At 64.1% G+C, this 57,671-nt stretch carries 51 protein-coding genes (1 of these 51 running past the window's edge); 32 read left to right on the top strand and 19 right to left on the bottom strand.

What is annotated here, in order from left to right; genetic code table 11:
• Positions 1-174: 174 nt before the first annotated feature.
• Positions 175-552 (top strand): VOC family protein, encoded by a 378-nt coding sequence (locus JQ632_RS04240; protein WP_212401029.1) that lies wholly within the window; start codon positions 175-177, stop codon positions 550-552.
• 3 nt (positions 553-555) lie between these two features.
• On the opposite strand, the gene JQ632_RS04245 is transcribed toward JQ632_RS04240, so the two are convergent.
• Entirely contained in the window at positions 556-1,161 is a 606-nt protein-coding gene (locus tag JQ632_RS04245; RefSeq protein ID WP_212401030.1) for a TIGR00730 family Rossman fold protein, read from the bottom strand.
• A 202-nt stretch (positions 1,162-1,363) separates the two neighbouring features.
• Between JQ632_RS04245 and JQ632_RS04250 the strand changes: the two genes are divergently transcribed.
• The 12 genes from JQ632_RS04250 to JQ632_RS04305 all read left to right on the top strand — a co-directional run bounded on the left by JQ632_RS04250 (position 1,364) and on the right by JQ632_RS04305 (position 15,597).
• Entirely contained in the window at positions 1,364-3,322 is a 1,959-nt protein-coding gene (locus JQ632_RS04250) for an ABC transporter ATP-binding protein/permease (RefSeq protein WP_212401031.1), read from the top strand.
• 87 nt (positions 3,323-3,409) lie between these two features.
• Complete coding sequence (locus tag JQ632_RS04255) at positions 3,410-4,108, top strand: phosphatidylserine decarboxylase (RefSeq protein ID WP_212401032.1); 699 nt, start codon at positions 3,410-3,412, stop codon at positions 4,106-4,108.
• A gap of 90 nt (positions 4,109-4,198) precedes the next feature.
• Positions 4,199-5,077 (top strand): phosphatidylcholine/phosphatidylserine synthase, encoded by an 879-nt coding sequence (locus JQ632_RS04260; RefSeq protein ID WP_212401033.1) that lies wholly within the window; start codon positions 4,199-4,201, stop codon positions 5,075-5,077.
• A 138-nt stretch (positions 5,078-5,215) separates the two neighbouring features.
• Positions 5,216-5,881 carry a hypothetical protein gene (locus tag JQ632_RS04265; RefSeq protein WP_212401034.1) on the top strand — a complete coding sequence of 222 codons (666 nt, stop codon included), beginning with the start codon at positions 5,216-5,218 and terminating at the stop codon, positions 5,879-5,881.
• Between the two features lie 161 nt (positions 5,882-6,042).
• Positions 6,043-6,762 (top strand): RraA family protein, encoded by a 720-nt coding sequence (locus JQ632_RS04270; RefSeq protein ID WP_212401035.1) that lies wholly within the window; start codon positions 6,043-6,045, stop codon positions 6,760-6,762.
• A 295-nt stretch (positions 6,763-7,057) separates the two neighbouring features.
• Entirely contained in the window at positions 7,058-7,831 is a 774-nt protein-coding gene (locus tag JQ632_RS04275) for a motility protein A (protein WP_212401036.1), read from the top strand.
• Between the two features lie 23 nt (positions 7,832-7,854).
• The gene (locus tag JQ632_RS04280) at positions 7,855-8,685 is read left to right on the top strand and encodes a flagellar motor protein MotB (RefSeq protein ID WP_212401037.1); all 831 of its coding nucleotides are present in this window, start codon (positions 7,855-7,857) and stop codon (positions 8,683-8,685) included.
• A 169-nt stretch (positions 8,686-8,854) separates the two neighbouring features.
• Positions 8,855-10,753, top strand: coding sequence for a potassium transporter Kup (locus JQ632_RS04285; RefSeq protein ID WP_212401038.1), 1,899 nt, complete (start codon positions 8,855-8,857; stop codon positions 10,751-10,753).
• Positions 10,754-10,895: 142 nt separating this feature from the next.
• The gene (locus JQ632_RS04290; protein WP_212401039.1) at positions 10,896-12,824 is read left to right on the top strand and encodes a potassium transporter Kup; all 1,929 of its coding nucleotides are present in this window, start codon (positions 10,896-10,898) and stop codon (positions 12,822-12,824) included.
• 145 nt (positions 12,825-12,969) lie between these two features.
• A complete protein-coding gene (locus JQ632_RS04295) occupies positions 12,970-13,296 on the top strand; it encodes a rhodanese-like domain-containing protein (protein ID WP_212401040.1) in 327 nt (108 codons plus the stop codon).
• Positions 13,297-13,302: 6 nt separating this feature from the next.
• Entirely contained in the window at positions 13,303-14,484 is a 1,182-nt protein-coding gene (locus JQ632_RS04300; protein ID WP_212401041.1) for an aminotransferase, read from the top strand.
• A 3-nt stretch (positions 14,485-14,487) separates the two neighbouring features.
• Positions 14,488-15,597: a polyamine ABC transporter substrate-binding protein gene (locus JQ632_RS04305; protein WP_212401042.1), complete on the top strand. Its 1,110-nt coding sequence runs from the start codon at positions 14,488-14,490 to the stop codon at positions 15,595-15,597.
• Positions 15,598-15,751: 154 nt separating this feature from the next.
• Here JQ632_RS04305 and JQ632_RS04310 read toward each other — a convergent pair whose 3' ends face one another.
• Positions 15,752-20,305 carry an autotransporter domain-containing protein gene (locus JQ632_RS04310; RefSeq protein WP_212401043.1) on the bottom strand — a complete coding sequence of 1,518 codons (4,554 nt, stop codon included), beginning with the start codon at positions 20,303-20,305 and terminating at the stop codon, positions 15,752-15,754.
• A gap of 187 nt (positions 20,306-20,492) precedes the next feature.
• On the opposite strand from JQ632_RS04310, the gene JQ632_RS04315 reads away from it, so the two are divergent.
• Positions 20,493-22,220, top strand: coding sequence for a tetratricopeptide repeat protein (locus JQ632_RS04315; RefSeq protein WP_212401044.1), 1,728 nt, complete (start codon positions 20,493-20,495; stop codon positions 22,218-22,220).
• Between the two features lie 92 nt (positions 22,221-22,312).
• Here the strand turns inward: JQ632_RS04315 and JQ632_RS04320 are convergent, their stop codons facing one another.
• Complete coding sequence (locus JQ632_RS04320) at positions 22,313-23,338, bottom strand: LacI family DNA-binding transcriptional regulator (protein WP_212401045.1); 1,026 nt, start codon at positions 23,336-23,338, stop codon at positions 22,313-22,315.
• Positions 23,339-23,512: 174 nt separating this feature from the next.
• Between JQ632_RS04320 and JQ632_RS04325 the strand changes: the two genes are divergently transcribed.
• The 4 genes from JQ632_RS04325 to JQ632_RS04340 all read left to right on the top strand — a co-directional run bounded on the left by JQ632_RS04325 (position 23,513) and on the right by JQ632_RS04340 (position 28,790).
• Positions 23,513-24,454, top strand: a complete 942-nt coding sequence (locus JQ632_RS04325) for a dihydrodipicolinate synthase family protein (RefSeq protein ID WP_212401046.1) — start codon at positions 23,513-23,515, stop codon at positions 24,452-24,454.
• A 116-nt stretch (positions 24,455-24,570) separates the two neighbouring features.
• A complete protein-coding gene (locus tag JQ632_RS04330) occupies positions 24,571-25,959 on the top strand; it encodes an MFS transporter (protein ID WP_212401047.1) in 1,389 nt (462 codons plus the stop codon).
• 133 nt (positions 25,960-26,092) lie between these two features.
• On the top strand, positions 26,093-27,061 hold the full coding sequence (locus JQ632_RS04335; protein ID WP_212401048.1) for a LysR family transcriptional regulator: 969 nt from the start codon (positions 26,093-26,095) through the stop codon (positions 27,059-27,061).
• A gap of 262 nt (positions 27,062-27,323) precedes the next feature.
• Complete coding sequence (locus JQ632_RS04340) at positions 27,324-28,790, top strand: porin (protein WP_409363467.1); 1,467 nt, start codon at positions 27,324-27,326, stop codon at positions 28,788-28,790.
• A 58-nt stretch (positions 28,791-28,848) separates the two neighbouring features.
• Here the strand turns inward: JQ632_RS04340 and JQ632_RS04345 are convergent, their stop codons facing one another.
• The 6 genes from JQ632_RS04345 to JQ632_RS04370 form a co-directional block, all read right to left on the bottom strand.
• The gene (locus JQ632_RS04345) at positions 28,849-29,784 is read right to left on the bottom strand and encodes a lipid A biosynthesis lauroyl acyltransferase (protein ID WP_212401049.1); all 936 of its coding nucleotides are present in this window, start codon (positions 29,782-29,784) and stop codon (positions 28,849-28,851) included.
• A gap of 21 nt (positions 29,785-29,805) precedes the next feature.
• Complete coding sequence (locus tag JQ632_RS04350) at positions 29,806-31,083, bottom strand: beta-ketoacyl-ACP synthase (protein ID WP_212401050.1); 1,278 nt, start codon at positions 31,081-31,083, stop codon at positions 29,806-29,808.
• Between the two features lie 86 nt (positions 31,084-31,169).
• Positions 31,170-32,372: a beta-ketoacyl-ACP synthase gene (locus tag JQ632_RS04355; RefSeq protein ID WP_212401051.1), complete on the bottom strand. Its 1,203-nt coding sequence runs from the start codon at positions 32,370-32,372 to the stop codon at positions 31,170-31,172.
• Positions 32,369-32,839, bottom strand: a complete 471-nt coding sequence (locus JQ632_RS04360; protein ID WP_212401052.1) for a 3-hydroxyacyl-ACP dehydratase FabZ family protein — start codon at positions 32,837-32,839, stop codon at positions 32,369-32,371. Before JQ632_RS04360 ends, JQ632_RS04355 begins: the two co-directional genes overlap by 4 nt.
• A 10-nt stretch (positions 32,840-32,849) precedes the next feature.
• A complete protein-coding gene (locus tag JQ632_RS04365; RefSeq protein ID WP_007592476.1) occupies positions 32,850-33,137 on the bottom strand; it encodes an acyl carrier protein in 288 nt (95 codons plus the stop codon).
• Between the two features lie 325 nt (positions 33,138-33,462).
• Positions 33,463-33,810: a hypothetical protein gene (locus JQ632_RS04370; RefSeq protein ID WP_212401053.1), complete on the bottom strand. Its 348-nt coding sequence runs from the start codon at positions 33,808-33,810 to the stop codon at positions 33,463-33,465.
• Between the two features lie 217 nt (positions 33,811-34,027).
• Here JQ632_RS04370 and JQ632_RS04375 point away from each other — a divergent pair, with 217 nt between their 5' ends.
• Positions 34,028-34,648 carry a ParB-like protein gene (locus JQ632_RS04375; RefSeq protein WP_212401054.1) on the top strand — a complete coding sequence of 207 codons (621 nt, stop codon included), beginning with the start codon at positions 34,028-34,030 and terminating at the stop codon, positions 34,646-34,648.
• 112 nt (positions 34,649-34,760) lie between these two features.
• Here the strand turns inward: JQ632_RS04375 and JQ632_RS04380 are convergent, their stop codons facing one another.
• Positions 34,761-34,916 (bottom strand): hypothetical protein, encoded by a 156-nt coding sequence (locus JQ632_RS04380; RefSeq protein WP_212401055.1) that lies wholly within the window; start codon positions 34,914-34,916, stop codon positions 34,761-34,763.
• Positions 34,917-35,323: 407 nt separating this feature from the next.
• On the opposite strand from JQ632_RS04380, the gene JQ632_RS04385 reads away from it, so the two are divergent.
• Positions 35,324-35,479, top strand: coding sequence for a hypothetical protein (locus JQ632_RS04385; protein ID WP_212401056.1), 156 nt, complete (start codon positions 35,324-35,326; stop codon positions 35,477-35,479).
• Positions 35,480-35,549: 70 nt separating this feature from the next.
• Here JQ632_RS04385 and JQ632_RS04390 read toward each other — a convergent pair whose 3' ends face one another.
• From JQ632_RS04390 to JQ632_RS04415, 6 genes are all read right to left on the bottom strand, one after another.
• Positions 35,550-35,930 carry a GFA family protein gene (locus tag JQ632_RS04390; protein ID WP_212401057.1) on the bottom strand — a complete coding sequence of 127 codons (381 nt, stop codon included), beginning with the start codon at positions 35,928-35,930 and terminating at the stop codon, positions 35,550-35,552.
• A 125-nt stretch (positions 35,931-36,055) separates the two neighbouring features.
• Entirely contained in the window at positions 36,056-36,472 is a 417-nt protein-coding gene (locus tag JQ632_RS04395) for an ASCH domain-containing protein (RefSeq protein WP_312015566.1), read from the bottom strand.
• Between the two features lie 115 nt (positions 36,473-36,587).
• Positions 36,588-37,091 (bottom strand): MgtC/SapB family protein, encoded by a 504-nt coding sequence (locus JQ632_RS04400; RefSeq protein ID WP_212401059.1) that lies wholly within the window; start codon positions 37,089-37,091, stop codon positions 36,588-36,590.
• Positions 37,088-37,669 (bottom strand): peroxidase-related enzyme, encoded by a 582-nt coding sequence (locus tag JQ632_RS04405; RefSeq protein WP_212401060.1) that lies wholly within the window; start codon positions 37,667-37,669, stop codon positions 37,088-37,090. The genes JQ632_RS04400 and JQ632_RS04405 overlap by 4 nt, the downstream gene beginning before the upstream one ends.
• 88 nt (positions 37,670-37,757) lie before the next feature.
• Complete coding sequence (locus tag JQ632_RS04410) at positions 37,758-38,012, bottom strand: hypothetical protein (protein WP_212401061.1); 255 nt, start codon at positions 38,010-38,012, stop codon at positions 37,758-37,760.
• 322 nt (positions 38,013-38,334) lie between these two features.
• On the bottom strand, positions 38,335-38,529 hold the full coding sequence (locus tag JQ632_RS04415; RefSeq protein ID WP_212401062.1) for a hypothetical protein: 195 nt from the start codon (positions 38,527-38,529) through the stop codon (positions 38,335-38,337).
• Positions 38,530-38,636: 107 nt separating this feature from the next.
• On the opposite strand from JQ632_RS04415, the gene JQ632_RS04420 reads away from it, so the two are divergent.
• A complete protein-coding gene (locus JQ632_RS04420) occupies positions 38,637-39,515 on the top strand; it encodes an ABC transporter substrate-binding protein (RefSeq protein ID WP_249151384.1) in 879 nt (292 codons plus the stop codon).
• Positions 39,516-39,522: 7 nt separating this feature from the next.
• Positions 39,523-41,334 (top strand): adenylate/guanylate cyclase domain-containing protein, encoded by a 1,812-nt coding sequence (locus JQ632_RS04425; RefSeq protein ID WP_212401064.1) that lies wholly within the window; start codon positions 39,523-39,525, stop codon positions 41,332-41,334.
• 82 nt (positions 41,335-41,416) lie between these two features.
• Here JQ632_RS04425 and JQ632_RS04430 read toward each other — a convergent pair whose 3' ends face one another.
• Positions 41,417-43,009: an ATP-binding protein gene (locus JQ632_RS04430; RefSeq protein ID WP_249151385.1), complete on the bottom strand. Its 1,593-nt coding sequence runs from the start codon at positions 43,007-43,009 to the stop codon at positions 41,417-41,419.
• On the opposite strand from JQ632_RS04430, the gene JQ632_RS39270 reads away from it, so the two are divergent.
• From JQ632_RS39270 to JQ632_RS04440, 3 genes are all read left to right on the top strand, one after another.
• On the top strand, positions 43,008-43,226 hold the full coding sequence (locus tag JQ632_RS39270; RefSeq protein ID WP_249151387.1) for a hypothetical protein: 219 nt from the start codon (positions 43,008-43,010) through the stop codon (positions 43,224-43,226). The genes JQ632_RS04430 and JQ632_RS39270 overlap by 2 nt on opposite strands.
• 365 nt (positions 43,227-43,591) lie before the next feature.
• On the top strand, positions 43,592-44,833 hold the full coding sequence (locus tag JQ632_RS04435) for an MFS transporter (protein ID WP_212401066.1): 1,242 nt from the start codon (positions 43,592-43,594) through the stop codon (positions 44,831-44,833).
• A gap of 77 nt (positions 44,834-44,910) precedes the next feature.
• On the top strand, positions 44,911-45,903 hold the full coding sequence (locus JQ632_RS04440) for an MBL fold metallo-hydrolase (protein ID WP_212401067.1): 993 nt from the start codon (positions 44,911-44,913) through the stop codon (positions 45,901-45,903).
• On the opposite strand, the gene JQ632_RS04445 is transcribed toward JQ632_RS04440, so the two are convergent.
• Both JQ632_RS04445 and JQ632_RS04450 read right to left on the bottom strand, forming a co-directional pair.
• Entirely contained in the window at positions 45,896-49,429 is a 3,534-nt protein-coding gene (locus tag JQ632_RS04445; RefSeq protein WP_212401068.1) for a molybdopterin cofactor-binding domain-containing protein, read from the bottom strand. The genes JQ632_RS04440 and JQ632_RS04445 overlap by 8 nt on opposite strands.
• Positions 49,429-49,911 carry a (2Fe-2S)-binding protein gene (locus JQ632_RS04450; RefSeq protein WP_212401069.1) on the bottom strand — a complete coding sequence of 161 codons (483 nt, stop codon included), beginning with the start codon at positions 49,909-49,911 and terminating at the stop codon, positions 49,429-49,431. The genes JQ632_RS04445 and JQ632_RS04450 overlap by 1 nt, the downstream gene beginning before the upstream one ends.
• A 255-nt stretch (positions 49,912-50,166) precedes the next feature.
• Between JQ632_RS04450 and JQ632_RS04455 the strand changes: the two genes are divergently transcribed.
• The 7 genes from JQ632_RS04455 to JQ632_RS04485 all read left to right on the top strand — a co-directional run.
• Positions 50,167-51,621, top strand: a complete 1,455-nt coding sequence (locus JQ632_RS04455) for a 6-hydroxynicotinate reductase (RefSeq protein ID WP_212401070.1) — start codon at positions 50,167-50,169, stop codon at positions 51,619-51,621.
• Positions 51,618-52,517, top strand: a complete 900-nt coding sequence (locus JQ632_RS04460; protein ID WP_212401071.1) for a UPF0280 family protein — start codon at positions 51,618-51,620, stop codon at positions 52,515-52,517. The genes JQ632_RS04455 and JQ632_RS04460 overlap by 4 nt, the downstream gene beginning before the upstream one ends.
• A 15-nt stretch (positions 52,518-52,532) precedes the next feature.
• Positions 52,533-53,117 (top strand): amino acid synthesis family protein, encoded by a 585-nt coding sequence (locus JQ632_RS04465; RefSeq protein ID WP_212401072.1) that lies wholly within the window; start codon positions 52,533-52,535, stop codon positions 53,115-53,117.
• 22 nt (positions 53,118-53,139) lie between these two features.
• Entirely contained in the window at positions 53,140-54,342 is a 1,203-nt protein-coding gene (locus JQ632_RS04470) for an ABC transporter substrate-binding protein (RefSeq protein WP_212401073.1), read from the top strand.
• A 195-nt stretch (positions 54,343-54,537) separates the two neighbouring features.
• On the top strand, positions 54,538-56,427 hold the full coding sequence (locus JQ632_RS04475) for an ABC transporter permease (RefSeq protein ID WP_212401074.1): 1,890 nt from the start codon (positions 54,538-54,540) through the stop codon (positions 56,425-56,427).
• Positions 56,424-57,215 (top strand): ABC transporter ATP-binding protein, encoded by a 792-nt coding sequence (locus JQ632_RS04480; protein ID WP_212401075.1) that lies wholly within the window; start codon positions 56,424-56,426, stop codon positions 57,213-57,215. The genes JQ632_RS04475 and JQ632_RS04480 overlap by 4 nt, the downstream gene beginning before the upstream one ends.
• Positions 57,212-57,671, top strand: the 5' portion of a protein-coding gene (locus JQ632_RS04485) for an ABC transporter ATP-binding protein (protein WP_212401076.1). Its footprint extends 245 nt past the window's final position; the window shows 460 of its 705 coding nt (coding positions 1-460); the start codon lies at positions 57,212-57,214; its stop codon lies beyond the right edge, outside the window. The genes JQ632_RS04480 and JQ632_RS04485 overlap by 4 nt, the downstream gene beginning before the upstream one ends.

Raw genomic sequence — 57,671 nt, forward strand, 5'->3', positions numbered from 1 at the left:
TACAGAAGCAAGTACCCGGCGAGAGGATGACGCAAAAAGGGATTGACTAACCAAGGCCCGTTACAGAAGCCCGGATGAGCGAAGCGATATCCGGGACAGTATGCGCCGCATAGATAGCTTATCCCGGATGTCGCTTCGCTCATCCGGGCTACGGGCGATGGAGGAGGGGCAGGCATGATCGACCACATCTCCGTCGGCGTCAGCGATCTCGAACTCTCAGCACGCTTCTATGAGGCGACGCTCGCGCCACTTGGGCTGGCGCGCCTGGTGACGCGGCCGGCCACCGTCGGATTCGGCAAGGCCTATCCGGAGTTCTGGATCAATCTGCGCCCGGGCATGCCGCGTGTGCCGCCAGAAAGTGGCACGCACATCTGCCTGCGCGCGAAGTCCACTACCGATGTCGATGCGTTTCACGCTGCGGCACTTGCGACCGGTGGCGCATCCGACGGCGCGCCGGGCATCCGCCCACATGATCGCGTGCGCTACTATGCGGCCTTCATCGTCGATCCCGACGGCAACCGGATCGAGGCGGTGACGTTTCCGAGCGACTAATATCTAGAGCTTGTGCGCGACTTCCGGCGCGAGCGCCTTCTCTCTCTCGGCGACTTGTGCCGCAGCCGCCTTCAGCTTGGGCAGGATCTCCTCGACGCGATCGGCCTTGAGGATGTCGACCGTAAAGCCGGGGCGGATGAACTCAGTCTGGCGCATGTGCGACAGCAGCGAGAACAGCGGCTCCCAGAAGTTGTCGATATTGGCGAGCAGCACCGGCTTGGCGTGGCGTCCGAGCTGCTTCCAGGTCAACTGCTCGACCAGCTCTTCCAGCGTGCCGACGCCGCCGGGCAGGGCGACGAACGCGTCCGAGCGCTCGAACATCAGCCGCTTGCGCTCGTGCATGTCGGGCGTGACGATCATCTCCTGCACGCGGCTCAACGCGTGCTCGCGTTTGCGCAGGAAGTCGGGGATGATGCCGGTGACCAGGCCGCCATGGTCGAGCACGGCGTCGGCCACTGCGCCCATCAGGCCGACTGCACCACCGCCATAGACCAGGCGAACGCCGTTCTCGGCCAGCGCCTTGCCGAACGCCTTCGCGGCTTCGATGAAGAGGGGATTGGTTCCTGGGCCGGAGCCGCAATAGACGCAGACGGTTTTGAGAGTGCTCATTGGAGCCATGATGCATTGCAGCGAAAGGGCGTCAAGTCTAATCGGTGATTCGCCGGTAACCGGGAATCTACCGGTAAATGACGACAAACAATGAGGGAATAGACATCTGGCGGGGTGCGCCGGGCGCGGGAAGCCTCTATATGACGAACGAAATCAGTTAATCGCAACGCGCCCCGCATCCGGCGGGGTTTCAAGGCTTTGTATGACCGACCCTCATTCGTCCGTGCCCGGCGTTGACGCGCCCGAGCCCGTCGGCACGTCGCTGGAGCAGGCGACGCTGTTCGGGACGCTCACGCATCTGTGGCCCTACATCTGGCCGAGCGACCGCGCTGACCTGAAGATGCGCGTGGTCTGGTCGATGGTGCTGCTGCTCGTCGCCAAGCTCGCGACGCTGTCGGTGCCGTTCACCTTCAAATGGGCGACAGATGCGCTGACAGGAGCCAACACCGCGCCGGTGGAAGCCGCGAACTGGCAAGTCTGGGTGCTCGCCGCACCGTTGCTGCTCACCTTGAGCTACGGCGCGACGCGCATCCTGATGGCGGTGCTGACGCAATGGCGCGACGGCATCTTTGCCCGTGTCGCCATGCATGCGGTGCGCAAGCTCGCCTACCGCACCTTCGTCCACATGCACGAATTGTCGCTGCGCTTCCACCTGGAGCGCAAGACCGGCGGGTTGACGCGCGTGCTCGAACGCGGACGCGAGGGCATCGAGGTCATCGTGCGCATGGTGATCCTGCAGTTGATCCCGACCATCGTCGAGGTCTCGCTGCTGATGGGCGTCTTGTTCTGGCAGTTCGACTGGCGCTACGTGCTGGCGACGCTGATCACCGTCGTGGTCTACATGTATTACACCTACATCGCCACCGAGTGGCGGATCGGCATCCGTCGCAAGATGAACGATTCCGACACCGAGGCGAACACCAAGGCGATCGACTCGCTGCTCAACTACGAGACGGTGAAGTATTTCGGTGCCGAGACGCGCGAGGCCCAGCGCTACGACCGTTCGGTGGAGCGCTACGAAGAGGCGAGCGTGAAGACCTACACCTCGCTCGCCGTGCTCAACACCGGGCAAGCGGTGATCTTCACGATGGGGCTGACCGTGACCATGCTGATGTGCGCCATCGGCGTGCGCAACGGCCACAACACGGTCGGCGATTTCGTGCTGATCAACGCCATGATGATCCAGCTCTACCAGCCGCTGAACTTCATGGGCATGGTCTATCGCGAGATCAAGCAGGCCATCATCGACATCGAGAAGATGTTCAACGTTCTCGGGCGCGATCCCGAGATCGAGGACAAGCCGGGTGCAAAGCCGCTCGTCGTGTCGGCAGGCGCCGTGCGCTTCGAGGACGTCCGCTTTGCCTATGAGACACAGCGCCCGATCCTCAAGGGAATCAGCTTTGAGGTCCCGGCCGGCAAGACGGTCGCGATCGTCGGTCCCTCCGGCGCCGGAAAGTCGACGATTTCGCGGTTGTTGTTCCGGCTCTACGACATCTCCGGCGGAAAAATCCTGATCGACGGCCAGGACATCCGCGACGTCACGCAGAATTCGCTCCGTGCCGCCATCGGCATGGTGCCGCAGGACACCGTGCTGTTCAACGACACCATCCGCTACAACATCCGCTACGGCCGCTGGGATGCCGGCGATGCCGAAGTCGAGGAGGCGGCGCGGCTCGCCCAGATCGACCATTTCATCCGCATGGCGCCGAAGGGTTATGAGACGCAGGTCGGCGAGCGCGGCCTGAAACTGTCCGGCGGCGAGAAACAGCGCGTGGCGATCGCGCGCACCGTGCTGAAGGCGCCGCCGATCCTGGTGCTCGATGAGGCGACCTCAGCGCTCGACAGCCACACCGAGCACGAGATCCAGGGCGCGCTCGACCGCGTCTCGAAGAACCGCACCTCGCTCGTGATCGCGCACCGCCTCTCCACCATCGTCGGCGCGGATGAGATCATCGTGCTCGACCAGGGCCGCATCGCCGAGCGCGGCACGCACGCACACCTGCTGGCCGTGGGCGGCCTTTACGCCAGCATGTGGAACCGGCAGCGCGAAGCCGAAGCCGCGCGCGAGAAGCTCGCCAGGATGGACGACGCCAACGCGGCGCCGAACCGCGAGCCCCCGCCGGTCGATGACGCTCTCACCGCCCCTGCGGCCGCGGAGTGACCTTGTCGGCGGCCCCCGGTCTGGCCTAAAGCTCTCCCTGGCGCGCGGGGCTGTCCACGCGCCATCAACCCTGGCGGCAAGATAGCAATGTCCATTCTCGATTCGATCCAACGGCAGATCCCGCCGATCCACAAGGAAGGCTATCCCTTCATCGGCGGCTTTGCGCTGGCGAGCTTCGTTTTGTTCTGGCTTTGGTCGCCGCTCGGCTGGATCGGCACCATCCTCACCGTATGGTGTGCGCTGTTCTTCCGCGATCCCGCGCGCGTCACGCCGATCCGCGACGGACTGGTCGTCTCGCCGGCCGACGGCCGGGTGTCGATGATCACGATGGCGCTGCCGCCCGCGGAATTGGGGCTCGGCGACAAGCCGCTGCCGCGTATCTCCGTCTTCATGAGCGTGTTCAACTGCCATGTGAACCGCAGCCCGGTGGCGGGCAGGGTGGATCGCATCGCCTACCGGCCCGGCCTGTTCATCAATGCGGAGCTCGACAAGGCGAGCGAGGACAATGAGCGCAATTCGCTGGTCATCTCGACCTCGAGCGGGCGCATCGGCGTGGTCCAGATCGCCGGCCTCGTCGCAAAACGCATCGTCTGCTTCGTCAAGGAAGGGCAGTCGCTCGGCGCCGGCGAGCGCTTTGGCCTGATCCGGTTCGGCTCGCGGCTCGACGTCTATTTGCCAGTTGGCTCCAGGGCGTTGGTCTCGGAGGGGCAGACCGCGATTGCCGGTGAAACCGTGCTCGCTGACCTTGCCACCGACGATCTGGCGCGGACTTATCGCACCAATTAACCATTTTGGCACCGCCAAAGGGATGGGTTCCGCCACATTGGCGGAGCCGCCCGCGGCTTGCTATATCTCGTGGGGAGTGAGGCCAAAGCCATGACGCCCTACGATTTCAAGAATCCCGAGCGCCGCCGGCGCTTCCGCCCGATCCCGGTGCGGATGCTGGTGCCCAATGTCATCACGCTGCTGGCGATCTGCGCTGGCCTGACGGCTATTCGCCTGTCGATCGAGGGGCGGATGACGCTCGCCGTCTACGCGATCGTGTTCGCGGCGGCGCTCGACGGCATCGACGGCCGTATCGCGCGTCTGATCAAGGGGCAGTCCAAATTCGGCGCCGAGCTCGACAGCCTCGCCGACTTCGTCAATTTCGGCGTGGCGCCCGGCCTGATGCTGTATTTCTGGCAGCTCCACGAGCTGCGCAATGCCGGCTGGATCGCGGCCATGGTGTTCGCAATCGCGATGTGCCTCAGGCTCGCGCGCTTCAACGCCAGCATCGATGATCCCAACAAGCCGGCCTTTGCGGCCAACTACTTCACCGGCATGCCGGCGCCGGCCGGCGCGATCACCGTGATGTTGCCGATCTATGCGGCGTTCCTCGATCTCGGGCGCTGGCCCGCGGCGGTGACGGCTGGCTATACCCTCCTGATTGCCTTCCTGATGGTGTCGCGCCTGCCGGTGTTCTCCGGCAAGAGCATGCGCATGCGGGTGCCGCCGGAGCTGGTGCTGCCAGTGTTCGTGGCGGTGATCTTCTTCATCGCGCTGCTGATCAGCTATCCCTGGCACATCCTCTCGGCCGGCACGGTGCTCTATCTCCTGAGCCTGCCGCTAGGCTGGAGGTCGTATCAGAAGCAGGCGCGCGCGGCGGAGGCCGCAGTGCCGGTGTCGTCAGAGGCGGCATTGCCCACAGCTTCTCCGGCTGTGGCGCCGAACCTGCCGGAGGCCCCGCGCGACGATCGGCCCGAACGGCTGCATTAGAGCATGATCCGGAAAAGTGTGAAGCGGTTTTCCGGAAGGATCATGCTCAAACAAAAGACCTAAAGCGCGATGACGATTCATCCAAATCTCATCGCGCTTTAGTCGGCGCTCACCGATAGCTGCCATAAGGAAGTCATTGTGGGACGGAGCGATCGCTTCTTCCGGCGGGTCTGGCGGTTCAATGCGCTCGCAATTGCGACGGTCGCAGTCCTTCTTGTCCTGTCCGGCTTCCTTGCCGCTGCGACAATCGTTTACGATCACATGCGAGCTCGCGGGGTCACCAACGTCGCCAACGTTGGTGAGCGGGATGCCGTAACAAACAAGTTTCACCTGAGACCGCCGCGCGTGATTACGGGCACACCCTACGTCGAAGCTTCGTTGCACCGCAGCCAATCCTATGGTGATGGCTCCGATGTCAACGTGCTGTTCGTGAACATCTTGACGAACGAGAGCCGGTGGCTGTTCGAGGGCACGGGTCAGCAAATCCTCGGCAGCCATTGGATGTTCGACAGGGTGGCGGAGGCGCGAACGGCCGTGGGCGCGTTCTATATCGTTGGCGACAGGGATACGAACGTTGCTCTCGTGGCGGTCGCGGCCGACGGAACCAACTCCAGGAAGCTGATCGAGGGGATTGAGAAGGTCTATTCCGTCAAGCAGGTCGTGGACGACAAGGCCCTGGTGCTTTACCTCAAGGACGAGCAGGCTATGTCCGCACTGTTCAGCCTTCCGTCCATGGCGCTATTGATGCAGGCGAAGTTGCCGGACTGGGGGCGAGCGACCAGCTGGCCGGCGCGGACGGACTGATCCGCCACTTTGCGCTAACGCGCTCCTTAGGGCTGTTATGAGTAGCTCTCGCGGATATCTGCCATGAAGACGCGCGCGTTGGGCTAACGCCCGATCTCGGCTATATCGCCTTTGATCTGCGGCGCTTACGAACAGCCGCGGCCAACAGGGGAGAGAACGCCGTGACTGATACCGCAACCGGGCCGCTGCCAGCTTCCGTCCTCGAAGCTCTGGGCCGCTATGATACGCCGACGATCTGCAACGCCATGGAGATCGTCGCGCCGGAGCGCCGTCTGATCGGCTACACCACCAAGCCCCTCGTCTGCCCGTTCCCGAACCTGCCGCCGATCGTCGGCTATGCGCGCACGGTTGCGATCCGTTCGGTGCTGAAGTCGTCGCTGCCTGCGGAAGAGCAGTCGAAGCGCCGCATCGAATACTACGAATATGTCGGCACCGGCCATGGTCCGCGCATCTCCGTCATCCAGGACATCGACGGCCATGATGTCGGCTACGGCGCGTTCTGGGGGGAGGTGCAGAGCAATGTGCACAAGGCGCTCGGCTGCCTCGGCGTCATCACCGACGGCTCGATCCGCGACATCCCGCAATGGGCCCCGGGCTTCCAGGCGCTCGCCGGCTCGATCGGCCCGTCGCATGCCTGGGTGCATGCGGAGAGCTTTGGCGGCGAGGTCCGCGTCGCCGGCATGACCGTGAAGTCCGACGATTTGATCCATGCCGACCAGCACGGTGCGATCGTCATCCCGCTCGACGTCGTCGCCAAGCTGCCCGAGGCCGCAGAACTCTGCGGCCGACGCGAGACGCCGATCCTGGAGATCGCGCGCAGCCCGGACTTTTCGCTGGAGAAGCTGAAAGCCGCGCTGAAGCGTTCGGCTGAGATTCACTAGCGCACACAGCCTGACGGCGGTACGTCACCCGGGAGCAAGGCCTGCTCCCATCGGTGCGTGCCGCCGTATGCGCGCCCGCCAGAGCGTAATGGTTAGCAGAGTGTTGAGATCGCTGTCGTGCCGCGGGAATTCGCCTGCGCGGCGAGCGCCGCGATGTGTCCGGATCGGGGCAGGCCACGTTTAACCTTTACGCGTCTTTAATGGCAGCCATTTAGGGTTCCTCCGGGGCGGTGCGCCGTTGGGCTGCACCACCATCCAGGACGGATGGTCGTTCGGGTAAGCGTTGGAGTTTCCCATGGATATCATGACGAGTGTTGGCCTGATCGCGGGCATCATCGTCATCACCGCGATGATCTTCATGGGCGGCGACCTCCACATGTTCATCTCCGAACATGCCATGATCATCATCTTCGGCGGATCGATCTCCGCCACCATGATCCGCTTTCCGCTCTCCTCGCTGCTGCACGGCCTGCCGCTGGGAGCAAAATTCGCTTTCACCATGAGCCGCCTGTCGGCCCACGAGCTCGTCGACGAGCTCGCCCGCATCGCCGAGATCGCGCGCAAGCAGGGCCCGGTCGGACTGGAAAAGGTCGAGACCGACGAGCCGTTCCTCGCCAAGGGCATCCGGTATGTCGCCGACGGCTACGACCTCGACTTCATCCGCGACAACCTCGAGCGCGACCGCGACAACTTCCTCATGCATCTGGACGAAGGCAGCAAGATCTACCGCGCCATCGGCGACTGCGCCCCGGCCTTCGGCATGATCGGCACGCTGATCGGCATGGTGCAGATGTTCGCCAACATGACCGATCCCTCCAAGCTCGGCCCGTTCATGGCGACCGCGCTGCTAGCGACTCTCTATGGCGCGCTGGTCGCGAACCTGTTCTGTCTGCCGATCGCCGACAAGCTGCACGGCAAGCTGCTCGACGAGGAGACCAACCGCACGCTCATCATCGACGGCATTTTGATGATCCGCGACTCCAAGAGCCCGACCCTGGTGCGCGAAATGCTGCTTGCTTACCTGCCCGAGAAGCATCGCCACGGCGAGGGTGAACCGGTCCCGGCCTGACGCCGCACACCGGGATTTGAATCATGGCCAAGAAGAAACGCGGCGATGCGCACGGAGGCGGTCACGGCTGGTTCGTGACCTTCGCCGACCTGATGGGCCTGATGATGAGCTTCTTCGTGATGCTCGTCGCGTTCTCGACGCAGGACGCCAACAAGCTCAAGATCGTGGCGGGTTCGATGCGCGACGCCTTCGGCGTGCAGAGCGAGGCGCGGTACGCCGGCATCATCGAGTCCGACGGCCTGCCGACGCGCCCAAAACTGAAGAACCTCGATCACATCCAGCCCGAAGACGCCTCCAACACGCCGACGCCGGATCAGCAGGACCGCGACCGCAAATCGGGCGCGAAGATCAAGGTCGACCGCGAATTCGCGCTTGCCGCCGCCTCGCTGCGCCAGGCCTTGCAGGACATGCCGGAGCTCACCGAGATGTCCAAGCACATCATGTTCGAGGAGACCAAGCAGGGGCTCAATCTCGAGATCGTGGACCAGGACGGCCGTTCGATGTTTCCCGACGGCTCCAAGGTGCCTTACGACCGCACGCGGCGCCTGATCGAGAAGCTCGCCGTGCCGCTCAAGGCGACACCCTTGCGCGTGTCGATCGCCGGTCACACCGCGGCCGGCTACGTGCCGAACCGCAGCGACTACGGCGCCTTCGACCTGTCGTCCGATCGCGCCAACGCCGTGCGCCAGATCCTCGAGCGGGAAGGGCTGCCGCCCTCGCACGTCTTCTCGGTCTTGGGCAAGGCGGACACCCAGCCGCTGTTTCCCGACGATCCGTCGCTGGCCGCCAACCGGCGCGTGACCATCACGCTGATGCGTGAGGACCCGCCGCTGCCACCCAATCTGAAGCCATAAGGCCTGCCGTACCATTTTACCTGAGGACATTTCGTCGCCGGGGGCTGAACGTGGCCTCTGCGTTACAGCGCGCCCGCGCGCGCCTGCTATGGTGGTGCCTTGACCTGACGCCGAGAACCGTCCAAACGCGCGCGGATCAAAATCAGGGAAGCAGCGTTTTCCACCGACGATGACGGCCAGCATCACCACGACCGACGGCCATGAGGGAACGGTCACCTCGAGTTTCTGGGGCCTCACCCTCGGGAGCATCGGCGTTGTCTTCGGCGACATCGGCACCTCGCCGCTCTACGCGTTTCACGAGGCGGTCAGGGGTGCGGCCGGTGGCGAGGCGGTCTCGCGTGTCATCGTGCTCGGCGTGCTCTCGCTGATCTTGTGGGCGCTGCTGATCGTCGTCACCACCAAATACGTGCTGCTGCTGCTGCGTGCCGACAACAACGGGGAGGGCGGCACGCTGTCGCTGATGGCGCTCGGGCAGCGCGCACTGGGACGGCGTCCTTGGTTCCTGCTTGCGCTTGGCGTGGTCGGCGCCTCCATGTTCATCGGCGATTCCATGATCACGCCGGCGATTTCGGTGCTGTCGGCGGTCGACGGTCTGAAACTCGCGGCTCCCGCTCTCGAACATTACGTCGTGCCGCTCACGGTCATCATCCTGGCCCTGCTGTTCGCGGTCCAGAGCAAGGGTACGGCGCTGGTCGCGTCCGCCTTCGGACCGGTGATGGTGGTCTGGTTTACCGTCATCGCGGCGATGGGCGCCGTTCACATCGCCGACGATCCGTCGGTGCTGGCGGCAATCAATCCCTATTACGGGCTTCAATTCCTGCTGACACACGGCACGATCGGTCTGGTGACGCTGGGCGCGGTGTTCCTGGCGGTGACCGGCGGCGAGGCGCTTTATGCCGATCTCGGCCATTTCGGCCGCAAGCCGATCCAGTCGGCCTGGATATTCTTCGTGCTGCCCGCCTTGCTGATCAACTACTTTGGGCAGGGTGCGCTGGTGCTGTCCGATCCCAGCGCGCTCGACAATTCCTTCTATCGCATGGTGCCCGAGAAGCTGGTGCTGCCGCTGGTGGGACTGGCGACCGCGGCGACCGTGATCGCAAGCCAGGCCGTGATCACCGGCGCCTATTCGCTGGTCTATCAGGCGGTGCAGCTCGGCCTCCTGCCGCGTTTCGAGGTGCGCTACACCTCCGAATCCCATGCCGGTCAAATCTACCTGCCGCGGGTCAACCGGCTGCTCCTGATCGGCGTAATGCTGCTGGTGCTGATGTTCCGCACCCCCAGCGGGCTTGCCTCGGCCTATGGCATCGCGGTGTCCACCACCATGGTTGCCGACGGCATCATGGGCTTCATCGTGATCTGGAAATTGTGGAACTGGCGTGCCGCGACCGCGGCCGCCGTGATCCTGCCGCTCGTCGTCGTTGACATGACCTTCTTCACCGCCAATCTCCTCAAGCTTCTGGAAGGCGCCTGGGTGCCGCTACTGTTCGGTGCGGTCATGGTGGGGACGATCTGGACCTGGCGGCGCGGCTCCGGAATCCTGGTGCAGAAGACCCGCAAGATCGAGGTTCCGCTCGACGATCTCATCAAGAGCCTCGAGAAGCGGCCCCCGCATATCGTGAAGGGCACGGCCGTATTCCTCACCAGCGATCCGGCCTTCGTGCCGACGGCGCTGCTGCACAATCTCAAGCACAACAAGGTGCTGCATGAGCACAACGTGGTCCTGACCATCGAGACCGCGCAGACGCCGCGGGTCGATCTGTCCGAACGCTTCCGCATGGAGAAGATCAGCGAAAAATTCTCCAAGGTCCGGTTGCGGTTCGGCTTCATGGAGCAGCCCAACGTGCCGAAGGCCTTGGCGATCGCCCGCAAGCAGGGCTGGCAGTTCGACATCATGTCGACATCGTTCTTCGTCTCGCGCCGGTCGCTCAAGGCGTCCGCGCAATCCGGCATGCCGCTCTGGCAGGATCACCTGTTCATCGCGCTGAGCCGGTCCGCCAATGACGCCACCGACTATTTCCAGATTCCGACCGGGCGGGTGGTTGAAGTCGGCACGCAGGTCACCATTTGACGGAAACCGGCGCACTTATGCGAATTTTGCATGGCAAGGGCCCAAAATCGCGCTAGGCTATGCCCGGCAGCGCAGGACTATAAGCCGCGCGCCCTGCCACTATTGTGCAGTGAAGCATTGCTAGAGGCCATCAGTCTCTCCCATGACAAGTGACATCGCGGTTCCCGCCCCGGAAACGGTGGCGGCCAATGGGCATGGCGAAGCCCACACCACGGCCGGTTTCGGCGCCCTGACGCTCGGCAGCATCGGGGTCGTCTACGGCGATATCGGCACCAGCCCCCTCTACGCGTTCCGCGAGGCGGTGACGGCCGCATCCGGCATGGAGGGAGTTCCCACGCAGGCGGCCGTCCTCGGGGTGATCTCGATGATCCTCTGGGCCCTGGTCGTCGTGGTCACGCTGAAATATGTCGTCATCCTGCTCCGCGCCGACAATAACGGCGAGGGCGGCACGCTCGCCCTGATGGCGCTGGCCCAGCGCGCGGTCGGCACGGGAGGAGCAACCATCGTTCTGCTCGGCATCATCTCCGGCGCCCTGTTCTATGGCGATGCCGTGATCACGCCGGCGGTCTCGGTGCTATCGGCCATCGAAGGCATGAAGGACGTTACCCTGACGTTCGAGCCTTACATTGTTCCGCTGACCGTGGTCATCCTGCTCGGGCTGTTCGCCGTGCAATCGCGCGGCACGGCCCGCGTCGCCGCCTTCTTCGGCCCGATCATGTGTGTCTGGTTTGCCGTGATCGCGCTCGCGGCGATCGGCCCGATCATGCATCAGCCCCAGGTGCTGCTGGCGCTGAACCCGCTCTACGCGGTGTCCTTCATGCTCCACCACGGCATCATCGGTTTCGTCACTTTGGGCGCGGTGTTCCTGGCGGTGACCGGCGCCGAGGCGCTCTATGCCGACCTCGGCCATTTCGGCAAGCGGCCGATCCAGACCGCCTGGTTGTTCATCGTGTTGCCGTCGCTGGCACTGAACTACCTGGGGCAGGGGGCGCTCGTGCTGGCCGACCCCAAGGCGATCGAGAGCCCGTTCTTCCAGCTCTTCCCGCAAGGCTGGTTCCGCGGCGGAATGGTCGTGCTCGCCACCGCTGCGACCGTCATCGCGAGCCAGGCGGTCATCACCGGCGCTTATTCGCTGACGCGCCAGGCGATCCAGCTCGGCCTGCTGCCGCGATTTGAAATTCGCCATACGTCTGAGGCCCATTCCGGCCAGATCTTCATCCCGCGCATCAACCAGCTGTTGCTGGTCGCGGTGATCATGATGGTGCTGCTTTTCCGCTCCTCCAGTGCGCTGGCCTCGGCCTACGGCATCTCCGTGACCGGCACCATGGTGGTCACGGCCATGATGGGTTTTGTCGTGGTCTGGAAGGTCTGGCGCTGGTCGCCGCTCGCGGCCGCCGCCCTGATCGCGCCGTTCCTGTTCCTGGACCTGACCTTCCTGGCGGCGAACCTGCTCAAGGTCTTCGAGGGTGGCTGGGTGCCGCTCGCGCTCGGCGCCCTCATGATCATCCTGATGTACACGTGGCGCCGCGGCAGCCGGCTGCTGTTCGAGAAGTCGCGCAAGCTCGAGTTCCCGCTCGCCGACCTCGTGGCCATGCTGGAGAAGCGGCCGCCGCAGCGGGTGCCGGGCACCGCCGTTTTCCTCACCTCGGATCCGCTCAGCGCCCCGACCGCGCTGATGCATAGTCTGAAGCACTACAAGGTGCTCCATGAGAAGAACGTCATTCTCACCATCGAGACCGCGCCGACGCCGCGGATCGATCCGGCCGAACGGGTGAAGCTGGAGCAGATCAGCCCGACCTTCTCCAAGGTGACGCTGAAATTCGGCTTCATGGAATCGCCGAACGTGCCGAAGGCGCTGGCGATCGCGCGAAAGCTCGGCTGGCAGTTCGACATCATGTCGACCTCGTTCTTCCTGTCGCGGAGGGCGCTCAAGCCCGCCGCCCATTCCGGCATGCCGCGCTGGCAGGACCGTCTCTTCATCTCGCTGAGCCGCTCGGCCAACGACGCCACCGACTATTTCCAGATCCCGAGCGGGCGCGTGGTCGAGGTCGGCACGCAGGTGACGATCTGAACGCGGCGATTTAGGTCCTTGCGATTTAGGTTTAAGTTGCGGCCTGTCTCTCAAGCCTTTGTAGCGCTTGATTTTCGCTCTCCGAGAGGCGAGGTTGCGGCCGGCCGGGACGGCTCGGCGCAAAGCCCGATCGTGGGAGGATGAATTGGCAAACCAGGTGCAGGATCTGACCCCGGACGAGGTCTCCAAGGGCATTGATGAAGGGCGCTTTCTGCTCGTCGACGTCCGCGAGCCGAACGAGGTCGCCGCGGAAGCCTATCCCTCCGGCGTCGTCGTGCCGCTCTCGACTTTTGACCCGAAGGCGATCCCCGACCCGCAAGGCAAGCAGGTCGTGTTCGCCTGCCGCTCCGGCAAGCGCTCGGTGACGGCCTCGCTCGCCGCGCAAGCCGCGGGCCTGCCCTACGACAAGCATCTCGCGGGCGGCATGTTGGGGTGGAAGGCTGCGGGTCTGCCGACCAAGGTGGGCGGCTGATCGCCGATGAGCTCAAAAATCTCGTCCCTGAATCCGGTCTTTGCGAACCTGCCTGTCACCATCTTCGAGGCGATGTCGCAGGCCGCGCGTGACAACGCCGCCATCAATCTCGGCCAGGGCTTTCCTGATGACCCCGGCCCCGAGGACATCCGCCGCGCCGCCGCCGATGCCTCGCTGAACGGCTACAACCAGTACCCGTCGATGATGGGTATCCCGGAGCTGCGCCAGGCGATCGCCACCCATTACGGACACTGGCACGGCCTGAAGCTCGATCCGATGAGCGAGGTCATGGTGACCTCCGGCGGCACCGAGGCGCTGACCTCGGCGATCCTCGCGGTGGTCAAGCCCGGCGACGAGGTCGTCTGCTTCCAGCCGGTCTACGATTCCTATCTGCCGATCATCCGCCAGGCCGGTGGCATTCCGCGCCTGGTGCGGCTCGAGCCGCCGCATTGGCGGCTGAACGAGGACATGCTGAAAAGCGTCTTCAATTCAAAGACCAAGGCGGTGTTGTTCAACAATCCGTTGAATCCCTCCGCCGTCGTCTATCCCCGCGAAGACCTCGAACTGCTGGCGCGCTACTGTCAGGAGTTCGACGCGATCGCGATCTGCGACGAGGTCTGGGAGCACGTCACCTTCGACGAGCACAAGCATATCCCGCTGATCACCATCCCCGGCATGCGCGACCGCACCATCAAGGTCGGCTCGGCCGGCAAGATCTTTTCACTGACCGGCTGGAAGGTCGGCTTCGTCTGCGCCGCGCCGCCGCTGCTGCGGGTGGCGGCCAAGGTGCACCAGTTCCTGACCTTCACCACGGCGCCCAATCTCCAGGCCGCGGTGGCCTACGGGCTCGGCAAGTCCGACGACTATTTTACGTCCATGCGCAAGGATCTGGCGCGGAGCCGGGACCGGCTCACAAAAGGCCTGGAAAGCCTCGGCTTCCCCGTCTTGAAGTCGCAGGGCACCTACTTCCTCACCGTCGACCTGTCGCCGCTCGGCCTCAACGAGAGCGATACCGATTTCTGCTGGCGCATCGTCAAGGATTACAAGGTCGCGGCGATCCCGGTGTCGGCCTTCTACGAGAAGGACCCGGTGACCTCGGTGGTGCGCTTCTGCTTTGCCAAGAAGGACGAGACGCTCGACACCGCATTGGAGCGGTTGTCGGATGCGGTGCATAGACGCAAGAGGTAGGCGATGGCGATCGACGTCGGCAGGTTCCGTTTCGCGATTGCTGTTGCAGCAGCCCTGACGTTGCTGCCGCTGTCAGCCGGTGCCGAGGAGCGCGTCGTCAACTTCTACAATTGGTCGAACTACATGGCGCCGGAGGTCCTTGAGACCTTCACCAAGGAAACCGGCATCAAGGTTGTCTACGACACCTTCGACGCCAACGAGACGCTGGAGACGCGCCTGATGGCCGGCAAGTCCGGCTACGACGTCGTCGTGCCCACGGCCTATTTCCTCCAGCGCCAGATCAAGGCCAATATCTTCCAGAAGCTCGACAAGTCGAAGCTGCCGAACCTCGCCAACGCGTGGCCCGTCGTGACGCAGCGCCTCGGCATCTACGATCCCGGCAATGTCTACGCCGCCAACTACATGTGGGGCACGACCGGCATCGGCTACAACGTCAAGAAGGTGAAGGAGATTTTGGGCGCCGACGCGAAGATCGAGAGCTGGGACATCGTCTTCAAGCCCGAGAACCTCGCAAAGTTCAAAGACTGCGGCGTCCACATGCTCGACTCCGCCGACGACATCTTTCCGGCGGCGCTGAGCTGGCTCGGGCTCGATCCGAACTCGACCAAGCAGGCGGACCTGGAGAAGGCGGCCGACGCCGTGATGAAGGTGCGGCCGTCGGTGCGAAAATTCCACTCGTCCGAATATCTGAGCGCGCTCGCGACCGGCGAGATCTGTTTCGTCGTCGGCTGGTCCGGCGACATCATGCAGGCGAGGAGCCGCGCCGCGGAAGCCAAGAGCGGCATCGAGATCGGCTACGCGATCCCCAGGGAGGGCGCGCAGATGTTCTTCGACAATCTCGCGATCCCCGCGGATGCCAAGAACGTGAGGGAAGCCTACGAGCTCATCAACTATCTCTACCGTCCGGACGTCGCCGCCAAGAACTCGGACTTTTTGTCCTACGCCAACGGCAACCTCGCGAGCCAGAAGCTGGTCGATCCGAAAATCCTCGGCGACAAGAACATCTATCCGGACGAGGCGACGCTCGCAAAACTGTTCGTCATCACGGCGCGTGAGCCGGCGACGCAGCGGATCATCAACCGGCTGTGGACGAAGGTGAAGACGGGGCGCTGAGGCGGCGCGGTCGCACCCCGGACTGGCCCGGAATCCAAAAGCTGCAAAACAACCCCATGCACAGTAGAAGCGCGACCGGCGGCGTTGCCGGCGGTGGCGGTGCTTAAGTCGCGGTGCGGCTTGGTTGAATCAGCGCGCGGGCGCTGGGAGCGGCCTACCACTCATACCGCACCACAGCCTTGCCCGTGTAGGTCTGCGTGCTGCGGGAGAACTCGCCCTCGACGGTGCCCGCGAGCGAGAGGCCGTTCCGCCATTTCATCTCGGCGCGGCCGCCAACGAGTGCAGAGTCTGCCGCCGGTTGCGCGCCGTTGACCGTGAATGCCGCGCCCGGCAGCGTCTGGAAGGCGGCGCTGACGAGGCGGTTGGTGTTGGTGTCGTGCGCCCAGGCGAGCCGGCCGCGCAAAGTGAGCACGCCGTCGTTGACGAGGAAGCGCTGGTCGGTGCGGGCGCCCAGCTCGGTGCGGACATTGGTGGTATCCTGCGCCGTGTAGGACAGCGCGAACTGGTTGCTGCCGACGATCGCGGTCTCGCCATAGCCGGGGAGGTGGAAGGTGGTCGCCTGCACGGCCGCGTAGGGCGTGACGCCGAAGCTCGATGCGGGGATCGGTGCGAAGCGCCAGCCGGCTTCCAGGCGGCCGGAGAAGGTGCTGGCCTTGAAATTCGCAGTCAGCTTGTCGGTGCCTGAGACCGTCACGGTGCGGTCGGTGGTGACGTCCTGCCAGCCATAGGCGAGGGCCGCGGAGATATAGGCCGGCCCGAATGTGTGGCGGCCGTAGAGGCCGGCCTGGAACAGATCGGCGCGGCCGCCGCCCAGGCTGTCCGACAGCGCAAAATTGTAGCCTGCGCCGCCGAGCGCGAAACCAACCAGGGTGTTTGGAGAGACGCGATAATCGGCGCCGACCACGGTGCCGTAGATGCGGCTTGTGGTGGTGCTTGATCCTGATGCGGCATTGCCGTTCAAGGTGCTGGCGCCGCCGTAGCCGGAAGCCCACACGCCCCAGCGCCGGTCGATGACATCGCCGCTGGCGTCGCGTGGTGTGACCGCTGCGTAAGCTTCGCGCATTTTGGCGTCGCGCGGGTCGGTGGAGGCATAGCCCATTGCTCCGCCATCGCCGGCGGTCGCGCCGCGCTCGCCATCCGTGCCGCCACCGCCGAAGGGATCGAGCATGCCGACGAATTGCTGCATGGCGTTGAACGAGGCCTGCGTGCCGGCCGCGCCTGGCTGTCCCGAGACCTGACCGAGCGCGCCGTTGAGCTGCGGCTGACCCATGTTGAGCAGCGCATCGAAGCCGGCCGGCGGCGTCCCGCCGCTCGCGACGGCTCCGTTGATGGCGCCGGCCACGTTGCTCTGGTTGGCGCCGGTGCCCGCCGGCAGCGAGATCGCGCCGGGATCGAGCACGAGGTAGACGTTGTTGAGGTCGTAGGTGAGGTGCGGATTGCGCGCGGGGCTGAAGCTGCCGCTCACGCTCAGCCCGGCGAACTGCGTTCCACCGAAGCCGCCGGTCGCGTTGAGAATGGTGTAGGTCTGGCTGCGGAAGCTGCCGGGGATCGCCACCGCCTGCACGGTGGCGCCGGTGAGCGTCGCGGTGCCCGAGACATTGGTCCGGTCGGCGGCTGTGGTTGAGACCTCCACCCTGTAGAAGCTGCCGGCACTGAAGGCGAGGTTGCCGCTGACGGTGAGGGTGCCCACGGAATTGCCCGGCGCCAGCGTGCCGCCGCTCGCAATCGTCGTGTTGCCGACGATGCCGGTGCCGCCGAGCGTGCCGCCGCTGTTCACGGTGAGGCTGCTGGAGGACGCAATCGAGCCGTTCACCGCCAGCGCGCCGCCGTTCACGATCGTGGCGCCGGTGTAGGTGTTGATGCCCGCAAGTGTCAGCGTGCCGGTGCCGACCTTGATCAGCGATGATCCGGTCATGCTTCCGTCACCGGTGAGCACGCCGGTGACGGTGGTCGACAGATTATTGCCGCCAACCGCCAGTTCCTCGCCGTTGAGGTTGAAGTGGCCGCTGCCGGCGATCGAGCCGGCGCTGATTTTGCCGTCGCTGCCCGGGCCGGGGGTGTTGAAGTCGATGACGGCGCTGGAGGTGGTGTTGATGAGCTGCGCGTTGCCGGCCGTGGAGTTGCCGTCGAACAGCACATTGCCGCTGTTGTGGATGGTCGCGCTGCCGGCTGTGGAGTTGCCGTAGAACGCCAGCTGCGCGTTGTTGGTGATAGCAGCGCTGCCGGCAGTGGTACCGAGGAATGCCAGCGTGCCGGCGGAAACCGTCGCGCCGGAAAAACTCGCCGCGCCGGTCAAGGTCAGCGTGCCGGCGCCGGACTTGGTCAGCGCGCCGCCGCTGAGAGTCTGGCTGACGGTGAAATTGTTGGCTGCGTTCGCAATGTCGAACGTGCCGCCTGCTGCGCCCCAGTTGATGGTGCGCGTGGTGGCGGTGAATGCCGTGCCGGTGACCTGCAGGGTGCCGCCGTTGAAGGTCAGGCCGCCCGCGAGGTCGCCCAGATTGGCGTCCGCGGAGACGCTGACCGTGCCGCCGGCGAAGGTGGTGCCACCGGTATAGGTGTTGGCGCCCAAAAGCGTCAGCGTGCCAGTGCCGGTCTTGACCAGTGAACCGCCGGCGCCGCCGCTTGCGCCGCCATCGGCAATCACGCCGCTGACGGTGGTCGACAGATTGTTGCCGCCGACCGTGAGCTCGTTGGCGCCGAGTGAGAAGGTGCCAACGCCGGCGATCGAGCCGGCGCTGAGCTTGTTGTCGCCGTTCGGGCCGGTGCTGCCGGAGAAGTCGAAGATGGCATTGGCCGCGTTGTTGATCAGCTGCGCATTGCCGGCGGTCGCATTGTCCTGGAAAGAGGTCGTGCCGCCGGCATTGTTGGTGATGACCGCGCTGCCGGCGGTGCTGCTGACGACGAAATTGATGGTATTGCTATTGGTGATGGAGGCGTTGCCGGCCGTGGAGTTGTCGCGGAAAACCAGCAAATTGGAGTTGGTGATGGTCGCGCTGCCAGCCGTGCTGTTGTTGTAGAAATACAGCCAGCGATTGTTGGTGAGAGTGGCGTGGTCTGCCGTGCTGGTGAAAGACAGCCAACTGTTGTTGGTGATAGCAGCGTTGCCGGCCGTGCTGCTGTTGTAGAAATACATGTAGGCGTTGTTGGTGATGGTTGCGTTGCTGGCCGTGGAATTTCCGTAGAGAACGATCATCCCGCTGCTGGTATTGGTGATGGTGGCGTTGCCGACCGTGCTGTTGTCGTTGAAATACAGGTAGTTGTTGTTGGTGATCGTCGAACTGCCGGCCGTGCTCGAGTTGTTGAAGTTGATGGTGCCGGTGGCACTATTGGTGATGGTCGCGCTGCCAGCCGTGCTATTGCCGTAGAAAGACACTGCGCGGTTATTGGTGACGGTCGCGCTGCCGGCCGTGGCGTTGTCGAAGAGCGAGACCACCCCGCTGACGCTGTTGGTGATGGCGGCATTGCCGGCCGTGCTGTTGCCGTAAAAACTCATGCCCCCGTTGTTGGTGATGGTCGCATTGCCTGCTGTGGCGAAGTCGTTGAATCCGATGCCGCCGCCGTTGTTGTTGGTGATGGTGGCGGTGCCGGCCGTGCTCGTGTCGAAGAAATAGAGGTGGCCGTTGTTTGAGATGGTCGCGGAGCTGGCGCTGCTCGCGCTTTGGAAGAACGTGGTTCCGTCGTTGGAGATGCTGGTGATGCCGCTGGTGTCGGCGTTGAAGACGTTGAACGTGCCGCTGGCGCCAACGTTGACGGTCCCCAGAATGGAGCCGACGCCGCCGGTACTGCCGAGCTGTAACGTGCCGCCGTTGATCGTGGTGCCGCCGGTATAGGTATTGGCGCCCGACAGGGTCAGCGTGCCGGTGCCGGTCTTGACCAGCGAGGCGCCGGTGCCGGCGATGACGCCGCTCACCTCGGTCGAGAGATTGTTGGACCCGACGGTCAGCTCATTGGCGCCGAGCAGGTACAAGCCCGCGCCCGCGATCGAGCCGGCGCTGATCTTGTTGTTGCCGTTGAGGCCCGCGGTCTGGCTGAAGTCGACCAAGGTGTTGGCATTGTTGACGATCGCCGCATCGCCGGCCGTGCTGTTGTCCTGAAAGGTGACGCTACCATTGACGGTGATGGTCGCGGTGCCGGCCGTGCTGTAGTCCTGGAAGGTGATGCCGCCATTGTTGGTGATGATGGCGCTGCCGGCGGTGCTTTGGCCATAGAAAAGAATGAGGTTGGTGTTGGTGATGGTTGCGTTGCCGGCCGTGCTGCTGTCGCCGAATTGAAGGGCGCCGTTGTTGTTGATTGTCGCGCCGCCGGCCGTGCTGGTGTTCTGGAAGGCCAGCGAGGAGTTGTTCGTGATGGTGGCGCTGCCGCCGGTGATGGTGATGCCGGCGCCCGTGAAGTTCAGCGAGCTGCTGACGTCAAAAGTGTAGTTCGAGGCGCCGGCATTGAAGGTCCAGCCGCCGACGCTGGCGCTCGTGATCACCAGGCTGGTGGTATTGGAGGCGCCGAAGGAGGCCGTGCCCACCGGCACGAAGCCGCCGTCCCAATTGGAGGCGGTGCCGTAGTCGTTGCTGCCGGGAGAGGTGAGCCAGGTGCCATCCGACGCGGCACGCGATGGCGCAGCCGGCAGCGCCCAGGCCAGGGCCAGTGCCGACGACGTCAGCAGCGCGGCCCGCAGGTGGCGGGTCGCTTTGAAATAATGTTTCCCCGTCTTCACCACTTCCCCCAACACGCAGGTCCCGAGTCCTCAATGGGATTCATTGCATCGGGCGGGGGTGGTGTCCTGATAAGGGGGCGGCAAGATTCTGAAAGTTTCTGATATTTGCTATTCAGACCCGCTTTTCGGGCATTTTCGCCAGACTTCCACTATATGAGCGGGCTGGAGAGACGCGTTGGGGGATCACTTGCTTCGTTTTGCCGGCTTCGAGCTGGACCAGCAGCGCGCGGAGCTGCGCGGGGTCGATGGCGTTGCCATCAAGCTCCGGCCCAAGACCTTCGAGATGCTAAGGGTCTTCGCCACCAGCGGCGGCCGGGTGCTCAGCAAGCAGGAACTGATGGAGGCGGTCTGGCCGAACGTCCATGTCGGCGAGGACAACCTGTTCCAATGCATCCGCGAGCTTCGCACCGCGCTCGGCGACGAGCGGCGGCAGCTGATCAAGCTCGCCTCCGGCGGCGGCTATCTGCTGACGGCGGAGGTTGAGGCCGAGCCGGAGGTCACGGCGGAGGCCGAGGCGCCCACGACCGCGCCGGCGGGCGAGGACGCGCCCCTACCTCCGGCCGAGGTCGCCGCGGCGCCCGTGAGGCCACCGCGCGCCACGTTCGGTTTGAGCCGGCAGGCCACGGTCGCCGCCGTGGCCGGGTTGTGTGTGATCGTCGTGGGGCTTGCGGTTGCCGCGCCCGTGCTGAAGCCGGACCTCCTGTTCAAGCGGCCGCCGCCGCGGCTCGCCGTTATGCCGATCGCCGACGACGGCAACGACCCGCGCGGCGCGGCGATGGCCGCCGAGGTCACCGCTTGCCTCACGGATGGTTTTGCGAAGGTCCAGAACATCAGCGTGGTTGCGCCACGATCGGCGGTCAGTGGCGGCGAGAGCACCGCTGCGTCCGCCGCATCATCCGATTACGAGCTGCGCGGCGAACTGGAGCGCGGCGATCAGTTCTGGACGCTGCGCGCGCGTATCATCAAGGCCACCACGGGCGAGGTTCAGTCGGTCGTCGCAGCTTCAGTCGCCGCGGACGAAGCGGACGCGCAGCTTGCGCAGTCCCGGCTCGTCGCCGGCGTCGGCCATGTGCTTGCGCGCCGCCTCAACGAGATTCTGGAGTCGAGGCCGTCCACGAGCCGCAAGATTTCGGCCGGAGGTGACAAGGTCGCCGTCGAACAGGCGCTCGCGTCGATCAACCAGACGACGCGCGAGCGTTTTGGCGCGGCGCAAACCATGCTGCAAAAAGCGCTCGCCGACGACCCCGACAATCTCGACGTCGCGGTCGCGCTCGCCTCGCTGCAGATGCGCGGCATCCAGATGGTCTGGTTCGGCCCGGACGAAGCTGTTGCGGTCGAGGCGAGGGCCAATGCGACGCTGGAGCAGGCGTTGCGATCGCGGCCGAATTCCATTCCAGTGCTCGAAGCCTATTGCCGCTTCCTCAGCGCGACCAATCATTTCGTGGAAAGTCTCGTCACCTGCGCCAAGGCCTTGAGCTTCGATCCGTGGAACGGGTCTGCGCTCTATCTGATCGGATTGGGCCAGATCTATCTCGGCCGCTTCGACGATGCGCTCGCGACATTCCTGCAAGCCGATCGTTACGACACGCCGCCGGCCTCGCGCTGGACCTGGCTGCTCGGTGCAGGCATGGCGAATGTCCTGATGGGGCGCGACGAGGAGGCATTACCGTGGCTGCAGCGTTCGATCGCCATCACGCCGGCGACCGGCCGCTCGCATTTCATGCTCGCCGCCGCCTATCAGAGATCGGGCCGGTTCGAGGAGGCGAGGGCGGCGATCACTGAGGGACTGAGGCTGCGGCCTGGCACAACGAAGCTCAACGTCTCGCCGCCGATGAAGAACGCAAGTCCGGTTTGTATCGCAGCCTGGGAACGCGTCGTTCAGGCCGAGGTCGATGCGGGGTTGCCGGAGCAGTGAGGGCGGTGGTGCAGCCGGTCCTGGGTTCGCACGGCAACGGTTCGCCGCCTTGCCAGTTCGGCGCTAATTAAAGCTGACCGGGGCGCTAGGGACTAAACCCTAGCAGTAGATTGCCGTGGAATCAGTGTCGGAGTCGCAACCCTTATCCGGTCGTGCTCGCTTGCAGGGCCGTGTGCGAGCAGGTCCAACGCCGCATTCGCGATCTGGTCGAAGGGAACGCGGACTGACGTCAACGGCGTCGGTAAGCGGCTCACGATCGGGATATCATTGTAGCCGACAAGCGATACGTCGCGTGGAACCGAAAGGCCAAGCCGTTGCAGTGCTGACAATGCCCCGATCGCAGTGTTGTCGTTGACCGCAAAGATCGCGGTCGGTGCAGGGGAAAGACGCATGAGCACTTCTGCCGCGTCCGCACCTGAATCGATACCGAATGTTGACTCGACGATCCGACCGGGATCCAGGTCGATGCCGGCTTCATTCATCGCCTGCTGATAGCCTTGGGTTCGGCCGGCGCTGCTGGAGGCGTAGGAGGGCCCGGCGATGAGACCGATGCGTCGATGACCAAGGTCCAGCAAGTGCCGTGTCGCAAGGTATCCGCCGAGACGATCATCGGCGACCGAGGAAGGCGTGTGCCCGTCCGTACGCAAGGCCAGAACGCAAGGCACGCCCCGTGCAGCGAGCTCTTCGGGAAAGTCGTCGCCAATGCGCGCTGTGGACATTACGAGGCCATCAACACCCCGCTGCAATAATGTCTGCGCCGCGGCACGGTCGGCGCGCGGTTCGTCACCTGTCGTCGCGACAATGGCGAACCGACCCGACCGGGTGCACGCGTGCGAAAAGGATTCGTACAGCATTGCCATGACGGTGTCGGTCAGACGAGGCACAATCACTCCGATCGTCATCGTGTTGCCACGCCGAAGGCTGCTCGCTGAGACGTCGCGGAGATAGCCCAGCTTGGCGGCAATCTGGCGGACGCGTTTCGCGGTCTCGCTCTCGGATCGCGGCAGGCGCTCGTCCAGGATGCGCGACACCGTCGATTTAGACACGCCCGCAGCCTCGGCCACGTCGAGCAAGGTCACGCGGCTCTGCCGTTCGGGGGGGTCATCACCGCGATCCATCTGATTCGCCTCTAGATTCTGCGTCCCCGCAGGTAGTCCAAAATTAACGATTGACACAAGCGCACCCTGACCATAGTTTGGGAACGTTCCCGAGATCGATCCTAGCATCGTTCCCATGGTGAAGTCGAGCGAGGGGGCGTCCTCAAAACTGCTTAAACCTAAGGGAGTTGAAACATGTCCGTGATGGACCTCAGGGGCCTGAACCCCGCCCCAGTTACCGCCTTTACCCGCGATGGTGCAGTTGACCACAAGGCCAATGCCGATCTGGCGCGCTGGCTCGTCTCCGTGAAGGGAGTGAAGAGCCTCGTCATCCTTGGTCATGCCGGCGAAGGCACTTTCCTGACTTCGGAAGAGCAGCTCGACCTGATCAGGACCTACGTCGATGCCGTCGGAAAGCAAGTTCCGATCATTGCCGGCATTACCGGCGAAGGCACCAAGGTTGCTGCGCTGGAAGCCAAGCGCGCCGCCGACGCGGGTGCGATCGGAGCACTGGTCTATCCGAACCATGGCTGGCTGCGCTTCGGCTTCCAGAAGGGGGCGCCGCAGGATCGCTACAAGGCGATCCACGAAGCGTCCGGACTGCAATGCATCCTGTTCCAGTACCCGAACGTCACCAAGGCTTCCTACGATCTCCAGACTCAGGTCGAGATCGCTGCACAGCCCGGCGTCGTCGCCACGAAGAACGGCGTTCGCGACATGAAGCGCTGGGACACCGAGATACCGGTGCTGCGGAAGGAGTTTCCAAACCTGCAAATCCTCACCTGCCACGACGAATGGCTGCTGCCGACGATGTTTGACGTCGACGGCCTGCTCGTCGGCTACGGCAGTCTCGCGCCGGAGCCGCTCGTCGAATATCTCGCCGCGGCCAAGGCGCGTGATTACAACGCTGCCCGTGCCTATCATGACCGCCTGCTTCCGGTGACCAAGGCGGTCTACCATCGCGGCTCGCATATGGAAGGCACCTGCGCCCTCAAGCTTGGCCTGGTGGCGCGCGGCAAGCTCGAGCATGCGACGGTGCGCTCGCCTCTGATGCCGCTCGCGGCTGGGGCGGAAAAGGAAATCCGCGACGCGCTGGCGCAGGCGGGGCTGCTTTCCGGGAGCGCAAAAGCCGCCTGATCGCCTATCCGCGATGACGACTTGTATCGGCGGCGGACAATCGCCGCCGACCGGCCACCCCATGGCCGGCATCTCTAAAAACGCCAAAAAGCCGACACACGGAGGAGACCATGCTCATGAAGGCGAAGGCCGACGTGCCGATCCCGGCCATCATTCAGGTAGACGGCAAGGCAGATATCAGTGCGCGAATAGAGCGGCTTCCGATCACGCGACCGGTGTTCTGGACTCGCAACGTCATCGGAGCCGCGACGTTCTTCGACGGCTATACCGTCATTGCCATCGCCTATGCGATGCCGGTTCTGGTCCAGCAGTGGAGTCTCAATCCGCAGCAGATCGGCTTGATCCTGTCGATGGGTTACCTCGGCCAAGTTATCGGAGCTGTCCTGTTCGGCTCGCTTGCCGAGCGCTTCGGACGCCTCAAGATATTGCTCTGCACGATCCTGCTCTTCGTCAGCATGGACATCGCGTGCCTCTTCGCGTGGGGCGCATTGTCGATGATGCTGTTCCGCTTCGTGCAGGGCATCGGGACTGGCGGCGAGGTACCTGTTGCGAGCGCCTACATCAACGAGTTCGTCAGTTCCAAGGGACGTGGCCGCTTCTTCCTGCTGTACGAGGTTATGTTCCTGCTCGGCCTCGTCGGCGCAGGTCTCATCGGTAGCGCGTTGGTGCCGCGGTTCGGTTGGCAGGCGATGTTCGCCGTCGGATTGATCCCGGCTGCGATCCTCATTCCCCTGCGCTTCTTCATGAAAGAATCGCCGCGCTGGCTTGCAGGGCGCGGGCGCTACCATGAAGCCGACAGCATCGTTTCAAATCTGGAGCGAAGCGCGATTGCAAGCGGCCACGTTCTCGCCGACCCGCAGCCTGCATCTGGCGCGCCCACCAAGTCAGTCACTGATTGGCGCGAATTGTTTCAGGAGATCTACCGTAGACGGACACTGACGATCTGGGGCATGTGGTTCTCCTCATACCTCGTTGCCAATGGTATCATTACCTGGCTGCCGACGTTATATCGTCAAACCTTCAACCTGCCGCTCGAAACCAGCCTGCGCTATGGCCTGCTCACCTCGGTAGCGGGCGTGATCGCCGCGGTTGCATGCGCCTTGCTGATCGACAGGGTGGGTCGCAAGCGTTGGTATGTTACGGCGTTCTTGCTCGCACCCATTCCGTTGGCATCGCTCGCTATGCTCGGAGCGACCAACGCGACCCAGGTCCTGATCCTCGCGGGTCTTGCCTACGCGATCGTTCAGACGATCACATTCTCGCTCTATCTCTATTCAGCCGAGCTCTATCCAACACGGCTGCGGGCGATGGGAACGGGTTTCGGCAGCGCCTGGCTTCGCCTCGGCTCTTCCGCCGGTCCGATCGTGGTGGGCTGGATCATCGCGAGTTTTGGAATCCAGTATGTGTTTGGAGTCTTTGCCTGTGTTCTTTTGGCCGGAGCGACCATCACCGCGCTGGGCGGGATCGAGACCAAGGGCAGGGCGTTGGAGGAGCTGTCTCCCTAGCTCCCGATCCTCACTCGCGGGGAGCGGTGGCTCTTGAAACGTCCTCGGCAAGCGAAATCCCGGAGCGCGATCGCGTTCGCCGCAACCCGCTCCGGCTCGACCGAAACGCAACTCCAACGGCGAGATCTGTGCAATGATTTTGCCTCCGAAACAACGAGCCGCACTCGATCTAAAGCCGTATTACTTCTTCGTGCAGGTCGCCGAAGCGGGAAGCTTTTCGAGGGCAGCGTGTACGCTCTCCGTCAGCCAGCCGATCCTCAGTCGGGAAATAAAATATCTGGAAGAGCTACACGGCATCCAGCTCTTCAACCGGAACGGCCGCGGTATTTCCTTGACCCCGGCCGGCGAACAGTTGCTGGTCCATGCGAGATCCATTCTGCGGAGCCTATCGCTCGCGCAGGACGAATTGCGCGCGCTCAGCGGAGCGCAATCGGGGAGCGTGATCGTCGCATTGCCGCCACTGTTCGGTAAAGCCCTGGCAATCGACCTGATCCAGCATTGCAGGCGAGAATACCAAGAGATCGCGTTGAGCCTGATCGAAGCCTATTCGGCGACAGCAATTGAAATGTTGACCAACGGGGTCGCCGATATCGCGGTGTTGTACAACTCACCCAGCGTGAGCACGCTGAACGTCGAGCACCTGATGGATGATCATTTCGTCCTCGTGGGAGCGACGGGGAGCCTTTCGCACTTCGATGCCACGGAGATATCGCTTGAACACATCGCAGGGTTGGCGCTGGCGCTCGCGCCTAGGCCCCATCGTCTTAGAACGGCATTGGATCATGCAGCGCGTGAGGCGGACGTCAGGCTGACGGTTGCCCTTGAGGTGACCGGGACCGGGAGCTTGCTTGAGCTGGTTCGTGAGGGAATCGTGTTTACCATTCTCCCGTTCAGCATCGTGCGGGCGCAGGTGGAGGCCGGCACGCTGGACGTGCGGCGTCTCAGCGGCCCATTCTTGGCGCCACGGCTGTTCGTCGCAACGTCCATGCAAAGACCTCAGACCGTCGCGACGAAGGTCGTTCTATCTGTCATCCGCCAGCAATTCAGGCGTTCGCTGCGAGATCACTCCTGGCCACCGAATGCTGTGTTGGGGCGATGTTGAGTGCGGTGAGCCTCGCTCTCTGCCGAAGCCCCGTCACCCTTGTCTGTCTGCAATGATCCATGGGCAGATCTTCTCCGCGTGACGAGGTCACGACAGCGCTTCTCGTCTGTCGGCTGGCATCGTCGTCGACTGATCGGCTCGTCTCATGGTCAAGGAGCTATAACTGTTATGTCAATGCAACCAATTGAAACCGGGGGGTGGGACGGGCACTGACATGCTGGGGCCGGAGGAATTGCTTCCGGTATACTACGGGGAGGGGGCGATGAAAGCGCTGGGGCAACAATCGGCGATTGCGTACGGGTTTGCCATCGGAATGGCGACCTGCCTTGGCGGTCAAACTGCCGTCTACGCGGCGGATCTGCCCGTCAAAGCAAAGGCGGTCGAGTATGTGAGGATCTGCTCGCTTTACGGCGCCGGATTCTACTACGTCCCAGGTACGGACACTTGCATCAAGTTCGGCGGCTACCTGCGTGTCGATACCGCCTTCAACGCTTCAGCCGCCTATGAGGCTCCGGCCTGGGCTGGAAATGCCGGTCAGCAGAACCGGCTCGCGAACTACTTCATCGGTCGGGTTCGCCAGGGCCTCAATATCGACACGCGCACGGCAACCGAATACGGCCTCGTACGGACATACTTCAACGGAGTTTTCAGTTGGACGACGGGCGATGCCGTCGCCGGCGCTTCGCTTGGCCTGTTCAGTGCGTTCGTCCAGTTCGCTGGGTTCACGATGGGGAGGACTGTTTCCCAATTTGACACCCCGTGGTCCGGCTACCCTGGCAACAATACGTCGTTCCTGATCGGCGGCTACGACGACGTCACGGGTGTCAACCAGGTCAGTTACACGGCTGATTTTGGTGGCGGCGTGACAGGAACCGCCTCTTTGGAAGATCCGACCACCTACCTTCAGTCTGGCCTCTACAACACCTCAGCCATTACGACCTCGTCCTACGCCCAAGGGATCCTCGGGGCCAACGACTATGGCGGCACGAGAGCGCCCGACATCATCGGGCGGTTTCGTGTCGATCAGGCGTGGGGTCTGTTTCAGGCGTCTGTGGCAGCTCACAACGTTCACGCCGCTTACTACGGTGCGACCGAAACGACGGGGCATCCCAGCGACGCCTGGGGTTGGGCCGGACAAGTCGCGCTGTCGATCAAGAATATTCCGACAGGGCCGGGTGATACGATTAACGTGTCTGCCAGCTATGCGAACGGTGCCAGCCGCTACGTGATCGGCGGCACGAGCCCGAACAGCTTTGCGATGTATGGCAGCACGGGCTTGCCCGGCGTGTACCAGAGCATCGGCTTCGGATCGTCGGCTGACGGCGTATTCGCCGGAGCGACTGCAGCAACCGGCACCGGCATTCAGAAATCGACCCTATGGGGCGTTCGCGGTGCTTATACGCACAATTGGAATGCGTACTGGAACACATCGGTGTTCGGTTCCTACACCGCGGTAAGCTGGGGCACGGCAGGGAAGGCCTTGATCTGCGCGAAGGCCGTAGGTTTCGTCTGCAATCCGGATTTCAATTTTGCGCAGATCGGCACGGTGACGCGTTGGGTGCCGGTGAAGCGGCTGACATTCTCTGGCGAAGTAATGTACACCTTCCTCGACCAGAAGAGCGAGGGTGCGCTTGCCATTCCCGCGATCGCACCAAAGCCAGCGGCCATCTATGAGCTGAAGGATCAGGGTACGTGGACGGTGGGCGTCCGCGCGCAGAGGGATTTCTGATGCCTTGTCCTGATTGGCGCGCCTCTCGACCGGCGCCGATAGCGGAGCGTTGATCCCTCTACCGCCACCGCCGGTGCAGCCACAGCCACTGGTCCGGATATTCCCGTACCCAGCCTTCGATCACCGACGTCACCGCCTGCATCGTGCCCTGGATGTCGATATTGCCGTCGGCATCGCGCACCGGCTTCACCTCTTCGGTGAGCTCGGCGCGAAAGCGGTGGTTGGGCAGGCGGATGATGCGCACGCCGTGGATCGGGCACTCGACCTGGCGGACGAGGCGCGCCAGCGTCGGATTGGCCTTGGTCTTGCGGCCGAAGAAGGTGACCTCGACGCCGTTGCCCATCCATTGATCGACCAGCATGGCGACGTGCTGGCCGTTTTGCAGCGCCTGGCCGAGCTTGAGCGGCGCATCGCGCCCCGCCGCAACCAGCGTGCCCATCTTCACCGCGCGCGTCTTCTCGATGGCGCGGTCGGCGGCCTCGCTGTTCGGCCGGCGGAACAGGATCGCGCAATCAAGCCCGTGCGCGACGGCGCCGAGCGCCGGCAGCTCCCAATTGCCGAGATGGCTCGCGAAGAAGATCGCGGGCTTGCCGTCGTCGCGCAGCGTGTCGAACAATTGTTTGGTGCGCTCGCCGAATTCGATACGGCTTGGCTTGTCCGGATGATCGACGTCGTAGTCCCAGATGTGGTCGAGATGGGCGAATTCGGCGCCGATGCGGCCGAGATTGTCCCAGACGCCGGCCAAAATCTTCTCGATCTCCTCCGGCGACTTTTCGGGAAACGCTGCCTTCAAATTCTCGCGGCCGATGCGGTCCTCGCGCAGGCGGCGGCCGATGAAGTGCGCGGCGCGGCCGAGGAAGTCGGCGGTCTTGTCCGGATCGAAATAGCGGGTCGTGCGCAGAAGCGCGATCGTCATCCCGCCGACCGCGGCGTCGCCCAGCGGCTTGAGGGCGTCGCGCAGGCGCGCCTTGGTGCGAAGGAGCAGTCGGTTCATCGCAAGCGAATGGCTGCCGGCTTACGCCGGCTCGCGCGTCAGGATCAGCGAGGCGTTCTGGCCGCCGAAGCCGAACGAGTTCGACATCACGGCGGTGACGCGGGCATCGCGCGCCTTGTTGCCGACGACGTCGAACAGGATCGCCGGATCCGGGTTCTCGTAGTTGAGGGTCGGCGGAATGCGCTGATGCTCCAGCGTCAGCAGCGAGAAGATGGCTTCGACGGCGCCGGCCGCCGAGATGGTATGGCCGACCGCCGACTTGTTCGACGTCACCGGAATCTTCGAGGTGTGCTCACCGAACACGGCGTTGGTCGCCAGATACTCCATCTTGTCATTTTCGGGCGTCGAGGTCCCGTGAGCGTTGATGTGATCGATCTGCTCAGGCGTCATGCCGGCATCCGCGAGGGTCTTCAGCACGCAGCCGATCGCCGGCTTGCCGTCGGGCGAGGAGCGGGTGCGATGGAAGGAATCGGTGAGCTCGCCGCAGCCGGCGACCACGCCAAGGATTTTTGCGCCGCGCGCCACCGCCGCCTCGTAGCTCTCCAGCACGAGGGCGCCGGCGCCTTCGGCCATGACAAAGCCGTCGCGGTTCTTGGAGAACGGTTTTGAGGCGGCCTGCGGCGGGTCGTTCTGGGTCGAGAGCGCCGAGAGCAGGGAGAAGCGCACCAAGGCTTCCGGATTGACCGTGCCGTCGGTCGCAACGCACAGCGCCGCATCGGTCTCGCCGCGGCGGATCGCCTCGACGCCGAGCTGGATCGAGGTCGCACCGGAGGCGCAGGCCGTCGACAACGAGATCGGCGAGCCCTTGGTGCCGAAGGACTCGGCGAGGTGAGCTGCGACCGAGCCGAACATGAAGCGGTGATGGAAGTCGGCGTATTTGCCGCCGCCGGAAATGCGCAGCAGATCGTTGTAGTCAAAGTCCTGCTTGCCGACGGCGCGGCCGAGCTCGCGGCGCTGGGGCCACTCCACTTCGACCGGCGCGACGGCCAGGAAGAGGGGGCCCGGGAAATCGCCCTTGGCACCGATGCCGGCCTGGTCGAGGGCCTCCTGCGTGACGATTTCCGCCATCCGCTCGGACAGCCCGGTGGAGGAGAACGGATCGACGCTGACGAAATCGACCGTGCCGGCCATCGTGGTCTTCAGACCGTCGATCGGAAAGCGCGTGATGGTGCGGATGCCGGATTCGCCGGCGACGAGTTTTGTCCAATTGTCGGCCTTGCCGGCGCCGAGCGACGTCATGATGCCCATGCCGGTGACGACGACGATCGGACGTCCGAGCTTGTCGCGTGGTGCAGTCATGTTTTCCCCACTTGTCCCTCGAGCATGATCCGGAAAAGCGTCCGGAAAGATCATGCTCGAACAAAGAGCAAAAGCGATTTCTCGCCCTAGACGGCTTCCACCAGCGCCATGCCTTCGCCGCGCCAGTGACCGGCCCCCACCACCACAATCTGGGTCGGTTTGTCGGTCATTTCAATCTCGAGTCCGGTCGAATCGTTGGGCGGAAACAACGCCCCCCGCGACAGCGCCAGCGCAGCCAGCGCGATCCCGAGCGGGAACTGCGTCTCCATCGTATGGCCGAACATCGTGCCGGTGGCCCGCACCGGGAAGTCGGCATGCTTGCCGAGGAAGCTCCGTTCTTCCGACGTCGCGGGCTCGGCACCGGTCGCGCCGGTGATGATTGCGCCCTTGCCCTCGCGCCGCGGCAGCTTCGACCACAGCTTCTCCAGCGTCGCCGCCATGTCGCCGGGCTGCTTGCGCCGGGAGAGGTCGGCAACGACGTTGGTGAGTTTTGCGAACGGCTTTGCACCGCGCGCTTCCGCATGCGCCTTGGATTCCAGCACCAGGAAGGCGCCAGCCGAGCCGAGCGCAAAGCCGGCATGGTCCTTGCGCGCCCACACGGATGCGAACTTGTCCTTCAGATTAAAGTCGCCGAACTCGTAGAGGACGAGCAGGTCCTTGCGCTCGCCATTGTGCGAGCCGCCGACCAGCGCGATGTCGCTCTCGCCGGACGCAATCCGCGTCAGCGCGATCCGCATCGCGTCCGCTCCGGCCACTTCCTCGCCCATGAAGGTGCGCGAGGTGCCGCAGACGCCATGCACGATGGCGATGTTGCCGGCGAGCAGGTTGGAGAGCTGGGCCAGGAACAGCGTCGGGCGAAGGTCGCTCATCAGCCGCTCGTTGAGGAAGCCGGGCGCGTTGTTGCCCTTGGCCTCAGCATTGAGCACGCCGGTATCGACCGACAGATCGCGCTCGCCGCCGCCGGCGGCAACCACCATGTCGATCTTCGAGAGGATGTCCTTGTTGCCCTTGATGCCAGCGGAATCGAGTGCCAGGCCCGCGGCATAGGTGCCGATGCGCTGCCAGGCTTCCATCTGCCGCTGGTCGCCCTTTTTCGGGATTTGGGCGTCCAGGGTCACCGGCATCAGGGGGTGGACAACGTAGGGCGCAAACCCCTTGTCGTCGACATTGACGCGGCGCTCGCCGAGCGCGGCCCAGTTCGCATCGAGCCCTTCGCCGAGCGAGGTCGCAAGTCCGATGCCGGTGATCCAGACTTCGGTCTGGCCGGGCTTCGAGGCGGTGTCAGTCATGGCGATACGGCCTGTTGCGGAAATCCGACGCGCTTGGCGACCCCGTCCATGAAGGCGCGCATATCCGCATTGGGGAAGGGGATCAGCGTGAAGGTGAGCGTCGAGTTCGCGCGCAGCTTGCCGTTGACCCGGATCTTGGCCTCGGTCATCGCGTAGCCCGAGCCCTCATGGGCGACGGTGGCCTCGATGCTCATGAGGTCACCCGGGAACACCGAGCCGCGCACCTTGGCTTCCTTCACGGCGGCCAGAATCGGCATCCGCTCAAACTTCAACACGCCAAGCAGCAGCCAGCCCGAGGCCTGCGCCATCGATTCGATCAGCAACACGCCGGGCATCAGCGGATAGCCGGGGAAGTGCCCCTCGAAGATGGTGCTCTGTTGCGGAACCTGGGCTTCGACGACGACCTTCTTCTCGTCGACCTTGAGGTCGACGATGCGGTCGATCAGATGGAAGTATTCGAGTTGCATGGCCGCGCGATTAGGCGCTCGCGCCCTTGGCCGCAACCAATTCGTCGATGCGCGCGCACAGGTTCTTCAGCACGAAATACTGTTCGGTGGTCGCCTTGCCGTCGTTGACCTCCTGGGTCCACTTCTCCAGCGGCAGCTTGATTCCGAACTGCTTGTCGATCGCAAATGCGATGTCCAGGAAATCCAGGCTGTCGATGCCGAGATCGTCGATGGCGTGGCTATCCGGCGTGATCGTGTCGCGCGGGATGTCGCAGGTTTCAGCGATGATCGTAGCGACCTGATCGAATGTAGAGGACATCACTAAGCCTTTGATATATTGCGGGTATTTGTCAGATGTTCCAGAGTGGCACGGTGGGCGGGCATCGCGCCCCGAGTGATGCCCTCAAAGTCCCTCTGGCCGGGTCGTGTGCCCGTATATCGGAGCGCCGCCCTGAGTTCAATGGAGCCGGACAGGCCTGGGGAAGGCCGGGCCCAGAGCGTTTTCCAGCGAAGCGGGCCCCGGTTCGCGTCAAGAAAACGCGTCAAAACAGGAATCTGGAGCTTCCGTTCCGATTCGATCGGAACGGGAAAAGCTCCGCGCCCCCGAACAGGGGTATCAGACGGCCGCCGGGCCGGCCAAACGCCTAAAGATGCGGAGTCGTGATCTTCACGCAGTCGCGACGGCCCATCAGCACGCAATCCTGGGTCCGTCGCAGGTCGGCGATGCTGACCGCGAGCCAGATTCCGATTGCCGTCAGCGCGATCGTGAAGGCGAGCGCGGCGATGTTTGCGAGCATGCGATGGCGGAAGTCGTCGGGCTGTTCGCGCGGCTGTTCATAGCGGGTGAGGTCGAGCGGTTCCGCCTGAACCTCGGCGCGCAGCGGCTGTATCGTCCCGGCGCCCCGCAGGGCCCGCGGGTGGGGCGAGGTGCGTGGCCTGAACTGGAGCACCCGGTGCTCGCCATCCGGAATTGTGGGGCGCTCGGTTTTCATGCGCGAAGGTCAGCTCCGAAGCAGCAATTTTTAGATAGCACACGGCGCCCGCGCGTTGCAGAAAATTCTGCGCAACATTAGCGTGCGACGGCGGGCGGGAATGCCGACGAGTTGCGGCGCAAAAGGGCTATCGGGCTCGTCTCCTCCGTTTCAGCCATGGCATAATTGCGCCGACGCGACCGCGGCCAATGCAAATCAGGTGAGGGGCCATCCGACCATGACCAACATGCGCGAGCCGAGAGTTCATCCGGTGCCGATCCTGTCGCTCCGTCCGACGCAGATGACGGTCGGCATGCGCGAGGTGAAGGAGAAGCGCAAGCGCTGGCGCGAGCACGACAGGAATAAGCAGGCCGACCTGCTCGGCAAGCACATGATTCCCGTCGTGCGCGGCCCCGACGAACGCTACTACGTGATCGACCATCATCATCTCGCCCGCGCGCTGCACGACGAAGGCGTCAAGGACGTTCTGGTGACCCTCGTCGGCGATCTCACCATGGTCGAGCGTGACGCCTTCTGGGGCGTGATGGACAACAGGCGCTGGGTCTACCCTTACGATTCCAAGGGCGAGCGGCGACATTTCAAGGACCTGCCGAAATCGGTCGCCGATCTCAAGGACGATCCATTCCGCAGTCTCGCCGGCGAGCTCCGCCGCATGGGCGGTTTCGCCAAGGACACTACGCCGTTCTCGGAGTTCCTGTGGGCAGACTTCCTGCGTCGCAAGCTGTCGCGCAAGGCGATCGATGCCAATTTCGACAAGGCGCTCGAAAAGGGGCTTGCCGCCGCCAAGAGTAAGGATGCGATCTATCTGCCCGGCTGGTGCGGCCCGGCGGATGACTAGAGCATGATCCGGAAAAGTGTGCAGCGGTTTTCCGAAAAGATCATGCTCAAACAAGGAGCTAAAGCGCGATGACTTCAACCTAACTCATCGCGCTTTAGGCGCAGCGCTCACATCAGTCGCGCTGGTAGATCCTGGCTCCGGGGTAGGCGCGCCGGGCGTAGTTCACGACCAGCTCGCGATCCTGCGTTTCCAGGAAGGGAGTACGGATCTGACATGACCCGACGACGAGGTGCCAGAGGCCATTGAGCTTCTGAATGACGACGTTCATTTGAGTATTCCCTAGAGACCCTGCACTTCAGAAAGAACTCTCGCGATTCACGATCGTGCTCGCGGGCGCAAAATTCCGAACACGGCTTGCGCCCATTGTAAAACGACGGTGACTATTGTTAGTCGCGCCATTCGAGAGTGCAGTTCGTGCTGTTCATGCGTCGCTTTGGACTAGTCTGCCAGTCTAAGAACCTCTCGCCATCGTTCAATTGTACGAACTTATGCGCAGGACATAAGAAGGGGTGATCGGGCTATACGAGGGTATGCCAACGTCATTGCGGCAGGCTGCCGCATGAACCGGACCTCATCACAGTCTCTTGAGCGAAATCATTTTCCGGCCCCACGAAGACGTCCTGAAACAAAGCCGTTCCATCCTCCGGGGCAGTCGAGCCAACAAAGGAGGAAGGAATGCGCCGTCTGGTCTTCGCCGCCGCCTTGCTCGCGGTCGCCACAGGAGGGTTTCACGTTTTCATCTCGGCCTCGCTTGCCGCAGCCCGCGAGGCCAAGGCACCGACGTTCTCCGAACGCTTTGCCCCGGTGCTCCCGTTGATGGAGAAGCACTAACGCGGTCGTGCGCCGCCGCCGCAAGCAACGCAGCAGCGGTACGTCCGAAGCGGGCCTGAGCGGCAGTCGCTCACCCGCCGGGCGGCGGAAATGGCGGCATCTTGGGGAAGGTCGGCAGTCCCTCGTGCATGAGGTGCCAGGGCGGCGCCGAGGCCGTGTAGAGATGCAAGGCGGGCATCAGATCCGAGTTGTGGTCGAGCGCGCCCAGCTTGATGGTCAGGAACGGCGCATGGGGAGGCAGGCTCCACAACGGCGTCCCGCAATCCGGACAGAATGCGCGCCCGACATCTTCGCCGCTGTCGCCCTTGCAGAAGTAGACCCTGGCTTCACCCTTTGTGACCGAGAGCGAGGTTTTTGGCGCAAGGGCGACATAGTTCGGTCCGCCGCCAGAAGCCTTTTGACAGTCGGTGCAGTGGCAGATGCCGACGTTCATGAGCGGCGCAGTGATCATGAATCGGATGGCACCGCAGGCGCATCCCCCGCTTCGGTCGGTCATGGCCAGATTTGCCCCTGTTTCAGTGCGAATGCCGCACGGTAGGCGGGGCCTGTTGCCAACGTCCTGTCAGCATGGCGGTGCTATTCCGCGGACGGCAGGGGATCGCCAAAAACCTCGACCAGGCGAAAACGTTCGCACATCAGCATCATGTCCTCGCTGAATCGTCCAAGCCGGCCGAAATAGTTCCGGTGCGCGTCGCGCCAATGGGCCAGGCTCCGGTCGCCTTCACCCTCGTCGTACGCAAAGTCGGCCTCGACCTCGTTGTAGCGCCGATATGTCACCTCGATGCTCTCGATCACACAGCGCGGTTCGCCGCGGCCGTCGAGCACGACCCAGCGCTCGCCGGGCGTCGAGGTGTTCGGCTCGTCTTCCGTGCTGCACGTCGCCGTCTTCACGCCCTTGATCACGAGATCGAGCAGTTCGTCGGCGAGATCAGGACTGTCGCCGAAAGCGAATGTGCGGAGGTGCCTGTAACGTTCAGGAATCGATTTGCTCACGGCCGCCTCATGTTGAAAAACACCCGCGCTCTTCATTGCCGAAGTCTCGAACTGCGGTCGCAGTCTCGGTGACGCGGAGATCATGCTCCAAACAAAGACCTGAAGTGCGATGAATTCATCGCACTTCAGGGCCCGGCGGCGGCGCAGTTTCCTTGTCCTGCGGCTCCACCTTGCCGCCGAGCGCGCGGTGCAGCCAGTGCTCGCCGCGGTTGCCGACGGTGAGGATCAGGAAGGCCATGGCGAGCGCGGTGAGGACGATCGGCCATTGGCCGGTGGCGCAGGCGATGCCGAGGCAGGCGGCGAGAAAGGTGCAGGCGGCGCTGGTGAGGCCGCGGACCCGGAATCGGTCCCGCTCGCGGACGATGACCCCGGCGCCGAGGAAGCCGATACCGGTCAGAATGCCCTGAATGATCCGGCTGGCGGCGTCGGAGATCTTGCCGACCTCGGTGAACTCCACCGCAAGCAGCACGACGGTCGCGGTGGACAGACCGACGATACCTAGCGTCTTCAGCCCGATCGGCTTGCCATGGAGGTCGCGGTTCAATCCGATGGCGCAGCCCGCGAGCGTCGCAGCGCCTAGCCGCAACACGATCTCCTGCCAATCGAGCGCCACGGTCATTGCTTCGGCAGGCGTCCCATCAGGTAAAACTCGTCGTTCGGCCGCATGCCGGTGAAATTCGCCATCCGGTTCGACAGCGCGAAGAAGGCCGAGATCGCGGCGATGTCCCAGATGTCGTCGTCGCTAAAACCGTGCGGGGCGAGCGCCGCAAAATCCTCCTCGGAGATGCGTTGCGCATCGGCCGAGACCTTCATGGCAAAGTCGAGCATCGCCTTCTGCCGCGGCGTGATGTCGGCCTTGCGGTAGTTGACCGCGACCTGGTCGGCGATCAATGGGTTCTTGGCACGGATGCGCAGGATCGCGCCATGGGCGATCACGCAATACTGGCACTGGTTGGCGGCCGAGGTCGCTACCACGATCATTTCGCGCTCGGCCTTGGTGAGACCGGAATCCTTCTCCATCAGCGCGTCGTGATAGGCGAAGAAGGCGCGGAACTCGTCCGGGCGGTAGGCCAGAGACAAGAACACGTTCGGCACGAAGCCGCTTTTCTCCTGCACGGCGACGAGCCGCGTGCGGATGTCCTCCGGCAATGCATCGAGGGCGGGAGCGGGAAAGCGTTTTGACGATGGCTGGGACATGAAGAAGGTTCCGGTCAGGCGCAGGACGGGGCGGAACCTTAGTCGATCGCAATGGCCTGCGCAAAGCGCCGGTCGAGCGGGCCTGGTACTAATACTCGCGAGCGGTTCGTGCTGCAGCGGCCGAAGCTTCACGCTCGGCCACGACCTTTGCCTCGATCGCCAAGCGTGTCTCCCGTGCGAGTTTCATCGTCCGGCGCATGAACGGGTCTTCTGTGTCGCGGGTGAACGTAATGAGACGCACGCAGTGCTCGCAATTGATCTGGTAGCCGTCTCGGATGCGTTGCGCGCGATCGCGAAACAGCCGGGTGCAGTAAGGGCAGCGAATTTTGACTTTATCGTCCATCGCAAAACGCGCCTCCGGATAGCCGTGTTCCCCGGCTCACGGCTACAGGGTGAGGTCTGGGGTCTAAGGGCGGGTTAATTCAACCGCTCAAATGAGATCTAAAGCGGTGCTATGCGGCAGGACCGAATGCGCAGCCGCTTCTGCCGGCCCAGACTCTTGGTCACTGAACCAATCTTGTCCCGAGAGGACTAATCTCAGTGGGCGGTTGGCTGTCTGCCTGTCAGCCAACATGCAGCCCCCGCGGCGCGAGCCAATGATGGGTCGTCGTAGCTGACGTGCCCAGCGCAATCGCTGCTGAACTCAAGAAAAAATCAAGCTGATCTCAAGGCAAAATCAGCCCGCCGATGCCGTCCTGGAGGCCGCTCCCGTTGACCAATAAAGGACCGGGCGCTTGCGACGAGGCCAGTTGAGCGAGAGCGCCGGGATCAAAGGTTCGTCCCGCCGTCGGCAATGTCTGGCAGGGCAAGCGACGTTCAAAGCGGCCGACAATCGCCTGTTCGGCGTGCGGCCCGTACATGACGTGGTGCTCACATGAGACGACGAGATTTCATCTGCCTGGCCGGCGGAGCGGTGGCGTGGCCATTCGTCGCGCAAGCGCAGGAGGCGCGCAAGGTCTATCGCATCTTGTGGGTCTCCACGGCGACAGAACCGGATCCATTCCTGGATGGCTTCCGGGAAGGGTTGCGCGCGCTCGGATATGTCGAAGGCAAGAACGTTATCTTCGAGACGTGCTATTCACCCGGAAATCCGCAGGCCTTGCGCGAGTTCATTTCAGAATTGAGGCGCGGCGACACAGACCTCGCCGTGTCCAGCGGTCCTGCGACGCGCGCGATGACTGCGGTCACTGAGGTTCCCGTTCTGTTTGCCTTGAGCGGCGACCCGGTCGCGCTGGGCGTGGTCAAGAGCCTTGCGCAACCCGGCACCAATTTCACCGGTGCTACATTTCTCTCGCTGGAGCTGGCGGGAAAGCGCGTTGAGCTCCTCAAGGACATTTATCCGAAGGTTCGCATGCTCGCAGTCCTCTCGAATACGGATCACCCCGGGGAGCCATCGGAGTGGCGCGCTACGATGCAGACGTGCAATGGGCTGGGAATTGATCCAGCCTATATTCCCTTCGCCGGCGCAGGCGAACTGGACAGCGCGCTTCGGACCGCGGCCGGCGTTGGTGCTGACGCGATGCTTGTGTTTCCCGATGCCGTGACAATGGTGCATCGGGCGAGCATTGCCGAGCTTGCGCTTGCGCATCGGCTGCCTTCGATGTTCGGTTGGTGCGAATATTGTGAAGCCGGCGGCCTCCTGAGCTACGGCGCGAACCAGCGAGCGACCTATTATTGGCTCGCCAGCTATGCCGACCGGATCCTGCGCGGGGAAAATCCCGCCTCCCTTCCGGTGATGCGGCCCGAAAAGTTCGAGCTGGCAATCAATCTGAAGACAGCGGCGCGCCTGGGCGTTCAACTGGATACGTCCTCCATCCTGTTCCGAGCCAACAAGGTGATCGCCTGAGTTTGTGATGTCGGAGATCAAACCACAATCTGTTCTGCCGGCGGGAGGTACGGAGACGCGCTCGCGTCGGTCGCTGTTTTTCAAGTACTTCGCGACTCTGTTCGTTGCGGCGGTCGTGCCTCTCTCGCTTGGCGCGGTCGTGGAGGCGTCATTCGGCTATCGAGACCAGCGCAGGCAGATCAGCGACGTCCTTCGGGTTGAGGCCCGTTCGGCGGCGGACAGGATAGAGGCGTTCACCGATGGACTTCGCGATCAGCTCGGATGGACTGTCCAGTTTCCATGGGCGCAGGACGACGATGGCCGTCACAAGATCGACGCGCAGCGTCTGCTCCAGCAGGTGCCCGCGATTGCTTCCGTTTCGTTGCTGGACGAGACCGGGGCGGAACGAGTCTTCGTCTCGAGGTTGCGTCTCAACAGGATGCGGCGCGGCATCGATATGTCGGCTGATCCGGCCGTCATGGGCGCGCGTGCCAACAAAGTCTGGTACGGCCCTCTCGAATATCAGCACGATTCCGAGCCCTACATGAGGATCGCGGTTGCCGGAAACCTTCCGGCTGCCGGATTTGCCGTGGCCGAGGTGAATCTCAAGCTGATCTGGGATGTGATTGCGGGCATCAGAATCGGAAGGACCGGCTATGCCATCGTGGTCGACGATTCCGGTCACCTGATTGCCCATCCCGACATCAGCATGGTTCTGCGGGGGCGGGCCAGCTCCGCGGATTTCGGCCCAATCAAGCACTTGGTCGGCAGCACGAGCGGGAGTGCGGTTCTGACCGGATACAGAGGCGACCCGATTGTCGCCCTCTCGGTGCATGCCGCCGACGTCGGCTGGACCGTGATTGCAATGCAGCCGGTCAAGGAAGCGTTTGCGCCAATTCGCGCGGCGCTATGGCGTTCGGCGGTCCTCATCGTGCTCGGCGTGCTGATCGCGCTCGCGCTCGCCTACTGGCGTGCGCACCGGATGTCCGGACCCATCAAGGAATTGGAGGAGGGCGTTCAGCGAATTGGGAGCGGACAATTTGACCATCGGATCAAGCTCTCCAGCGGCGATGAACTGGAGCAGCTGGCCGTCAGCTTCAATGAGATGGCATCCGAGTTGACAGTCTCGCAGCAGAAATCTGCGAGAATCAACCGATTGAAGCAATTCCTTGCGCCACAGGTCGCCGAACTGGTCGAGCACTCCGACGGATTGCTCGAAGGTCAGCGACGTGAAATCGTCGCGATCTTTGGTGATCTGCGCGGCTTCACCGCTTTCTCCACGCGGGCCGGACCGGATGTCATCATGGCCGTGCTGCGCGAATATTATGAGGCGGTCGGGGCCGTCACGACCCGCCATGAGGCGACGCTGATCAAGTTTGCGGGAGACGGATTCATGCTCCTCGTCAATGCACCGGTTGCTTGCGAGAAGCCTGCGAAGCAGGCTGTTCAGCTTGCCATCGATCTCCAGGCGGCGGTGCAGTCCATTGCCGGCAGATGGTGCGCCGCCGGCCACGCCCTCGGTTTCGGCATTGGTATCGCGATGGGGCCGGCGACCGTCGGAACCGTTGGCTACGAGGGTCGGCTCGACTACACCGCTGTGGGAAGTGTCGTCAATTTGGCGTCCCGGCTATGCAGCCTCGCGAAGGACGCGCAGATTTTGGCCGATTCGATCGTTGCAAGAAGTGTAGCGGACAGTATCCCGCTCGTGTCGCTCGGAGAACAACGAATCAAGGGCTATGACGAGACGTTGGAGGTCTTCGCGGTGGCGCACCGGAACAGCCCCGCGGCGTCGATCGGAGCCGGGCCGCGGGAGGGTAAAGTCGTAACCCTGGACGCGTAAGCGAGGAGTTCGTTGCGAAGTCCGACGAAAGCCTCTGCGAAAACTTTCGCGATGGCGGCATCGCCCGGAGTTGTCGCAGGCCCTACCGCAGCGGCTTCTTCAAGAGCGAGAAGCGGTCGGGATCCAGTCCCATCGAGGGCTGCAGCATCGGCGCTTCGACCGGCGAGAGCGTTTTCGCGGGCGGCGCCGAGAACACCGGATCGTTCGGCACGTCGCGCTGCGAGGTGGCGCCGCGCCAGCGCTCGAGCACGGCACTGACGAAATGCATGTCGTGGCCGGCTGTCATCGAGGGAACGCTGCTGATGGTCGCCTCGCCGCGCGGCAACTGGTGCGGCGGCACTTCCTTGAAGCGCAGCCGCGTCGGCAGCGCCACGCCTTCGCCGAACGCCAGCACCTCGCGGGTGCCGAGCGAGGGGACGAAGGACAGCAAGTTCGCGGCCGCATCCGACACCGCGGCGCGCAGCAGGGCCTGGTCGCGGTCGTTGGCAAGACGCATCGTGAACAGCGTGTTGCACTGGGAGATGATGGTGGCGTCGAGCTCAGCGGGGCGCTGGGTGATGAGCCCCAGATAGACGCCGTATTTGCGGCCTTCCTTGGCGATGCGCGACACCGCCTTGCGGGTCGGGCCGAAGCCGATATTGCGGTCGGCGGAGGCGTAGCGGTGCGCCTCTTCGCAGACGAACAGCAGCGGCGAGACGCCGTCGCTCCACAGGCCGAAATCGAAGGCCATGCGGCACAGCACCGACACCACGGAATCGATGACCTCGGCCGGGAAGCCGGCGAGCTGCATCACCGTCATCGGCTTGCCGTTGGCGGGCAGGCGGAACAAATGGCTGATCACCTCCGCCATGGTGTCGCCGCCGACATTGGCGTTGTCGAACATGAAGGCGTAGCGCGGGTCGTTGCGCACGGCTTCGATGCGCGAGATCAGCTTGTGATAGACGATGCGCGAGGAGCGGTTTTCCAGCTTGCCCATGCGCTCGTCGATCAGCGAGATCAGATCGACCAGGCGGTACGGCACCGGCGTGTCGACGGTGAAGCCGACCTGCTTGGGATCGATGCGCTTGAGGCCGATGCGGTCGGCGTTCTGATACTGCGTGTAGACGCCCTTGGCGATCGGGATCACTTCCGCGAGGATGTCGAGCTCCTCGGGCACGCCGGGGCGGCCCGCGAACAGCACGTCGACGATCTCCTCGAAGTTGAACAGCCAGAACGGCAGCTTCAGGTTCCGCGGGTTGAGCACCAGCGCGCGGTCGCCGAAGCAGCGGCCATATTCGTTGTGCACGTCGAGCAGGAAGATGCGCAGGTTTGGGCGCGCCTTCAGGATCTCGTTGAGCAGGAGCGACACGCCCGTCGACTTGCCGACGCCGGTCGATCCCAGCACGGCAAAGTGCTTCGAGAGCATTTCCTCGATGTCGACATAGGCGATGACGGAGCGGTCCTGCTGCAGGAAGCCGACATTGATCTGGTCCGAGCCCGTCGGCGCGTAGATCGTGCGCAGCTCCTGGCTGGTGATCAGGTCGACGGCGTCGCCGATGGTTGGATAGTTGGTGACGCCACGCTGGAATTTCGGCTTGTCGGCGGCGTTGAGGATTTCGCCGAGCAGGTCGACGGAGGCGATGGCGATGTAATTGTCGGAGCTCGCGAGGTTCTCGCAGGAGACCTCGGTGATCATGGCGACGATGATCGAGCTTGCTGAGCGGATGCTGACGAATCGCCCGACGGTGGCCCGGACTTCCGAGATCGACATTTGGCCTGCCGCCAAAAGCCCGACCCGGGCGAGCGATCCGCGTACCGAAATCACACGTCCAAAGGATGACACGATGAATGAACCCGACAAGAGCAAGAGTTTGACCCCGACTATGCGCGGCGGTCACTGGACAAACGGTTAAGCGGCCGGGGTGGGCGGTTCGTTAAATCTGCGACAATTTCACAAGAGAGATCGCGGCCAGGCTGCCTGCAGGGAAAAACGTGCATGAAACTCGTCTTTTCGGCGCCGGCCCGCGCTCGTGCCGTGGCCTCGTTAAGCGCTGGTTTACCAAGCCGAGGAACAGGTCGAATCGGGCGCCGCACCGGTGTCCAAGGAGACACTGAACGCCGACCCTCGGCCGGCGGCCTGCAATCGGGGATATCGGGACCGTCGGCGACGCATGGCAAGAGTGAGCTCAAAGGCTGGTCAGCGCAGGCGTAAACCTGTAAGTCGAATCTTAACAAGAAGCCGGGGAAGGGTTGATTCCATGACGAGCGGTATTGCGCATTGAGTGGATTTGCGCGGCCCTTCCGCATCCGCAATTACCGTTTTCAGTGGCCCGCCGATCTGCTCACGTCCTGGGCGTTCGAGATGGAGACGCTCGTCCTCGGCTGGTACGTCATGGTCGAGACCGGCTCCGTGCTGCTGCTGACGGTCCTGGCCTCGCTCAACTATGTCGGGACGCTGATCGCGCCGATGTTCGGTGTCATCGGCGATCGCATCGGCCATCGCGATCTCCTGGCGATGATGCGCGCGACCTACGCCGTGCTGTCAGCGACCCTGATGACGCTGGCGCTGACGGGGCACCTGACGCCGTCCTACGTCATGATCATCGTGTCGGTCATGGGCCTGATCCGCCCGTCCGACCTCGGCGTGCGCGCGGCGCTGGTCGCCGACGTGATGCCATCGGAGCTCTTGATCGGCGCGATCAGCATTTCGCGCACCACGCAGGATACGGCGCGCATCGCCGGCGCGCTGAGCGGGGCGGGCCTGTTCGCCGCGCTCGGCATCGGCCCGGTCTATGTCGCGATCATGAGCCTCTACCTCGTCGGCACCTTCCTGACGCTGTGCATCAAGCTTCCCAAGAAGGCACGCGCGGCCGTGGTGGGCGAGGCGTTTGCGCTGCGCTCGCCGTTCGGCGACCTGAAAGAGGGGCTCGCCCATGTCTGGACCACGCCGCAGGTGCGCGCGGCGATGTGGGTCGCCTTCCTGGTCAACCTGACCGCCTTTCCGCTCACCAGCGGCTTGTTGCCCTACGTCGCGCGGGAGATCTACGCCACGGACCAGACCGGCCTCGGCTATCTCTCGGCGAGCTTTGCGACCGGCTCGCTCGCGGGATCGATGGCGCTCAGCTTCGTCACGGGCCTGCGCGTGGCGCGCCTCATGATCGGCGCGACGGCCGTCTGGTATGCGACGCTGCTGGTCTTCGTCCAGCTCAAGAGCGTACCGATCGCGATGGCCTGCCTGTTCCTCGCAGGCTTCTCGCAAAGCCTCTCCATGATCTCGGTGGCCGTGATCCTGATGCGCTCGGTAGCCGAGCGCCTGCGCGGGCGCGTCATGGGCGTGCGCATGATGGTGATCTATGGCCTGCCGCTGGGATTGCTCGCCGCCGGCAGCCTGATCGACCTCTTTGGCTTCGCCATGACGGGAACGCTCTATGCGCTGAGCGGCATGGCCCTGATGCTGGCGATCGCGCTGCACTGGCGGGCGGATCTGTGGCCCGTCCATGCGGCGGCCAACGCCAGATAGGCTCGCAAGGCCGTCCACACCCACGGCACGCCTCCGGTGGAGGTGAAGAAATAGCGAGATTGGTCTAGCATGAGGCCGTGACTAGACTCGTCCAACCTCGGCTGATCAACGCACCATTCGGCGATCCCGGACTGTTCATCGATTTCCAGTTCGGTCGCCGCGCAATGCTGTTCGACCTCGGCGATCTCGCCAGTTTGTCGACACGCGAGTTGTTGCGGGTGACGGATGTCTTCATCAGTCACCGCCACATGGATCATTTTGCAGGCTTCGACCAGCTGTTGCGCTTCAAGCTGCACCAGTCAGGCGCATTGCGGATCGTCGGACCGCCGGGCCTGATCGAAGGTATCGGTGCAAAGCTCGCGGGGTATAGCTGGAACTTGCTCGATGAGACCTCGGCCGATTTCACGATCCTGGCCGCGGAATTCCGCGGCGGACTGCTCGGCGGATGGACCAGCTTCGCCGCGCAGCGCGGGTTTCAGTCTGCGCGTGCCGATGGACAGCCGCAGCTCCACGGAAGAGTATTCGCCGATGCCGATGTTTCGGTCGAGGCATGCACCCTGGACCACGGCATTCCCTGTCTGGCCTTCGCGCTCCAGGAGCAGGTTCGGGTCAATGTCTGGACGAGCGGGCTCGAGCATCTCGGTGTGCCGGTCGGTCCTTGGCTCAATGCCGCCAAACAGGCAGTACGACGCGGGGCAGATGATGATACGCCGATCGAGGTCGGAGCTGACCGCGAGGTTCCGCTCGGCGAATTGAAGCAGCACGCGCTGAGAGTCGCGCCTGGCGAGCGAATTGTCTATGTCACAGACGTCTGCTTCACGGCGGCCAATGTCGAGGCCATCCTGACCTTGGCTCGCGAGGCCGATCATCTCTACATCGAAGCCGCATTCGCCGAGGCGGACGCCGAGATCGCGGCGCGCCGCTGCCATCTCACGGCTGCGCAAGCGGGCAGGCTCGCGCGCAAGGCGGGCGTCAAGCGGCTCACCACCTTTCACTATTCACCGCGCTACGTCGACACGCCGGACCGGCTGAGGCTTGAGGCCGAAGCTCATTTCAGCGGCGCTATCTAGCGGCGTCGTGCGTTGTTCTGACACGCGCAATTGTTTCCCTGACGCCACTCCACGCCGGCTTGTCGGGCGCGAACTGCTTGCGCAGGAACGTGACGAGCTCTTCGACCTGCGCATCGCTCATGCTGTTTTTGAACGCTGGCATGTAGCCGAGGTCGCTCGATACAGGCTCGGCGATGCCGTGCAGGATGACCTGCACCAGATTGTCCGATGTCGCGCTGTGCAGGTTGCTGTTGAGCGCGAGCGAGGGGCGGCTGCCGAACAGCGGCAGGCCGCCGATCTCGTGGCACACGGCGCAGGCGCCTTGATAGAGCCGTGCGCCGGTCGAGGAGGCGACGGTGACTTGCGTCGCGGATTCGAGCCTGGTGGCGAGCGCGCTCGCGGCGGGGGCGTCGATCGCGGTGTCGTTGAACGAACCGAGATAGACCGCCATGGCGCGGATGTCCTGGTCGGGCAGCGCTGCGAGGTCACGCACGACCGGCGCCATGGGTCCTGCCGCGACGCCGTGGAGGCGTGATTGGCCGGTGCGCAAATAAGCGAAAAGCTCGTCCTCGCTCCACGGGATCGGCGACTGCGACAGCGAGGTCAGCGCCGGCGCCTCCCAGCCTTCGGCAAAGCCGCCGGCGAGATACGCTTTGCGCTGCTCGGCGCCGAGCGCGTTGCGCGGGGAGTGACAGGCGCTGCAATGGCCGAGACCCTCGACCAGATAGGCGCCACGATTCCAGAGCTCGGACTTGGTGGGATCAGGCTTGAGCTCGCCGGCGCGATGGAACAGCGCATTCCAGCCCGCAATCAATGGCCGGAGATTGAACGGGAAATGAAGCGTGTTCGCCGGCGTCGTGGCGCGTACCGCGGGCTGCGCCATCAGATAGGCGTAGAGCGATTGCAAATCGGCGTCGCTGGTCTTTGCATAATGCGTGTAAGGGAAGGCGGGGTAGAGCTGCCGGCCGTCGCGATGCAGCCCTTCGCGCATCGCGCGCTCGAAGGCGGGATAGGACCAGGCGCCGATGCCGGTCTCGACGTCGGGCGTGATATTGGTCGCGTAGATCGTGCCGAACGGCGTTTCCAGCGCGCGGCCACCTGCATTCGCCGCGCCGCCGAGGCTGGTATGGCATTCCGCGCAATTGCCGAGTGCGGCCAGTTGCTCGCCACGCGCGATCGTCGCGGCGGAATAGACCGACGCATCCGGCTGCGCGATCGGCGCGATGGCGCGGCCCGGCAGCATGGCGACGGCGATACCGATCGCGGCGGTGCAGAGCGCGGCGATCGTCGCAAAGACGCCGGTGCGCTTGGCGAACGGACTTTGCCAGATGCGGAATGGTGGCGCGGGCGCCGGCAACGCTTGCGGTTCAGCCGGTACCTCGCCGCGCAATCCCTTCAAAATGCGTTCGGGCGTGAAGGGCGGCTCGCGGAAGCGCACGCCAGTGGCGTCAAAAATCGCGTTGGCGATCGCGGCCGCGCTCGGCACGGAGGCGGACTCGCCGACGCCGAGCGGCGGCTGGTCCTGCCGCGGCAGCATCAGCACGTCGATCTTGGGCAGGTCGGGGAAGGGGATGATCGGATAGGCGCCCCATTCGCGCGCCGCCACCGCGCCGCGTTCGAAGGAGACATCTTCCATCAGCGCGCGGCTGGTGGACTGGATGACGTTGCCCTGGATCTGATGTCGCACGCCGTCCGGGTTGATCATCAATCCCGAATCTTGTCCCGCGACGACGCGGGTCACGCTGACGTCGCCGGTCGACTTGTTCACGGTGACATCGGCGATCCAGGCCGACCATGCCGCGCCAAAGCCGGGAAACTTGCTGTGGACATAGAGCGCGTAGGCAAAGCCGCGGCCGTGCACGACGTCGCCGTCCTTCTCCTCCCGCTCGGAGCGCGACGTCCAGCCTGCGCGTTCGGCCACCGCATTGACGAGATCGACTGCGCGCTGGTCCTTCAGGTAGCGCAGGCGATATTCGATCGGGTCGACGCCGGCTTCGGTCGCGAGCTCGTCGATATAGGACTCGTGCGCAAACGTGTTCGGCAGCGCCGAGACGCCGCGAAACCAGGAGGCGCGCACGATCGGCGGCATGTCGTGGGCGACGACGCGCATGTGGTCGTAGTCGTAGGGCGGGATCGCCGTGCGGTCGCCCATCTGGAGCACCGCGGGATCGGGCGCGATCCGCCCCGTCAGCAGCAGCGCCAGCGTCGGCGCGCCGTTCGAGGGATAGCGCGTTGCGAGGTCATAACCGGCAACGCTGCCGTCCGCGTTCAACCCGCCATTGACGTCGATGAGTTGCGCGGTGCCCTTGGGCTCCCAGGCATGCTCCTGCTCGCGCGTGAGCTGCACGCGCACGGGCCGGCCGACGGCACGCGACAGCAGCAGGGCGTCCGCGGTGACATCATCGGCGCAGTTGCGGCCATAGCAACCGGCGGCCTCGAGCCGGATGACCTCGATGTCGGTCTCCGGCCGCTCGATCAGGAGGGCGAGGTCGGTGCGCAACACGTGCGGATTTTGGGTGCCGGACCAGACGCGAATGCGACCGTCCGCGAAATCGGCGACCGCACAGGACGGTCCGATCGACGCGTGCATCTGATAGGGCCAGACATAGGTGCGCTGCATCGGCTTGGCCGCGCCTGATATCGCCGCCTCGACGTCGCCCTTGTCGATCAGCGTCCGCGGCGTCGAGGGATGCGCGCGCAGCGCCTTCTCGAGATCGGTGAGGTCGGGCAGGGTAGGTGTCGGCTTCCAGCTCACCTTGAGCTGCTCGGCGGCCTTGATCGCATTCTCCTCGCGCTCGGTGACGACGCCGACGAAGTCGCCGATGCGCACGACCGCGACGAGGCCGGGGATGTCGCGCACCGAGGATTCGTCCACCGCGATCAGGCTGGTGCCGACGAACGGCCCGCCGTCGACCCCGGCATAGGGCGGGCGCACCACGCGGCCGTGCAGCATGCCGGGGACCCGGACGTCGTGAACGAAGGTGAGCTCGCCGGTCGCCTTCGCCGGCAGGTCGACGCGCGGGACCGACTGGCCGACGATTGCGTAGTCGCCGACGGCCTTGACCTTCACGTCGTCGGAAAGCTCGAGGCGGATGGTGTCGTCGCCGATCAACTCGCCATAGCTGACGCTGCGATTGTCGTTGCCGCGAACCAGCCCGTCCTCGATGCTGAGATCATCGAGCGGCACCTCGAGTCGTGCTGCGGCGTGTCCGATCAGGAACTGCCGCGCCTGTGCCGCGGCCTTGCGCAAGGGCACGGCGGTGATCTGGATGGTTTCGCTCGCGATCGTCGCGCCCTGGTTCGGCACCACGTCCGTGTCGCCGAGCACGACCACCACGCGCGCAAAGGACACGTCGAGCTCTTCGGCGACGATCTGACCGAGCGCGGTACGGATGCCGGTGCCGAGATCGACATGGCCGTTATAGGCGCTGACCGAACCGTCCGCGGTGATGCGGATGAACGTCTCGGATGTGCCGTCGTCCAGCGTGCGGAGGACGACGAGCGAGCCGGATCGCCGCCCGGTGTCTTGCTGCGGATCGGAGGCCATCAATCACCGGCCTCGGCGAGCTGACCCGAGGCGCGCATCACCGCGCGCAAGATTTCGACATGGGTGCCGCAACGGCAGAGATTGTAGCGCAGCGCTTCGAGTGCCTCGCGCTCGGTTGGCCGCGGATTGATCGCAAGCAAAGCTTTCGTCGTCATGATCATGCCGTTGAGGCAATAGCCGCACTGCGCGGCCTGCTCGTCAATGAAGGCCTGCTGCACGGGATCAGGCTTGTCGCGAGTGCCCAGGCCTTCGAGCGTCACGATGTCGCGGCCCTCGCAGCCACCGATCGGAATGACGCAGGCGCGCGCCGCGTTGCCGTCGATCAGGACAGTACAGGTGCCGCATTCACCGAGACCGCAACCATATTTCGGACCGTTGAGTGCGAGGTCGTTGCGCAGCGCATAGAGCAGCCGCGTATCGGCAGCGGCCGAGACGTCGTGGATCCTGCCGTTCACGGTGAGGCGGATCGGTGTCTGCGTCATCGTTGCTCCCAGCCCGGCGCGCATGCGCATCAAATCGCTGATGCCGACGATACCGTTTGTACACAAACGTGCAAGCGGCGCATGCCGCACTGCAACGAGGATGCCCGCTTTGTGGACAGGCACCGGAGGCAAATGAGGTTTTATTCGGCAGTGCGCATTTTTCGGTGGGAGGGCCGCTTGACAGCCTCAGCCATCGCGCGCAACATCGTTCGTATACGAATGATAAGCCCCCATGATCTGCTGGGCCGCCTGCACATGAGCGAAACGACGAGCGCCGTCACCGACAAGATCCGCTGCGATGCCTGTCCGGTGATGTGCTACATCAAGCCGGGCGCGGCGGGGGCCTGCGACCGCTACGCCAATCACGACGGCAAGCTCGTCCGCGTCGATCCGCATATCGTGCTCGAACGCACGGTCTCGCAGGGCGGCAAGCTGGTGCCGTTCAGCCGCAGCGAGGACTGGGACGGCAAGCTCGTCCAGGGGCCCTCGACCTTCGTCACCGCGATCGGTGCGGGCACCACCTATCCGGACTACAAGCCCGCACCGTTCATCGTCTCGTCCGAGGTCGACGGCGTCGACATGGTGACCGTGGTCACCGAAGGCATCTTCTCCTATTGCGGCGTCAAGGTGAAGATCGACACCGACCGCTATCTCGGCCCAGAGACCGCGACCGTCCGTGCGCAGGGCGAGGCGGTGGGCCACGTCACGACCAGCGAATACGGCTCGCAGATGCTGTCGCTCGGCGGCGTGCACCATCTGACCGGAGGCTCAAAGAAGGAGGGCCGCGTCACCTGCGACACGCTCATGGACCTCTCCAACTGCAAGGCGGTCGAGCTCACCATCGACGGCGGCGCCACCGTGGTGGTGCAGGCGGGCCAGCCGCCGATCGTCAACGGCGTCAAGGAAGAGCGCATGCGCGTCGGCTGCGGCTCGGCAACGATCGGCATGTTCGCCAAGCAATGGCATGGCAAGGTCGATGAGGTCGTCGTGGTCGACGATCACATCACCGGCGTGCTCTCTGAGCACCAGGCCGGCAAGCTGCTCGACATCGCCGACACCGGCATCAAGATGAAGGGCCGGCGCTCGACGCCCGGCCGCTATTTCCAGGTCGCCGATCCCGGCACGGGGTGGGGCGGCACTGACATTTCCGACCCGCTGTCGATCCTCGGGCCATTCGACGCCAAGGAAGCCAAGGCCGGGCTGACCATGCTGATGGTCTCCACGACCGGCGAGCATGCATCCTACTATGTGCTCGACGAGGCCTTGAAGCCGGTCGAGACGGAGATGCCGCCTGACCTGAAGTTCTCCGTCGAGCGTATCCAGGAGAATTGCGAACCGGCGCTTTGCACGGTGCTGTTCATGGCGGGTGCCGGCGGTTCGCTGCGGGCTGGTGTCACCGACAATCCAGTGCGGCTGACGCGATCGGTGAAGGACGCGTTGACGCGGGTCACCTGCGGCGGCGCGCCGGTCTATGTCTGGCCGGGCGGCGGCATCACCTATATGGTCGACGTCACGCAGATGCCTGCAGGTGCGTTCGGTTATGTGCCGACGCCGGCGTTGGTTGCGCCGATCGAGTTCACGATGACGCTGTCGGACTATGCCGCGCTCGGCGGGCACATGGATTATGTGCGGCCGCTGTCGGAGGTGCAGGCCGGCGACGATGTGCGGCAGGTGCCGTGGCAGCAGCCGCTTCCGGGGCGCCGCGCATGAAACGGCTCCCGCAAATCGCGTTGCTGTCTGATGGCCGGCGGCTGCATTTGCAGGATGGTCCGATCGATCTGATCGTCGAGGCGAGGGGACGTGGAGGCGAGGTGCGCGCGGCCTACGAGGCCGCGGCCGGCCGCTTCGCCGGACTGCTCGACGCGCTCTGCGCGGAGCTGACCGAATTGCGCAAGCCGGCGATGTCGGAGATTTGCCCGCTGACGGGCGTCGTGGCGCGGCGGATGCACGCCGCAGTCGCACCCTTTGCCGACGAGTGCTTCATCACGCCCATGGCCGCCGTTGCCGGCAGCGTGGCGGAAGAAATTCTGGGCGCGATGTTGAACGCCGCGACGCTCGATCAGGCCTATGTCAACAATGGCGGCGATATCGCCATTCACCTTGCGCGCGGCGAGCATTTCACCGTCGGCCTGATGGACCGGCCGGATCGTGACGGGGTGATGCGGAAATTGATCGTCGATGCCGATGATCCCGCGCGCGGGGTGGCGACCTCGGGACGCCATGGCCGCAGCTTTTCGCTTGGGATCGCCGATGCCGTGACCGTGCTGGCGCGGACGGCGTCGCAGGCGGATGCCGCGGCGACCGTCATCGCCAATGCGGTCGATCTGCCCGGACATCCCGCAATCACCCGCCGTCCCGCGAGCGACATCCAGCCCGACAGTGATCTGGGCGCGCGGCTCGTGACCCGCGACGTCGGCGCATTGTCGCACGCCGAGATTCGCCAGGCGCTCGAGCCTGGCGCGGAACGTGCACGACAATTGTTCGATCGCGGATTGATCGAGGGTGCCGTGCTCGGGCTTTGTGGTGATATGGTGGTCGTCGGGCCTAAGGATATTGAGCTGAAGCAATCGCACCGACGCATCGCTGAGACTGCGATCCATGCCTGAACGGGAACAACAGCAATGAGCGCGATCATCCGCAAGATTGTCACCGTCGTCGAAGAGACGCTGATGGAGATGGGTCGCCAGGTTTCGCCGCCCACCCGCCGCGCGGCCGCGATCGCCGTGATCGAAAATCCCTTTGCCGGACAATATGTCGAGGACCTCGCGCCGCTGATCGCGATCGGCGAGGAGCTCGGCGATCTCCTGTCCAAGCGCGCGGTGGCTGCGCTCGGCATCGATGGCGCAAAGGTGCAGAGCTATGGCAAGGCCGCGGCCGTCGGCGAGAATGGCGAGCTGGAGCACGCCGCCGCGATTTTGCATCCGAAGATGGGCGCGCCGGTGCGCAAAGTGCTGAGCAAGGGCGCGGCGTTGATTCCGTCGTCGAAGAAGCGCAGCGGGCCCGGCACGACGCTCGATATTCCCTTGGGCCACAAGGACGCGGCCTTCGTGCGCAGTCACTTTGACGGGATGGAAGTGCAGATCAACGACGCGCCGCGCGCCAACGAGATCATGGTCGCGGTTGCCGTCACCGACAGCGGCCGTCCGCTGCCGCGGGTTGGTGGGCTGACGGTTGCGGAAATCAAGGGCGAAGACGGGCTTCGGTAATCATTTCAAAGTGGAGGTTGGGATGCGAGCAAGAAACTATTTTGTCGGCGCGGCGTTCGCGCTTCTGGCCGGCGGCATGGCTCAGTCGGCCATGGCGCAGGACATCAAGATCGGCGAGATCAACAGCTATTCGCTGTTGCCGGCCTTCACCGAGCCCTATCGCAAGGGTTGGCAGCTTGCGGTGGAAGAGATCAACGCGGCCGGCGGTATCAACGGCAAAAAGCTCGTCGTCGTCTCGAAGGACGACAGCGGCAAGCCGGCCGACGCGCAGACCGCGGCCAATGAGCTCGTGTCGAGTGAAGGCGTCGCCATGCTCGCGGGCACGTTCCTGTCGAACATTGGCCTCGCGGTCAGCGACTTCGCCAACCAGAAGAAGGTGTTCTTCCTCGCAGCCGAGCCGCTGACGGACGCCATCACCTGGTCGAAGGGGAACAAGTACACCTTCCGCCTGCGCCCCTCCAACTACATGCAGGCCGCGATGTTGGTGGAAGCCGCCAGCAAGCTGCCGGCCAAGCGCTGGGCGACGATCGCGCCGAACTATGAATACGGCCAGTCCGCCGTAGCCGTGTTCAAGAAGCTGATGTCGGAGAAGCGTCCGGATATCCAGTGGGTCGACGAGCAGTGGCCGCCGCAGGGCAAGATCGACGCAGGTCCGGTGGTGCAGGCGGTTGCCGCCGCAAATCCCGAGGCCATTCTCAACGTCACCTTCGGCGCCGATCTCGTCAAACTCGTGCGCGAGGGCAACACCCGCGGCCTGTTCAAGGGGCGCGAGGTGGTTTCGTTCCTCACCGGCGAGCCGGAATATCTCGATCCGCTCAAGGATGAAACGCCGGAGGGCTGGATCGTCACCGGTTATCCCTGGTACTCGATCAAGACGCCCGAGCACGATGCGTTCCTCAAGGCCTATCAGGCCAAGTACAACGACTATCCGCGCCTCGGCTCGATCGTCGGCTACCAGACCATCAAGTCGGCCGCCGCTATTTTAGCCAAGGCCAACTCGACCGATCCGGAGAAGCTGATCGCCGCCGCCGAAGGCCTCTCGGTGCCGTCACCGCTCGGCGAGGTCACCTTCCGCAAGATCGATCACCAGTCGACCCTCGGTGCCTTCGTCGGAAAGACCGCGCTGAAGGACGGCAAGGGCGTGATGGTGGAGTCTGCCTACAAGAAGGGCTCCGACTATCTGCCTGGCGATGCCGAAGTCGAAAAGCTGCGTCCGAAGGACTGATTTCCTTCTTCGTAGGGAGGGTTAGCCGAAGGCGTAACCCACCACTGTCCGCATCCGCGGAACCAGAAGAGGTGGGTTACGCCCAGCGAATTGCGCTTCGCGCAATCGCAAGGCTAACCCACCCTACGAAGCCCTACCAAGACGTCTCCCCGCAAGGGCGGGGCGAGGTGATTTCAAACCTGACCCGGACCGAAGATGGCCTTTTACGTCGTACAGTTTCTCACGGGACTTGCCAGCGCAGCGTCGCTGTTCCTGGTGGCCTCGGGCCTGTCGATCATCTTCGGCGTGACGCGCATCGTGAATTTTGCGCACGGCGCCTTCTACATGATCGGCGCCTACATCGCGTTCACGCTGACCGACCGCTTCTCCGGCGCGTTCGGCTTCTGGGGCGGCATCGTCGTCGCGGCATTCGCGGTGGCGCTGATCGGTGTGCTCGTCGAGATGGTATTGCTCCGGCGCATCTATCACGTCCCCGAACTCTTCCAGCTGCTCGCAACCTTCGGCCTGACGCTGATGGTGCAGGACCTCGTGGTCCTGATCTGGGGGCCCGACGATCTCGTCGGCCGCCGCGCGCCGGGTTTCAAGGGCGCGGTCGATTTCTTCGGCCAGGCGATCCCGAGCTACGATCTTTTCCTGATCGTCCTCGGCCCGGTCGTGCTCGGCATTCTCTGGCTGCTGTTCCAGCGCACGCGCTGGGGCGTGCTGGTGCGCGCGGCGACGCAGGACCGCGACATGGTCGCAGCGCTCGGCGTCAATCAGAAATGGCTGTTCACCTCGGTCTTTGCCGTCGGCGTGTTCCTCGCAGCCCTCGGCGGCGCACTCCAGATCCCGCGCGATGCCGTGCATCACGCCATGGACTTGCGCATCATCGTCGAAGTCTTCGTCGTGGTCGTGATCGGCGGACTCGGCAGCATCGTCGGCGCTTTCGTCGCGGCCGTGCTGGTGTCGGAGCTCAACGCCTTCGGCATCCTGATCTTCCCAAAGATCTCCATCATCCTGGTCTTCCTGGTAATGGCAGTGGTGCTGATCGTGCGGCCCTGGGGCCTGTTCGGCAAGCCGGAGGCGGCGGCGCGGCGTACGCCTGGCCTGACCGTCAATCCCTGGCGTCCGCTGACGCAAAACGAACGGCTGGGAGCACTGGCCGCGCTGATCGTTGCGGCGGCGCTGCCGCTGTTTGCCGGCAACTATGCGCTGACCGTGGGCTCGGAGATCGCGATCTTCGTCATCTTCGCCGTCAGCCTGCACTTTTTGATGTCGGTTGGCGGCCTCGCATCCTTCGGCCACGCCGCCTATTTCGGGCTGGGAGCCTACGGCATCGCGTTCCTCGCAAAAATGGCGGGGTTGCCGATGATCGTCTGCCTCTTGCTCGGGCCGCTGCTCGGCCTCATGGGCGCGGCCGTGTTCGGCTTCTTCGCCGTGCAGCTCTCGGGCGTCTACTTTGCGATGCTGACGCTCGCCTTCGCGCAGATCGTCTGGTCGATCGCCTTCCAGTGGGTCAGCGTCACCGGCGGCGACAACGGCATCTTGGGTTTGTGGCCCGAAAAGTGGGCGGCGAGCCCCTCGCACTTCTACTGGCTGGCACTTGGCGTTGCAGCACTTGTGACGTGCGGCTTGCGCATCGCCGTGTTCTCGCCGTTCGGCTACGCGCTGCGCGCCACGCGTGACTCGCTGCTGCGCAGCGAGGCTGTCGGTATCAACGCCAAGCGCATGCAATGGACCGCCTTCGTGATCGCGGGCACCACCGCCGGGATCGGAGGCGCGCTGTTCGCCTACCTCAAGGGCAGCGTCTTCCCCGACAATCTCGGCATCTCGCTGTCGGTCGATGCGCTGGTCATGGTGCTGCTCGGCGGCGTCGAGACGGTGTCGGGTGCTGTTATCGGCGCCATCGTCTACAAGGCGCTCAACATCTGGCTGGTCAGCCAGACCGATTTGTCAAAGCTCGTGCTCGGCGCCTTCATCATGCTGATCGTCGTCGTCTTCCCCAAGGGCATCGTGGGCACGCTGGAGATGCTGCTGCAGCGGCGCAAGCCGCTTGCGCCTCCGGGACCAACCATCCTTGCCAAGCCGATCGAGTCCGCCGAATGAGCGTCGCACCCACACTTCTTGCGGTCGAAGGCCTGACCAAGTCCTATGGAGGCATCCATGCCGTGCGCGGCGTGTCGTTCGAACTCCGCGCCGGCGAGATTCTGGCGCTGATCGGCCCGAACGGCGCGGGAAAAAGCACCTGCTTCGACATGCTCAACGGCCAGAACCGTCCGGACTCCGGCCATGTGCGCCTGCTCGGCGAGGAGATCACGGGCCGCAAGCCGCGCGAGATCTGGCGGCTGGGTGTGGGGCGCACCTTCCAGATCACCGCGACGTTCGCGACCATGACCGTGCGCGAGAATGTGCAGGTGGCGCTGATCTCGCACGAGCAGCGCCTGTTCAATCTCGTGGGCTCCGCGGCAAGGGTCGCGCGCGAGGAGGCCGGCCGGCTCCTGGAGCTCGTCGGCATGGGAGGCTATGCCGACCGTCCCTGCGGCGAGCTCGCCTATGGCGATCTCAAGCGGCTGGAGCTTGCGGTCGCGCTCGCCAACCAGCCAAAACTCCTGTTGATGGACGAGCCGACGGCGGGCATGGCGCCGCGCGAGCGCATCGATTTGATGCGGCTCACCGCTTCAATCGCGCGGGAAAAGTCGATCGGCGTGCTCTTCACCGAGCACGACATGGACGTCGTTTTCGAGCATGCCGATCGCATCATCGTGCTCAATCGCGGCACGCTGATCGCGGAAGGCTCGCCCGAGGCGGTGCGGAGCAATCCGCAGGTGCAGGCGGTCTATCTCGGCGAGGGCCTGGTCTACGACGCGCGCCATCGCGAGGGGACGCCGGCATGAAGCTCGCAGTTCAGGACCTCAACAGCTATTACGGCCCGGCGCATATTTTGTTCGATATCGCGCTCGAGGTGGGCGAGGGCGAAGTCGTTGCGCTGCTCGGGCGCAACGGCGCCGGCAAGTCGACGACGTTCCGCTCCATCGTCGGCCTCGTCGCGCAACGCACCGGCCGCATCGAGTTCGAGGGCAGGGACGTCTCGGCGCGCCCGACCCACGAGATCGTGCGCGGCGGGCTCGGCTACGTGCCGGAAGAGCGGCGCATCTTCACCGACCTGACGGTCGAGGAGAATCTCGAGGTCGGCCGCCAGCCCAAGCGGCCGAACGCGCCGCACTGGACTCGCGAAAAGCTGTTCGCGCTGTTTCCGAATTTGAGCGAGATGCGCAACCGCCCGGGCGGGCGCATGAGCGGCGGCGAGCAGCAGATGCTGACCATCGCGCGCACGCTGATGGGCAATCCGT

It is taken from the genome of Bradyrhizobium liaoningense (assembly GCF_018130955.1).
In the GTDB taxonomy this organism is placed as follows: Bacteria; Pseudomonadota; Alphaproteobacteria; order Rhizobiales; family Xanthobacteraceae; genus Bradyrhizobium; species Bradyrhizobium liaoningense_C.

Bases quoted from the DNA above. Each gene is read 5' to 3' on its own strand.
- JQ632_RS04240 (WP_212401029.1), top strand. From the start codon at position 175: ATGATCGACCACATCTCCGTCGGCGTCAGCGATCTCGAACTCTCAGCA.
- JQ632_RS04245 (WP_212401030.1), bottom strand. From the start codon at position 1,161: ATGAGCACTCTCAAAACCGTCTGCGTCTATTGCGGCTCCGGCCCAGGA.
- JQ632_RS04250 (WP_212401031.1), top strand. From the start codon at position 1,364: ATGACCGACCCTCATTCGTCCGTGCCCGGCGTTGACGCGCCCGAGCCC.
- JQ632_RS04255 (WP_212401032.1), top strand. From the start codon at position 3,410: ATGTCCATTCTCGATTCGATCCAACGGCAGATCCCGCCGATCCACAAG.
- JQ632_RS04260 (WP_212401033.1), top strand. From the start codon at position 4,199: ATGACGCCCTACGATTTCAAGAATCCCGAGCGCCGCCGGCGCTTCCGC.
- JQ632_RS04275 (WP_212401036.1), top strand. From the start codon at position 7,058: ATGGATATCATGACGAGTGTTGGCCTGATCGCGGGCATCATCGTCATC.
- JQ632_RS04280 (WP_212401037.1), top strand. From the start codon at position 7,855: ATGGCCAAGAAGAAACGCGGCGATGCGCACGGAGGCGGTCACGGCTGG.
- JQ632_RS04285 (WP_212401038.1), top strand. From the start codon at position 8,855: ATGACGGCCAGCATCACCACGACCGACGGCCATGAGGGAACGGTCACC.
- JQ632_RS04290 (WP_212401039.1), top strand. From the start codon at position 10,896: ATGACAAGTGACATCGCGGTTCCCGCCCCGGAAACGGTGGCGGCCAAT.
- JQ632_RS04300 (WP_212401041.1), top strand. From the start codon at position 13,303: ATGAGCTCAAAAATCTCGTCCCTGAATCCGGTCTTTGCGAACCTGCCT.
- JQ632_RS04305 (WP_212401042.1), top strand. From the start codon at position 14,488: ATGGCGATCGACGTCGGCAGGTTCCGTTTCGCGATTGCTGTTGCAGCA.
- JQ632_RS04320 (WP_212401045.1), bottom strand. From the start codon at position 23,338: ATGGATCGCGGTGATGACCCCCCCGAACGGCAGAGCCGCGTGACCTTG.
- JQ632_RS04325 (WP_212401046.1), top strand. From the start codon at position 23,513: ATGTCCGTGATGGACCTCAGGGGCCTGAACCCCGCCCCAGTTACCGCC.
- JQ632_RS04330 (WP_212401047.1), top strand. From the start codon at position 24,571: ATGAAGGCGAAGGCCGACGTGCCGATCCCGGCCATCATTCAGGTAGAC.
- JQ632_RS04335 (WP_212401048.1), top strand. From the start codon at position 26,093: ATGATTTTGCCTCCGAAACAACGAGCCGCACTCGATCTAAAGCCGTAT.
- JQ632_RS04340 (WP_409363467.1), top strand. From the start codon at position 27,324: ATGAAAGCGCTGGGGCAACAATCGGCGATTGCGTACGGGTTTGCCATC.
- JQ632_RS04345 (WP_212401049.1), bottom strand. From the start codon at position 29,784: ATGAACCGACTGCTCCTTCGCACCAAGGCGCGCCTGCGCGACGCCCTC.
- JQ632_RS04350 (WP_212401050.1), bottom strand. From the start codon at position 31,083: ATGACTGCACCACGCGACAAGCTCGGACGTCCGATCGTCGTCGTCACC.
- JQ632_RS04355 (WP_212401051.1), bottom strand. From the start codon at position 32,372: ATGACTGACACCGCCTCGAAGCCCGGCCAGACCGAAGTCTGGATCACC.
- JQ632_RS04360 (WP_212401052.1), bottom strand. From the start codon at position 32,839: ATGCAACTCGAATACTTCCATCTGATCGACCGCATCGTCGACCTCAAG.
- JQ632_RS04365 (WP_007592476.1), bottom strand. From the start codon at position 33,137: ATGTCCTCTACATTCGATCAGGTCGCTACGATCATCGCTGAAACCTGC.
- JQ632_RS04370 (WP_212401053.1), bottom strand. From the start codon at position 33,810: ATGAAAACCGAGCGCCCCACAATTCCGGATGGCGAGCACCGGGTGCTC.
- JQ632_RS04375 (WP_212401054.1), top strand. From the start codon at position 34,028: ATGACCAACATGCGCGAGCCGAGAGTTCATCCGGTGCCGATCCTGTCG.
- JQ632_RS04380 (WP_212401055.1), bottom strand. From the start codon at position 34,916: ATGAACGTCGTCATTCAGAAGCTCAATGGCCTCTGGCACCTCGTCGTC.
- JQ632_RS04385 (WP_212401056.1), top strand. From the start codon at position 35,324: ATGCGCCGTCTGGTCTTCGCCGCCGCCTTGCTCGCGGTCGCCACAGGA.
- JQ632_RS04390 (WP_212401057.1), bottom strand. From the start codon at position 35,930: ATGATCACTGCGCCGCTCATGAACGTCGGCATCTGCCACTGCACCGAC.
- JQ632_RS04400 (WP_212401059.1), bottom strand. From the start codon at position 37,091: ATGACCGTGGCGCTCGATTGGCAGGAGATCGTGTTGCGGCTAGGCGCT.
- JQ632_RS04405 (WP_212401060.1), bottom strand. From the start codon at position 37,669: ATGTCCCAGCCATCGTCAAAACGCTTTCCCGCTCCCGCCCTCGATGCA.
- JQ632_RS04410 (WP_212401061.1), bottom strand. From the start codon at position 38,012: ATGGACGATAAAGTCAAAATTCGCTGCCCTTACTGCACCCGGCTGTTT.
- JQ632_RS04415 (WP_212401062.1), bottom strand. From the start codon at position 38,529: ATGTACGGGCCGCACGCCGAACAGGCGATTGTCGGCCGCTTTGAACGT.
- JQ632_RS04425 (WP_212401064.1), top strand. From the start codon at position 39,523: ATGTCGGAGATCAAACCACAATCTGTTCTGCCGGCGGGAGGTACGGAG.
- JQ632_RS39270 (WP_249151387.1), top strand. From the start codon at position 43,008: ATGGCGACGATGATCGAGCTTGCTGAGCGGATGCTGACGAATCGCCCG.
- JQ632_RS04430 (WP_249151385.1), bottom strand. From the start codon at position 43,009: ATGATCACCGAGGTCTCCTGCGAGAACCTCGCGAGCTCCGACAATTAC.
- JQ632_RS04445 (WP_212401068.1), bottom strand. From the start codon at position 49,429: ATGGCCTCCGATCCGCAGCAAGACACCGGGCGGCGATCCGGCTCGCTC.
- JQ632_RS04450 (WP_212401069.1), bottom strand. From the start codon at position 49,911: ATGACGCAGACACCGATCCGCCTCACCGTGAACGGCAGGATCCACGAC.
- JQ632_RS04455 (WP_212401070.1), top strand. From the start codon at position 50,167: ATGAGCGAAACGACGAGCGCCGTCACCGACAAGATCCGCTGCGATGCC.
- JQ632_RS04460 (WP_212401071.1), top strand. From the start codon at position 51,618: ATGAAACGGCTCCCGCAAATCGCGTTGCTGTCTGATGGCCGGCGGCTG.
- JQ632_RS04465 (WP_212401072.1), top strand. From the start codon at position 52,533: ATGAGCGCGATCATCCGCAAGATTGTCACCGTCGTCGAAGAGACGCTG.
- JQ632_RS04470 (WP_212401073.1), top strand. From the start codon at position 53,140: ATGCGAGCAAGAAACTATTTTGTCGGCGCGGCGTTCGCGCTTCTGGCC.
- JQ632_RS04475 (WP_212401074.1), top strand. From the start codon at position 54,538: ATGGCCTTTTACGTCGTACAGTTTCTCACGGGACTTGCCAGCGCAGCG.
- JQ632_RS04480 (WP_212401075.1), top strand. From the start codon at position 56,424: ATGAGCGTCGCACCCACACTTCTTGCGGTCGAAGGCCTGACCAAGTCC.